Raw genomic sequence first — 54,213 nt, 5'->3', positions numbered from 1 at the left:
GAGCGGGAGCGCACCCCGTTCGTCTACCCGCTGCGCTATGCCCGCTCCATCCCGGGACTGGTGCGGATGGCCCTGGCGGGCGCGGTCGCCGTCAAGGGGATCGAGGACACGCTGCCGCTGACACCGGAGGCCGCCGCCGCCCTGCCCGGCGCACCGCTGCTCGTCCCGACGCCGGGCCACACGAAGGGGCACTGCGGCCTGCACTTCCCGGACCGGGACGCCGTGATCAGCGGGGACGCCCTCGTCACGCTCGACCCCTACACCGGTCACCCCGGACCGCAGGTCGTGGCGATGGCCGCGACCGCGGACTTCGACACCGCGCTGCGGTCGCTCGATGCCCTGCGGTCCACCGCTGCCGGGACCGTCCTGCCGGGGCACGGCTTCCCGTGGTTCGCCGGCGTCGAGTCGGCGGTCGCCCAGGCCGCCGAGGTCGGCCGCCACTAGCAACCGCTCCCCGGTGGGACCGGTCCGCAGCAGGTCCGGTCCCACCGGGGGCTATACGCTGGGTCCATGAGCTGGTTCAAGCGTCGGACGATCATGGGGTTCGCCCGCACCACGGCCAAGCGGGCCGCGATCACCCTGTTCTCCGCGCAGGCGGTGGTCATCGGCGGCCTCGTCGGGGTGGACACCTACCAGAAGCGCCGCCGCACCCGGCGCCCCGGCTTCCCCCAGCCCGGGACCTTCCACACGAAGATCGCGGACACCGACACCACGGTGTACACGTACGGCGAGGACCTCTTCGAGGCGATGATCGCGGCCATCGACGGCGCCGAGCACCAGGTGCTGCTCGAGACGTACATCTGGAAGGGCGACGCCGTCGGAACACGGTTCCGCGACGCCGTGAACCGGGCCGCCGAGCGCGGTGTGAAGGTCTTCGTGATCTACGACGGCTTCGCGAACCTGGTGGTCAACCCGTTCTTCTACTCCTTCCACCCGCTCGTCAACGCCTACCGCTTCCCCGTGCTGCGCCCGTCGATCGTCTTCACGAACATCCGCGGCAGCGGTTTCGACCATCGCAAGGTGCTCGTGGTCGACGACGAGGTCGGCTTCGTGGGCGGGTACAACATCGGCTCGCTGTACGCGACGAAGTGGCGGGACACGCACCTCGAGATCCGCGGCCCGTCCGTGTGGGAGCTCCGGGAGGCGTTCGCGAACTTCTGGAATCTCCGCGCGAAGCCGCGCAGGCCGGAGCTGCCCGATCTCAGCGCCTCCTTCTGGGAGCCGCGCATCCGCGCCGTCAACAACATCCCCGCCTACCTCGTGTTCCCCATCCGGGGTGTCTACCTGGAGGCGATCAACCGGGCCAAGCACCACATCTTCATCACGACGGCGTACTTCATCCCGGACCGGCAGATCCTCGACGCCCTGCTGCGGGCGAGCCGCCGCGGCGTGGACGTCCGCGTGATCCTCCCCGAGGACTCCAACCACGTGGTCTCCGACTGGCTGTCCCGCGGGTTCTACTCCTCCCTGATCAATGCGGGCGTGCAGATCCTGCTGTACCAGAACTCGATGATCCACGCGAAGACGGCGACGATCGACGGCGAGTGGAGCACCGTCGGCACCGCGAACATCGACCGCCTGAGCCTCACCGGCAACTACGAGATCAACCTCGAGATCTTCGACCGCGACCTCGCGGGCACCATGGAGCAGATCTTCGAGGTGGATTCCTCCAACAGCCGCGTCCTGACCCGGGAGGAGTGGGAGGGCCGCCACCTGGTGGCCCGCGCCAGCGAGCTCATCCTCGCGCCGCTGCGTCCGTTCCTGTAGCGCCCGCCGCACCGGTCCCTGGTCCGTCCGCCGCGAAACGCTCCATGTACCCGCGCTGCGAGGAGCCCACATGGCCCGCCATCAGGCGTTCCGCCTCGCCCGCGTTGCCGGCGTCGATCGCCGCGATGATCAGGCGGTGCTCGCCCCACGACTGCTTGCCCCGGTTGTCCACGTCCGCGGCGTAGAGCCACTCGATCTTGCCGGAGATCTGCCGGAGCAGGGCGGCCAGCGAGGCGCTGCCGCTGAGCTCGGCGACGCCGAGGTGGAAGCGGATGTTGAGCTCGGGCAGGTCCGTGAGGGCGTCGGCCGCCACGGCGCGGTCGCCGTCGTCGAGGATGCCGACCAGGGCCCGGCGTGCCGCCCACCACTGGGGGCTGGGCGCCTCGCCCGCGAAGTGCGCCGTCGCCCGACGCGCGGCACGGCGCGCGATGGTGGCCTCGATGACCCCGCGGACGGCGAACAGGTCCTCGGCGTCGTCGAGCGGGATCTTGGCCACGGTGGAGCCGGCGTACGGCTTGGACTCGACGAAGCCCTCCGCCTCGAGGGCGCGCAGCGCCTCCCGCACCGGGATGCGCGAGACGCCGTACGTGGCGGCGAGCGCGGCCTCCGTCACCCGGGCCCCGGGCTGCAGGGTGCCGAGGATGATGTCGCGGCGGAGGGCATCGAGGACGCGCTGGGGGGCCGCCGCGTCCGTCTCAGGCCGCGAAGGCCGCACCGGGGATCGCTCCAAGAAGTTCCTTCGTGTACTCCGCCTGCGGGCGGTTGAAGACGTCGTCCACCGAACCGTTCTCGACGACGTCTCCGGATTTCATCACGACCACGTCGGACGCGATCTGCCGCACCACCGAGAGGTCGTGGGTGATGAAGAGGTAGCTGAGCCCGAGCCTATCCTGCAGGTCTGCGAGCAGCGCCAGGATCTGGTCCTGTACGAGTACGTCGAGCGCGGACACCGCCTCGTCGCAGATCAGCAGCTCCGGTTCGAGGGCGAGCGCCCGGGCGATGGCCACGCGCTGCCGCTGGCCGCCCGAGAGTTCGTTCGGCCGGCGCTGGGCGACGGACCGCGGCAGGGCCACCTGGTCCAGGAGCTCGCCGACCCGGTCCTGCCGGCTCCGGCGGTCCCCGACGCCGAAGATGCGCAGCGGCTCGTCGATCAGGCGCTCGATGCTGTACGTCGGGTCGAGGGAGCCGTAGGGGTCCTGGAAGACGGGCTGCACCTTGCGGCGGAGCGCCCGGCGCTGGGCGCCGCGCGTGGTCGTGAGGGATTCGCCGTCGATCAGGGCCTGGCCGGAGGTCGCGGTCTCCAGTCCGAGGATGATGCGCGCCACGGTCGTCTTGCCGGAGCCGGACTCGCCGACGATCGCCGTCGTCGTGCCGCGTTCCACCGAGAAGGACACGTCGTTCACGGCGCGCACGGTGCTGCCGCGCTGGCCGCGGAGGGCGAACTCCTTGACGAGGTTCTCCACCACGAGGATCGGCGGGGCGGGGGCCGTCCCTGCGCCGGCACCCGTCAGCGGTTCGGCGTCGAGGACCGCCGCGACGGAGGGCGCCGCGGCGACGAGCCGCTGCGTGTACTCCTCCTGCGGGTGCAGCAGGATCTGCCGTGGCGTGCCGACCTCGACGATGCTCCCCTCGGACATGACGATGATGCGGTCGGTGCGGTCCGCGGCCAGCCCGAGGTCGTGCGTGATGAACAGCAGGGAGGTGCCCCGGGCGTCGACGAGGGACTGCAGGTGGTTGAGGATCTGCCGCTGGACCGTGACGTCCAGGGCGGAGGTCGGCTCGTCCGCGATGAGCAGTTCCGGTTCGCCCGCGAGGGCGATGGCGATGAGCACGCGCTGCCGCATGCCGCCCGAGAACTCGTGCGGGTACTGCCCGTAGCGGCGGTCGGCGTCGGGGATGCCGGCCTCGGACAGGAGGGCGACGGCGCGCCTGCGCACCTCGGCGCGGTCCGGTCTCGCCTCGCCCCGCAGGCTCGCCAGGATCGCGTCGGCGACCTGCGGGCCGATCTTCATGGCCGGGTTCAGGTTGGACATCGGGTCCTGCGGGACGAGCGCCACGCGCTGCCCGCGGATGGTCCGCAGCACGGGCTCGGTGGCCGTGGCGAGGTCCTCGACGTCGCCCCGGGTGCGTCCGGCACCGAGCACGATGGAGCCGTGCGTGATGCGCCCGCTGCCGGGCAGGAGGCGCAGGATCGCGCCGATCGCGGTGGACTTGCCGGACCCGGACTGGCCCACGATGGCCACGCGTTCGCCGCGCCGCATGGAGAAGGTGATGCGGTGCAGGACGGGCGTCCCGCCGAAGGCGACCTCCAGGTCGGTGACCTCCAGGATGTTCTCAGCGTCCTGCAGCATAGCCCTGTGCTCCTCGGGGGTTGGCGGCGGCGGAGAGCACACCGGTCTCGTGGTCCCTGGCGACGGAGGACAGCCGGCCGAGCGACCAGTCCCCCGCCCGCGTGATGACGTGGCCCCGGCGTTCGAGGTCCGCGATGACGTCCTCGCCCAGCCGGTCCTCGACGACGGCGCCGCCGGGCTCCCAGGTGCGCGGCCAGAAGGACCCGGGGATGGAGGTGGTGTGGAGGGACGGTGCGTCGACGGCCTGCTGCGGTGTGTAGCCGCCGACGATGGTGCGGAGGATGTAGAGGAGCTGCCACTGGTCCTGCTGGTCCCCGCCGGGCGACCCGAGGGCGACGACGGGCCTGCCGTCCTTCAGGATGAGCGTCGGCGTGAGCGTGGTGCGGGGGCGCTTGCCGGCCTCGAGGGTGGACGGGCCGCCCTCCTCGAGCCACGTCATCTGCAGCCGCGAGCCCAGGCAGAACCCGAGCTCGGGGATGGCCGGCGAGGACTGCAGCCAGCCTCCGCTCGGCGTCGCGGAGACCATGTTGCCGGCGGAGTCGACGACGTCGATGTGGCAGGTGTCGCCGCGCGTCTCGCCGCTGCGGGAGACGGTGGGCTCCCCCACCCCGGCGAAGCCGCTCCCGCCGGCGAGGGCGGGCGGCGTGTAGCCGGTGCGCAGCGGCGGCGTGAAGGGCTCGACGCCCGGCACGGTGCCGGGCCGGAACTCGAGCGACGCCTCGTCCGTGATGAGCGCGCGGCGTACGGCGGCGTACTCCGGGGAGAGCAGGTGCTCCATCGGGACGTGGGCGTCGCCGTAGTAGGCCTCGCGGTCGGCGATCGCGAGCTTCTGCGCCTCGAGGATGGTGTGCGCGCCGAGTGCCGTGGACGGGTCGAGGCGCTCGTCGTCGAAACCGTCGAGGATGGCGAGGGTCTGCAGCAGCGCGGGCCCCTGGCCCCACGGCCCGGTCTTGGCGATGGTGTGGCCGCGGAACTCGAGCGTGGTCGCCTCCTCGTAGGAGGCCTCGAAGTCCGCGAAGTCCTCGACGGTGATGACCCCGGCGTGGTCGAGTCCCGAGGAGTGCCGGTGCGGTGTCGCCACGAACTCGGCGGAGGCCTGCGCCACGAGCCCCGTACGCCACTCGCGCCGGGCGGCGTCGATCCCCTCGGCCCGCGTGGCGCCGTCCGCGGCGGCACCGACCAGGGAGTCGAGGACCCGGGCGTACGCCTCGTTCCGGATGATCTCGCCCTCGCGGGGCGGCCTGCCCTCGGGCATCCAGAGGGCCGCCGACGTGGGCCAGTGCTCGGTGAACAGGTCAGCGACGGCCGCGATGGTCGCCCCGACGCGCCCCACGATCGGGTGGCCGTCCCGGGCGTACCCCACGGCGAAGGCGAGGACGTCCCCGAGTTCCCACGTCCCGTGATCGCGCAGCAGGAGCAGCCAGGCGTCGACGGCGGCGGGGACGGCCGCGGCGAGGGCACCGGCGCCGGGGACGAGTTCGAGGCCCTCGGCGAGGTAGTGCTCGCGGGTCGCGGCGGCCGGGGCGGGGCCCTGGCCCATCAGGACGACCGGCCGGCCCGGCTCCTCGGCGGTGGCGAAGACGCCGGTCATGTCGCCGCCCGGCCCGTTGAGGTGCGGTTCGACGACGTGCAGGACGAAGGCCCCGGCCACGGCGGCGTCGAACGCGTTGCCGCCGCGCTCGAGGACGGCCTGGGCGGAGGCGGTGGCCAGCCAGTGCGTGGAGGCGCTCATGCCGAACGTGCCCTGGAGGGTGGGCCGCGTGGTGAAGGAGGGTGGGGGTGTGTACGTCATCGGATCACTTTCGGCTGGTGTTCGTCGGGTCGAAGGCATCGCGCAGGGCGTCTCCGAACAGGTTGAAGGCGAGGCAGATCAGGGCGATCGCGACGCCCGGGAAGATCGCCGCGCTGGGTGCACGGAAGAGGTACTGCTGGGCGTCGGAGAGCATGATCCCGAGGCTCGGCGTGGGTGGCTGGATGCCGAGGCCGAGGAAGGACAGCAGGGCCTCGCCGATCACCGCGACGGGCATGATCACCGTGGCCTGCACGATGATCGCGGACGTGGCGTTCGGCAGGACATGCCGCAGCATGATCCACGTCGGCGAGGCGTCCATGGTGCGGGCGCCGAGCACGAAGTCGCTCTCCTTGATGCGCAGTGTCTCGCCGCGCACCACCCGGATCATGGTGGGGATCTGCGCGATGCCGAGCGCGACCGCCGCGTTGCCGAGGCTGGGGCCGCTGATCGCGGCGAGCCCGACGGCGATGATCAGGAACGGGAAGGCGAGCGTGACGTCCGTGAGGCGGGAGATGACGGCGTCGAACCCGCGGGAGTAGCCCGCGAGGAGGCCCAGCGGCGTCCCGATGATCACGGCGAGGAGCACGGAGAGCACGCCGACCTGCAGCGAGGTCTGGATGCCGAACAGCAGGCGCGAGAGGATGTCCCGCCCGAGGTCGTCCGTGCCGAGCAGGAAGCCCTCGGTCAGGGGTCGCTGGAACGGGGTGTCGAAGTGGACCTCGGTGGGCGGGTAGGGCGCGAGGACCGGGGCGAGGACCGCGGCGAGCACCACGAGGACGAGCAGAATGCCGCCCGTGATGCCCAACGGGTTGGAGCGGAGGGAGGACAGGATGCGGCCGCGGCCGGAGCCGAGTCCCGCGCCGGCTCCCGGGGGCAGTGTCTCTACGGCCATCAGTTGGCTCCTTCGACGCGGATCTTGGGGTTGACCACCGAGTACAGGACGTCCACGGCGAGGTTGATGAGGATGTAGCTGACCGTGATGATCAGCACCACCGCCTGGATGACGGGGTAGTCGCGGGTGAAGACGGCGTCGAGGGTGAGCTTCCCGAAGCCCGGCAGCGCGAAGATGCGCTCCGTCACCACGGCCCCGGAGATGAGGCCGCCGAGCTGCAGGCCCACGATGGTCACGACGACGATCAGCGAGTTCCGTAGCCCGTACCGCATGAGGACGCGGCCCCGGCCGAGGCCCTTGGCGCGGGCCGTCCGGACGTAGTCGGTGGTCATCGTCTCGATCATCGACGCGCGGGTCTGGCGCATGATGACGGCGGCGAGCCCGGTGCCGAGGATCAGGGCCGGCAGCGTGAGGTAGTAGAGCCCCCGGAACGGATCCGAGAGCACGTCCACGTAGCCCGAGGCGGGGAACCAGCCCAGGGTCACCGCGAGGTAGAGGATGGCGAGGATCCCGAGCCAGAAGTTGGGCACGGAGAGACCGATGAGGGCGAAGGCGTTCGCGACCCACTCGGGCCACCGTCCGCGGAACCGTTCGGCGATCACGCCGAAGAGGATCCCGACGACGATCGCCACCACGATCGCGTAGGCCGAGAGCCACAGGGTGACCGGCAGCGTGGTGGCGATCAGCTCCGTGACGGGGGTGCCGGTCCGGGTGGACTCCCCGAAGTCGCCGCGGAACATGTTGCGCACGAACGCGAGGTACTGCGTGACGAGCGGCTGGTCGAGGCCCATCTCGGCCCGCACGGCGGCGAGCTGCTCGGGGCTCGCCTCCTCCCCCGCCATGGCGAGCGCGGGATCGCCGGGCAGTTGCCGCACACCGATGAAGACCACGATCGAGGCGAGGATCAGGGTGACGGCCGACTGCCAGAGCCGGGTGACGAGATAGCGGCCCATGTCAGTTCTCACTCTCGGACGGCTCGATGAAGGCGGCGTTGCTGAGGTGCACGACGCCGTCGGCGAAGGTCTCCACGCCGGCGATGTCGGTGCTGTAGGCGGTGAGGCTCCGCTGCCGGTACAGGTAGATGAGGGGGTTGTCCTCCTGCACGAGTTCCACGGCCTGGCCGTAGAGGGCCGCGCGTTCGTCGACGTCGTTGATCCGCGCGGCGCCGGTGAGCAGCTCGTCCACCGCGGGGTTGCTGTAGCCGGAGTAGTTGTTGCCGCCGCCGGTGGACAGGAAGTTGAACATGTTGCCGTGCGGGTCGATCCGCCCGGACCAGCCGAGCTGGAGGGCTTCGAAGTCGCCCTGGGACTGCACGTCGAGGAGCGTGGAGTACTCGACCGGCACCACGGTGAGCTCGAAGCCCCCGTCGGCCACGGCGGCCTGGAGCGCCTGGCCGTAGCGCAGGGTGTCCGGTGTGTTGGTCACCTGCATCTCGATGGGGTACGGCGTCTCGAGGCCGGCGTCCGCCAGGAGCTTCCTGGCCCCGTCCGGATCGTAGGGCGGGCACGCCTCGCTCGCCTCGGAGGCGTACGGGCTGTCGGGTGAGATGGGCGAGCAGGCGGGTTCGAACCAGCTGTTGAACACGGTGTTCACGAGGGCCTCGCGGTCGATCGACAGGGACAGGGCCATGCGGACCGCCTTCTCCTGCGCGAGAGGGGTGTCGATGCTGCCCGGGGGCTCACCGACGCCCGCCGTGTTGCCCACGTTGACCGTGAGCCCCTGGTAGCCGAGTGATCCGACCTGCAGCACGCCTACGCCGTCCTCCTTGAGCAGGGCGTCGACGTCCTGCGGGGAGATGGTGTCGGCCACCTGCACGTCGCCGGAGCGCAGGTTCGCGGCCCGGATGTTCGCGTCCGTGATGATCCGGTAGGTGATGGTGTCCAGGTGCACGTTGTCGGCGTCGTAGTAGAGCGGGTCGCGCTCCACGGTGATGGACGTCTGCGGCACGCGGTCGACGAACCGGAACGGTCCCACGCACACCGGGCTGTTGCCGAAGTCCGCGCCCTTCTCCGCGATCGCCCGGGGCGAGAGCATCATGCCGGCGCGGTCGGCGAGCGCCGCCGTGAGGGGTGCGAAGGGCTTCTCGTAGGTGATCTGCACGCGGTCCGCGCCCACCGCCCGGATGTCGCTGATCGGTCCCAGCTCGCTCTTGCGGGTGGACCCCTCGAGGGTGAGGTGGCGTTCGAGGGTGGTGCGGACGGCGTCGGCGTCGAACGGCTCGCCGTCGGCGAACACGGCGTCGGTGCGGACGGGGATGGTGACGGTGAGGCCGTCCTCGGAGATCTGCGGCAGGGCCGTGGCCAGTTGCGGGACGAGTCCGCCGTCGGCGTCGATGTCGTAGAGCTTCTGGCACATGGTCTGCATGACGTAGCGCGTGTAGAGGGACGACGACGTCGTCGGATCCAGGCGGTCCGGCTCGGCGGAGAGCGCCATGACGAGGTCGCCCCCCTCCCTGACGCCGGCGTCGGGGAGGGGCACGCTCGTGACGTCGTCGCGCACCGGGGCGGCCGGGAGGGGCTGGACGGGCTGGCAGGCGGTCAGGGCGGTCAGGGCGACGGCGGCAGCGGCGATCAGTCGCGCCGGCCTGCGGGGACGACGGCGCGGGGCCGGCGGGTGCTGCGGGTGGTGCTGCATGGGGTTCCTCACGAACGGACGGACGGAACTGCTTCTGCACGGTGATCAATATTGAATACAATCACGGGTACGACGATAAGCTTCGTATACATTCGTTTCAAGGTTGTTACCGAAGGAAAACATGGTGAAGAAGAATCGCGTGGGCACGGACCGCCTGCATCTGTGGCTCATGCTCGCGCTCACGTTCTCCACGGGCGTGATCGACGCCGTGGGCTATCTCGGGCTCGACCGCGTCTTCACGGGCAACATGACCGGCAACGTCGTCCTCCTGGGCATGGCCTTCGCCGGCGGCGCCGAGCTCCCGATCCTCCGGCCGGCCCTCGCCCTCGTCTTCTTCATGGTGGGTGCGGCCCTCGCGGGCCGGGTGCTGCGGAAGGGACCGGAAGGGTGGTCCGGCCGCACCTCCAGCACCCTCCTCACGGTGACCGTCGGCCTGACGGGCCTCGCGGTGTACGTCGCGCTGGTCGACGTCCACGCCGAGGAGGTCCTGGGCAGCATCACGACGTCGGTGCTCGCGACCATGATGGGCATCCAGGCCGCGACGGCGAAGCGCCTCAAGGTCGCCGAGATCACCACCGTGGTGGTCACCTCGACCATCACCGGCCTCGCCTCCGATTCCCGCCTCGCCGGCGGGAAGAGCCCGTTCTGGGCGCGCCGCGCCTCGGCGATCGCACTGATCATGGCGGGTGCCGTAGTGGGAGCCCTGACCCTCTCCGTGGGCCTCTGGCTCGGCGTGGCCGTCTCCGCCCTGCTCTCCGCCGTCGTCACCCTCCTGGGGCATCTGCGCCACCGGCAGGACCGGCAGGCGGACCTCGCTGAAAAGACGAGGGAATCCGCACTACGGTAGATCCATGCGACAGGTCGAGGGACAGTACGAATTCCACCGCCTGGCCCTCTCGTGGCCATGGCACAGCTGGTGGAAGCCGCTGCTCACGGCGCTGCTCGGCTTCGTGTTCTACATCGTGTTCCTCCTCGTGGTCGTGGTGGCGGGCATGGCCGCCGCCATCCTCTCGCCCACCGGCGTGGACCCGTACCTCGATGCCCTGACCGAACTGGATCTCAGCAACCCGGTGACGTTCGCCTTCACGCTGGTGTCGCTGATCCTGATGATCCCGGCCCTCGCCCTCGCGGCGCTGATCATGGGCCCGCGGCCCCTCGGCCTGCTCTCCTCCGTGGCCGGCCGCATCCGCTGGCGCTGGCTCGCGGTGTGCACGGGTGTCGCACTGGCGGTCTTCCTCGCGAGCCTCGTCGTGTCGACCGGGATCGGGTTCCTCCTTCCCGAGGAGTCCGTCCCCGCACCGGCGCAGCAGGACACGTCGATCCTCCTCGTCATGCTGGTGCTGGCCGTCCTCGCCGTCCCGTTCCAGGCCGCCGCGGAGGAATACGTCTTCCGGGGCTTCCTGATGCAGGCGATCGGCAGCTGGCTGCGGCACCCCGCCTACGCGATCCTGCTCCCCGTGCCGCTGTTCGTCCTCGGCCACGGGTACGATCCGCTCGGACAGGCCGACGTCGCGCTCTTCGCGATCTTCGCCGGCTGGATCAGCTGGCGCACGGGCGGGCTCGAGGCGGCGATCGCCGTCCACGCGATCAACAACATGACCATCTTCGTGCTCGGCGCCTTCGGGCTGGTGGACGTGAACTCCACCGAGGGGTCGGTCAGCGGCCTCATCGTCTCCGCCCTGACCATGGGCGTCACGGCCGTCGTCATCGTGCGGCTCGCCGACCGCAGGGGCATCGACCGCACCCGCACGGTGGTCGCGCTGCCGGTGCTGCAGCCGGCCGGCCTGCATGCCGTGCACGTCGGCGACGGCCACCGCCCCCACGGCGTCCACTCCTCGTCGGCTCCGGCGTACCCGGATGCGCAGCCCTGGGTACGGACGCGCACGCGGCAGCCGACGGCGGTCCCGCCCGAAGCGCCCGCCGGTCCGCCGCTGCGCGCTCCTGTCGCCGGCCGGCCGGCCCGGCAGGCCGATCCCGCTCCCGGGGCCGCTCCCGCCCCGGCCCGCGCCGAGACCCCCGACCAGGACACCGGCCGGCCCGCCGGTCCTCCTGCCGGTCCTCCCGCCGGTCCTCCTGCCGGTCCCCCTGCTGCGGCGACTCCCGCCCCGGCCAGGGACTACGACGCCGACCGCCACCCCTCCGGTCCCGCCCATCCGGGCGGGCCCGGGCATCCCACGGGCGTCCCGCACCCCTCGGGCCCCGCTCACCCCGCCGAGTAGGGCGGACCCGCCTCAGCCCTCGATGCGCAGGCCCATGCTCTCCGCGAGGAAGGGCGCCAGCAGCTGCAGCTGGTACTCGTCGATGGTCACGCCCCGCAGCCCGTCGATCCCCTGGATGCCGCGGAAGCTGCTGGTGCGGAGGTCCGCGTCGCGCAGCTGGGCGCCGTCGAGCGTGAGCGTCCCGATGGTGCAGTCCGCCAGGGCGAGCCGCGTGGCCCGCACGCCCGTGAGGTCCAGCTCGCCGATGATGCATCCGCTCACGAGGACGTCCGTGAGCCGCGCGCTGCGGAGATTCACGTAGTCGAGCTTCCCGCCGTCCAGGTGGACCCCGTCGAGCCGGCTGTCGTAGAGCTCCGCCGACCCCCACCGGGTACTGCGCAGCGACGTCTCCCGCCAGCTGCTGCGCGGGGCACGGAAGACCGGGGCGAAGAGGTCCTCGAACGCGCACTCGAGGATGCGCGCGCCGCGCAGGTCCGTGTCGTCCAGCGACACCCCCTCGAGCACGCACTCCTGCAGCGTGATGCCGGCGAGCTCCTGCCGGTCGAGGGCCAGCCGTTCGTAGTGCTCGCCCTCGCGGTGGTCCCCGTCGAGCAGGCGCGGGTCGTCGACGCGCGTCACGCCCTGCGGGGGCCGGAGGGACAGGCGCGGCGCATTCGTCGCGCTGCGTGCCGGTGGCCGTGGCATTCCCGTCTCCGATCGTCGTGCGTGCCGCAGGGTCCCGGCGGCCGGACCTCCATCAAACCATCCACACCTCCCCGGCACCCGGCGGCAGGGGCGACCGCGCGGCGGCACCGTGCTTTACTAGGGTGCAATCGTCCGTCCAGGGGGAGGAAACCGATGAGCAGCGACCGCCTGCAGTCCACCTACGATCCGCGGTACGACGGCATCTACCAGCGTGGTGGCGCCACGGAACAGGCCTCGCGCATGGCGTCACCGGCCCCTCTGGCCCCCGCGCTGCCGCAGGAGCCGGAGCCCGGTCCGGAGCCCTCCGCGATCCGCGAGGTGGTCCCCGCCGCTCCCGCCCGGCAGGACGACGCGACACCGCGCAACCCGTACGACCGGTGGGTGTGGATCACCGCGGGTGTCCTCGTGGGGTTCGGCGTGTTCTTCCTCCTGGCGCCGGCGGTGTACGAGCAGCAGTACCTGGAGTCCTTCACCCCCGGTCAGGTGGCTTTCCCGTCGGTCAGCCCCTGGTACAGCCGCACGGCCGGCCTGGCACCGGTCCTGCTGCTCCTCGGCGTCGCCACCGCCGTCGCCCAGCTCTTCGTCCTCTCCCTCCGCCACACGCTGGGCACGGTGCGCGCCCGCTGACCTCCCCCGTCCTCCGCTGCCCCTCCCTGCCCCTTCCCGACGGGCGGGAGGCGCCCGCCCCGTAGGGTGGGCAGCATGGAATCACCGATCGAGAGCTACCTGCGGACCATCCACCGGGAGATCTCGGATCTGAAGGACGGCAAGCCCTACAGCACCATCCCGGCCATGGCGAACGTCGATCCCGACAATTTCGGTATCTGCCTGACCACCGTGGACGGGTACCTGTACGAGGTCGGTGACACCCGCGAGGAATTCACCATCCAGTCCATCTCGAAGCCCTTCACCTACGGCCTGGCGCTCTCGGACCTCGGGATGGACGCCGTGGACGCCAAGGTGGACGTGGAGCCCTCGGGAGACTCCTTCAACGAGATCTCCCTCGCACCGGGCAGCGGCCGCCCCTCGAACGCGATGATCAACGCGGGCGCCCTGACCGCCACGTCCCTCGTACAGTCCCGCGGCGGCAACCGGCGGTTCAAGCGCATCCTCAGCACCTATTCGCACTTCGCCGGCCGCCAGCTCGGCGTCGACGAGGAGATCTTCCGGTCCGAGCTGGACCACGGCCACCGCAACCGCGCCCTCGCCTACCTCCTGCGGTCCTTCGGCATCATCGAGGACGATCCCACGCCCGTCATCGAGGACTACTTCCGGCAGTGCTCCGTGCTGGTCAACTGTATGGACCTGTCCGTCATGGCGGCCACGCTGGCGAACGCGGGGCGCAACCCGCTGACCGGCGTGGAGGCCATGGACCTCCTCGCGGTCGAGCGGGTCCTGTCCGTGATGACCACCTGCGGGATGTACGACGACGCGGGCTCGTGGATCAGCACCGTGGGCATGCCGGCCAAGAGCGGGGTGGGCGGCGGGACGATCGCCGTCCTGCCCGGCCAGGTGGGACTGGCCGTGTACTCGCCGCCGCTCGACGAGCACGGCAGCAGCGTGCGCGGCATGGCGACGAGCCAGCGCATGTCCCGGGACATGGAACTGCACTTCGTGCGGGCGGCGCGCGCGGGCCGGTCGGCCATCCGCGCCACCTACGACATCACGGCCGCGCCGTCGGGCATCCGCCGGACCGACGAGGCGATGGACGTGCTCCGGGAGCACGGGCACCAGGCCCGGGTGATCGAGCTCAACGGGGACCTCCTGTTCGCGGGTACGGAGTCCATGGTGCGTGAACTGAGCGGGCTCGACGACGACGTCGACTTCGTGGTCCTCGACCTGCGCCGCGTCGACGAGGTGGCGGACGTCTCCCTCCGCCTGCTGGGCGAGGTCCGCGAGAACCTGACGAAGGTGGACTGCGACCTGGTGTTGATCGACGGCGAGGGCACCCTCGCGGAGACCTTCAGGGACGTCGACCGGCCCGTCCCCACCTTCGACACGCGCACCGCCGCCGTCGAATGGTGCGAGAACGAGCTCATCACCCGGTACGGCGGGGACCTCCTGCTCCCCTCGAGGGTGGAGGTGGCGCAGTGCCCGGCGCTCAACCCGCTCACCGACGAGGACGTCGAGGCACTGACCGCACGCATGGAGGACCGCACCTACGAGAAGGGCCACGTGGTCCGGCGCGTCGGGCAGTCCTTCGGCGGCGTGTTCTTCATCCTGTCCGGCAGGATCGTCACGTCGGTGCCCGGCCCCACCGGCGAGCGCCTCAAGCTGACCACCCTGAGCGCCGGGATGACGTTCGGTGAACTCGCCCTCGGCAGCGACGACCGCCAGGAGACGACCGTGAAGGCGCTGGAGGACGTGCACGTCAAGGTGCTCACCGCGCAGGCCATCCGGACCATCGAGAAGGAGGACCCGCGGCTCGCCGTCGAACTCTGGAAGGCGCTGACGCGGGACGCGTACACGCGGGTGGACCTGTACCTGCGGGAGACCGCGGTGCGGATCCGGGACTAGCGGCCCTGCCGGGACGGGCCGGACTCGGCCGCCGCCTTGAGGTTGCGCAGCGTGCGCCGGATGTTCCCGCGCTGGAACGCCGCGAAGGTCGTCCCGCCGGTGGCCACGTAGTCGAAGGCCTGCGCGGCGGCGTCGTGCCAGGGCCGGTCGTCCGTCCACGTCTCGGTGACGAGCGTCCCGCCGTCGTGCTCCCGGAAGGTGTACTGCCAGGACGCGATCCGGGCGGGGACGCGGCGCTTCGTGCCGCCGATCGCGTGCACGCGGAACGCGAACTCCCGGCCGGGCTCCGCGGCCGTCACGGTGCAGCGCGTGGTCCAGCTGACCCGCCCCCGCGTGTTGGCGCCGTCGAACACCGTGCCGACGGAGATCCCGCCACTCCCCCCGCTCCCTTCGGCCAGCACTGCGCCCCGGTTCTCCGGGCTCCACTCGCCCATCCGCGTCACGTCACTGACCATGGCGTAGAGCGCCTGCGGCGACCGCGCGATCACCGTGCTGTCCGAGACCGAGATGACCCGTCCCATGCGTCCCCCTCGCTGTCGTTCCTCCGCCCGGGACCGCCGGGCGCACCGCGGGCCAGTCTACGGCCGGCGCCTGGACGGGCGCCTAGACTGGCGTCGTGCGCGGCCACCCCGGCCTGCGGCGGGGAGGACGGCCAGGCGATGACGGTGCTGATAGCAGGCTGCGGTGACCTCGGGACGGAGGTGGGGCTGCGGCTCGCCGCCCGCGGTGAGCGCGTGGTCGGCTGGCGCCGCTCCCCCGGGCGGCTTCCCGCCGGCATCGAGGGCGTGGCCGCGGACCTGACGCGGCCGCTGCCGCCGGTCCCGGAGGACACCGACGTCGTCGTCGTCGCCACGGCGGCGGGGGAACGCACCGAGGCCGCCTACCGCAGCGCGTACGTGGATGCGACGGGCAACGTGCTGGACGCCCTCGAGCGTGACGGCGTCTCACCGCGGCGCATCCTCTTCGTGTCCTCCACCGCGGTGTACGGGGATTTCGACGGCGCGCTCGTCACCGAGGAGTCGCCCGCCGAGAGTACGGCGCCGACGGCGCGGCTGGTGCGCGAGGCCGAGCAGGTGCTCCTGGGCCGCTCGGACCACGGGACGGTCCTCCGGCTCTCGGGGATCTACGGACCGGGCCGGACGCGCCTGATCGACCAGGTGACGAGCGGCGAGGCGGTGCTGCCGGCGGAACCGCAGTGGACCAATCGGATCCACCGCGACGACGCCGCGGCGGCGATCGTGCATCTGGTCACCGCGGTGGCGCATCCCGCCCCTGTCTATCTCGGCAGTGACGAACTGCCCGTGGACCTCGGGGAGGTGCTGCAGTTCCTCGCCGCCGAGCTGGGTCTGCCGGAACCGCCCCGCGGCGAGGTGTCCCCGACCCGTGGCGGTGCGCGCAGGGTGGACAGCGGGCTGCTCCGGTCCACGGGATTCTCCTTCACCTACCCGACATACCGGGAGGGCTACCGCGCCGTCCTCGCAGGGAAGGGTGTCAGGCACCCGTAGCCGCGGCGGCGGAGACGCGGGCCCGGGCGGTCAGGCGTCCGAGCCGCACCAGCGACCACACGAGGATGCTCACCACGAGCAGGTTCCGGAGCGTGAGCAGGACGGCGACGGCCGGGTTGAGCTCGTAGCGCAGGGCGTCGTAGAACACCGGGTACACGAGGGTGGTCAGGGCCGCGCAGGCGAGCATCGCGAGCGCCGGGTAGCGCCACTCCGCCGCGCGGTCGAGCACGAGCCCTCCGGCGATCACGGCCGCGATCCACAGCATGAACTGCGGGGAGCCCACCTTGTTGAAGACCACGAGGGTGCTCACGAGCGCCAGCGATCCCGTGGCGAGCAGGGCATCGGCCCGGGCTCCGCGGCGCAGGGCGATCGCGAGGAACGCGGCCACGAGGACGACGGTCAGCACCAGCAGCGGTGTCATGAGGTCCCCCACGACCCCGCTCAGCGCGCCGCGGACCTCCATGGTGTTGATGACCTCGTCCTCGAAGAAGTAGGCGCCCGAGGTCCCCGTGATCGCCTGCCACACCCCGGGCGTGCTGAGGGGTGCCTCGAGCTGCATGCCGCGGGCGCCCTGCGCGCTGAGGAAGCCGGTGAGGTTGCGGACGTCGCCGGACACCGCGACGACCGCGGCGATACCCGCGGTGAGGGCGAGGCCCGCGCCGAGGATGCGCAGCCGGCCCGTCCGGACGACGACGAGCGCCGCGAGCAGGACGGCGGCCGGCCACACCTTCATCCACGTGGCGGCGCTGAGCAGCAGGGACGCAACGAACGGCCGGGCGGCGACCAGGAGCAGTGCGGTGATCACCAGGGGTGCCGTGAGGCCGTCGATCCGGCCGACCGCGACCGGCCCGAGCAGCGCCGTCGCCGTCAGCCACCAGTAGGCGGCGGTGAACGACGACGGCGTGCCCCGCCGGACCAGCGCGGCGGTGCCGACGGCGTTGAGCGCGGCGAAGAGCAGGAACCAGGCGAGCTGGTAGAGATACGGGCCGAAGACCGTGGCGAGGACCATCGGTGCGAGGGCTCCCACGGGGTACACCCACGCGGTGTCGATCCCCTGCCAGATGCCGTCGTCCAGCCCCTGGTACGCCCACTCGCGGTAGAAGCGGATGTCGCTGAGCACTCCGCCGCCGATGATGAAGGGCAGCAGGCGGGCGAGGAACCCGGCGTGGACGAGGGCGAAGAACAGCCAGACCGGGCGCGCACTGTTGCGGGTCTCCGGTCGGGGCAGGCGGATGCGCACGGGGGCTCCTGGTCGGCGGGGTGGCGGCAGCCGTCAGTGTCTCACCCGCCGCGTGGCCGGCGCCAATCCCCTAGGGTGCGCCGGGCTCCCCGCCGGCAAGGATCTCGCGGGCGGAGGCGAGGTCCTCGGCGAGTCCTTCCGCCTCCGCCGCGCCGACGAGCGACTCCGCCTGTGCGAGGGCGGCCCGGGCGGACGCATGCCGGCCCAGGCGGGTCAGGAGTTCCGCGCGGTAGAGCTCGGCCCGCGCCCGGTCGGCGGCGGGCGCCTCCGGGTGGCGGGCGAGGCCCCGGTCGAGGACGTCCAGGGCTGTGTCCTCGGCTCCGCGGGCGTCCCCCTGCCGCGCGGCCACCTCCAGGACGCGGGCCAGGCCGGTCGCACGGTCCGCCCCGTCGTCCTCGGTGTCGCCGGTGCGGGAGATGCGCAGCCAATTGCCGCCGACATCCACCACGCTGAACCCGCTGGTGGTCCCCTGCTTCCGGCGGGGCCGCAGCAGCCGCGGGATGCCTGCGGAGGGGATCCGCCCGCGGGTGCGCCGCAGCCCGTCGGCGAACGCCCGGTACAGCGCATCGGCGTCGGGCACCGTGATGATGACGCTGCCGAGGGACGCTGCGGGATCGAATCCGGGCACCGCGGAGAGATGGATGCCGATGTCCTCCAGCTCGACGACGGCGTGCGGGTTGGGGCGCACCTGGCGGTAGGTGCGGTGGAAGCCGAGGTCCTCGTAGAAGGTGATGGCCTCGTCGAGGTCCGGGACCGTCAGGATCGGGTACATGCGTTCACCGGCCATGGGTCCCATGCTGCACCCGTGGGGGCCCGGGGTCCATGGGCCTGGCTGCCCGTCATCCAGGCGGCTGCCTAGGCGCCCTGCTCCCCTGCGGCACGGAGCCCGAGCTGCGCGGCGAGTCGCTCGACCGTGTAGTGGTGGAGGGCATCCGGATCGGCGAACGTGTCGGCGCCGTACTGGCCGAAGACCTCGAACGAGACGGCACCGACCAGGGCCGACCAGGCCTGCACCGTGGCCGCGAGGACGTGGTCCGGTGCGGCGAGCGACAGCTGGCCGCGCAGTGCGGCGTAGTCGCCGGCGAGGTGCGCCGGTGCCGGGCCGGCGGCGCCGTGCAGGTCCCCCGCACGCCAGGCGTCGTCGACGATGCGCGCGAGCAGCGTGACGACGCGCGTCCCCTGGGCCGTGGTCCGTTCCCCGGGCGCCGCGTAGCCGGGAACGGGGCTGCCGTAGAGCAGCGCGTAGCGCGAGGGTTCGCGCACGGCCCAGGACCGGACCGCTCCGGCGAGTGCCGTGAACCGCTCGACGGCGGCCGGTGCCGCGGAGGCGACGGCGGCATCGACCTCGTCGCCGAGTTCCGTGTAGGCATCGACCACCAGGAGGGTGAGCAGTTCGTCCCGGTTGGCGACGTAGCGGTAGACGGCCGAGGAGACGACGCCGAGTTCCCTCGCCACCGCGCGCAGGGAGAGGGCTGCCGCGCCCACCTCGCCGAGCTGGCGGCGGCCGATGAGGGTGATGTCGCTGAGCGTCTGTTCGCGAGCGCGTTCACGCGGTGTTCCGGCCATGGCCCCACTGTCGCAGCCGGAAGAGAGCAGTGTCAACTTTCGAGAGCAGCGCTCTTGACTCTGCCACGGAACAGGGTCACCCTTGACCCTGAGAGCACTGCTCTCATACTCCTACCGCCCCGAAAGGCACACCATGAGCCAGTACATCGTCACCGGAGCAGGACCCGTCGGCTGGACCATCGCGGAGCAGCTCGCGGAGCGGGGGGACTCCGTGCGCATCCTGACCCGTTCCGGCAGCGGGCCGGACCACCCCCGCATCGAGAAGCTGGTCGTCGACGTATCCGACCCCTCCGCCCTGGCGACCGCCGCCACCGGGGCGCTCGCCATCTTTCATTGCATCCACGGAAGCGCCTACTCCGCGGCGGCCTGGCAGCGGGAACTGCCGGCGGCCGAGTCCGTGGTGCTCGAGGCCGCGGGACGGGAGGGTGCGCTCGCGGTGTTCCCCGAGAGCCTGTACTCCTACAGCCGGCCGGACCAGGTCATGACGGAGCAGAGCGAGCGCGCGGCGGAGGGCGGCAAGCGCGGTGTCCGTACGGCCCTGCTGGCGGCGCGGGCAGCATCGGCGACGGACACCGTCTCGGTGGTCGCGTCGGACTTCTTCGGCCCGCGGGTGCGGATGTCGCATGCCGGCGAGCGCATGGTGCCGGCGGTGCTGAACGGCACCCGGATCCAGCTCGTGGGCAGCCCGGACGCCGCGCACTCGTTCACCTACGTCCCCGATCTCGCGGCGGCGATGATCGCGGCCGCGGACCTGCCGCGGGTCCGCGACAGGGTGCTGCACGCACCGACCCTCCCCGCCCTCACGCAGCGTGCACTCGTCGAGGCCTTCGCGTCGGTCGCGGGGGTCGCGGCACCCCGGGTGGCGGGGACTCCCGGGTGGCTGTCCGGCGCGCTGGGCGTCGTGCTGCCGTCCATGCGCGAGCTGGCCGAGATGTCCTACCAGTTCGCCCGGCCGTTCGTCATGGACTCGACGTCGTCGCAGCTGGTGCTGGGGATCTCGCCCACGCCACGGGAGACCGCGCTCGAGCGGACCGTGCAGTGGTGGCGTGGCGAACTGGCAGCCACGGCACGCGCCTGACCGCCGGCCTAGCCGCCGGCCTAGCCGCCGGACGGACGCCCGGAGGGCACGTACCCGAGCGTCTTGTCCACGACCCCGGGCAGCGGCCGGCCCTCCAGCCACAGCAGCAGGTTCCGCTCGAACTGCGCGGCGAGGTCGTCGAGCCAGGAATCGGCGTTGCTCGCCATGTGCGGCGTGACGAACACCGACGGCAGGGACCACAGCGGGTGCGCGGGCGGCAGCGGCTCGACGGCGACCGTGTCGAGCACCGCGCCCGCGAGTGCCCCGGCCTGCAGTCGCCCGACGAGGGCGTCCTCGTCCACGAGCCGGCCGCGCCCGGCGTTGATGAGGACGGCGCTGGGCTTCAGGGCGCCGAGGACCTCGGCGCTGACGAGGTTCTCGGTGGCGGGGGTCAGCGGTGCCAGGAGGATCACGTAGTCGAAGGCACCGACCACGGCCGCCAGGTCCGCCGTCGCGTGCACGCGGCCGAAGTCGTCGTCGTGCTCCCGGGCGGTCCGCCCCGCACCCTCGACCCGCACGCCGACGGCCCGCAGGAGCCGGGCGGTGGCGCGGCCGATGCTGCCCGTCCCCACCACGAGCGCCCGGCTGCCGCCGATGTTGCGGCCCTCCCGCCAGGCCCAGCGTGCCTCGCGCTGGGCGTCCCGGAGTGGACCGAAGCCCTTCGCCGCATGCAGCATGGCGCCCAGCACGTACTCCGCCATGGGCTGATCGAAGACGCCGTGCGCGTTGGTCACGACGACGTCGGAGGCCACCAGTTCGGGGAAGAGCAGCTTGTCCACGCCGGCGGCGGCCACGTGCAACCAGCGGAGCGAACCCGCGGCGTGCCACGCGGCGGGCAGCGCGCCGGAGAAGTAGTCCCAGAGGTAGAGCACGTCGGCGCCGTCGAGCGCCCGGGCCAGGCCCTCGGCCGGGGTGACCCGCACCTCGGCGAGACCGGCGAGGCGCTCGAGCCCCCGCACGGGATGCGCGCCCTCCAGCACGGCGATCACGGTCCGCCTAGTCATCGGGCCGCTCCACGCCGTGCCCCACGGCCTCGGGGGCGGCTGCGGCACCGTCGGCGCCGGTGTCGGAGGCGGCGGGGGCCGGGACGGCCCCGGGGTTGCCGGATGCCACCCCTGTCTCCGGGCGGTTCTCGATGGACAGGTCGCGCAGGTACCGGAGGATCACGATCGCGACGGCCGTGGTGGGCACGGCGAGGAAGGCCCCGACGATGCCGAAGAGTGTGCCGCCCGCCGTGACGGAGGCCAGGACGACGGCGGGATGGATCTCGAGCGTGCGGCCCACGAGCAGGGGCTGGATGAAGTTGCTCTCGAGCTGCTGCACCAGGATCACGAGCCCGAGCACGATCAGCGCGCTCACCCAGCCGTACGCGAGGAATGCCACGAGCGTGGCCACGAGCCCGGACACGATGGCGCCGACCACGGGCACGAAGGCGGAGAAGAACACGAGCACGGCCAGCGGGACGGCGAGCGGGATGTCCAGCAGGACGAGTCCCAGCCCGATGAACACGGCGTCCACCAGCGCGACCGTGGCCTGGGCGAGGATGTAGGAGGAGAGCGCCTTCCAGGTGCCACTGGCGATCATCGACGCGTGGACGTAGGCCGCGGAGTTGGTCCAGCGGGACGCCCACGGCATGAAGCGGTCGCCGTCCTTCAGGCAGAAGAACGTGAACACCAGGGCCAGCAGCACGACGACGGTCGCCGAGGTCACCTCACCCAGGCCCGCCCTGATACCGGTGACGATGTTCCCGACGTTCGCCTGCAGCTGCGCCAGGGCGGTGTCCACGATGCCGTCGAGGTTCACCGCGTCGAGGTTGAGCGGCGGACCGGCCACGAAGGAAGCGAGGTCCGCGACGTTGTCCCGTGCCAGGCCGGAGAGATCGGCGATGCCGCTCGCGATGGCGGGGACGGTCAGCGCACCGATCCCGACGACCACGCCGATGAAGCCGAGCAGCGTCACGAGGGCGGCGAGGACCTTCGGCAGGCCCCGGCGCAGGAACCGGTTGACGGGCCAGAGGACGGAGGCGAGGAGCAGGGCGAACAGCGCGGGCAGGACGATGGACCACAGCGCGCGGGTCACGTACCAGAGGATGACGAGGCCGGCGAGGACGATGATGCTCCGGGCCGTCCAGGCCGCGCTGACCCTCAGCCCGTCGGCGAAGGCGTGCGGGCGGAACCGCCGGGCCACCGATGAGCCGTGCGGCTCCGGGGCCGGGGCGGGCCTGGGTGTCCGCCACCGTCCGGGCCGGCGCCGGGGTGCTGTCTGGTCGTCCGGGTTCTCTGATGCTGCGCGTGTCACGTAGCCATCCTGCCCTAGCCGGGCGCAACATTCGGCGTGGCCCTTGCCATCCGGCGGACAATTGGAGGATGAAGCGCTTATCCCGCCCCGGTGCGCGCTGATGGTGCAGCAGGAGCGTGCGCGGACCACGCGCGCGGCGATCATCGGCGCCGCCGCCCGCATCTTCGAGGAGCAGGGGTACGGCGGTACCGCCCTGGCGACCGTCGCCACCCAGGCCGGGGTCACCAAGGGTGCGCTGTACTTCCACTTCCCCGCGAAGGAGGACCTCGCGGTCGCCGTCATCGACGAGCAGCACGCGATCGCCTCCGCGGACGGCGTGCGCGTGCAGGCCCTGGGCCGGCCCGCGCTGGAGACCCTCGTGCTCATCTGCCGCGGGTTCGCACTGCAGCTCCTCGAGCACTCGGTGATGCGCGCCGGTATCCGCCTGACCTTCGAGGCGTCGGCCTTCGGGCACGACGTCCGGCAGCCCTACCTCGACTGGTCGGCACGCTGCGCGGAGCTCGCGCGCACGGCCCAGGACGAGGGCGACCTGCGCCGGGACCTCGATCCCGAGGCCTTCGCCCGCCTCGTCGTCGGGTCCTACACGGGCGTGCAGATGGTCTCCAGCATCCTGACGGGGAGGCAGGACATGCTCGTGCGCCTCGCCGACCTGTGGCGGATGCTGCTGCCCGGCGTGCTGGCCGCCGACCGGCAGGAGCACGCGACGCACCTCGTGGACGTCTTCCTGCACGGCACGACATAAACCGGTCGTACGGTTTGTTCCTGGCCGGAGCATCGCTACAGTTGCTGTCGGCAGAGCGGGGGTTCCGTGGGGGAAGCACCCTGCCCGACCCGCGAGGGTCCTGCCCGCGGGCGCGCACGGCAACGAACGGTGTCGCTGGGCGCCCGCACCACCCCCGGTGCGATCGGCCATCCCTCGCCAGGGTCCGCCCGGCCCTGACTACAGTGGGACCTACCTCCCGACGCGACCAAAGGTGACCCCATGCGCTACGTGAAACTCGGATCCACAGGCCTCGACATCTCGCCGCTCGCCCTCGGCTGCATGAGCTACGGCACCCCGGACCGGGGGAACCATGCCTGGACGCTCCCCGAGGAGGAGAGCCGGCCCCTGATCCGGGCGGCCGTGGACGCCGGGATCAACTTCTTCGACACCGCGAACGTCTACTCGGACGGCTCGAGCGAGGAGATCGTGGGCCGCGCCCTGGCCGAGTTCACGCGCCGCGACGAGACCGTGATCGCCACGAAGGTCCACGGGCGCATGCACGAGGGCCCCAACGGCGCGGGACTCTCCCGCAAGGCGATCCTCGCGGAACTGGACAACAGCCTCCGCCGGCTCGGCACCGACTACGTGGACCTGTACCAGATCCACCGCTTCGATCCCTCGACACCGCTCGAGGAGACCCTCGAGGCCCTCCACGACGTCGTGAAGGCGGGCAAGGTGCGCTACATCGGCGCGTCCTCGATGTACGCGTGGCAGTTCTCGAAAGCCCTCTACCTCCAGCGCCTGAACGGGTGGACGAGGTTCGTCACCATGCAGGACCACTACAACCTGATCAACCGCGAGGAGGAACGCGAGATGTACGGGCTGTGCGCCGACCAGGGCATCGGCGTCCTGCCCTGGAGCCCGCTCGCACGCGGCAAGCTCGCCCGCGCCTGGGACGAGACGACGTCACGCTCGGAGTCCGACCAGTTCGGCAAGACCCTCTACGGCACCGTCGACGCCGACCGCCGTGTCTCCGACGCCGTCGGCACGGTGGCCGAGGCGCGGGGCGTGACCCGGGCGCAGGTGGCCCTGGCGTGGGTGTCCCGCAATCCCGTCGTGTCCGCGCCGATCGTCGGCGTCGGCAAGCCGCACCACCTCGAGGACGCCCTCGCCTCGCTGGACCTCGAGCTGACCGCGGACGAGGTCGCCGCCCTCGAGGAGCACTACGTGCCGCACGCCCTCGTCGGTTTCTGACGCTCCTGCCGGGCGATCCCTAGCGCCATCGCTGCCGGGGAGCAAGCGCCGTGACCGTGTCGGTGCGGTGCTGTACGTTATGAGCACCCTGACCCGGAAGGTACGACGATGACCATTTCCAGACGGCAGATTCTCGGCGGCGCAGGTTTCCTCGCAGCGGCAGCGGCTCTCAACGGCTGCGCCGGATTCTCGGGCGGTGGCACCGACGACGGCGGCGACGGCGACGCGAACACCCTCACCTTCACCACGTGGGGCAGCGCGGCCGAGGAGGAGGGCTTCCGGAGTGGCATCGCCGCCTTCGAGGCCGCGAACTCGGGGACGAAGGTGGAGCTCAACCTCGTCCCGTACGAACAGATCTTCCAGAACATCGACGCGCAGCTCCAGGCCGGGACGGCCCCGGACCTCTTCCGCGTGGACTACGGCACCATCGGTGCGTACAGCAGCCAGGACCAGCTCCTGGACCTCAGCAGCTACTTCGACACGGCCGCCGCCGAGGAGTTCCTCCCGGCCATGTGGCAGGCGGTGCAGTTCGACGGCAAGCCCTTCGGCGTCCCCCACCAGACGGACACCTCGGCGCTGGTGTACCGTACGGACCTCTTCGAGCAGGCCGGTATCACGAGCGTCCCGGACAGCCTCGACTCCGCGTGGACCTGGGACGAGTTCCGGCAGGTGGCCGAGAAGCTGCGCGGATCCATCCCCGACGACCTCTACCCCTTCGTGTACAACTGGCAGCTCGGCGGCTCCACCCGCTGGCTGAGCTGGCTGTTCCAGGCCGGCGGGCGGCTCTTCGACGACGGCCTCACCGGCTCGGCCATCGAGTCCGACGCCGGGACCAGGGCACTCGAGTTCACGCAGGGTTTCTTCACCGACGCCCTCGTCCCGCCGAGCAGCTCCGTGAAGTCCTCGACCTACGCGGACGACGCCTTCTCCGCCGGCACGACGGCGATGGCCTTCGTCGGCAACTTCGTGCTGCCCGGCCTCGAGGAGAACATCAAGGACTTCGAGTGGGGCGCCACCTACCTCCCGCGGGACGAGCGTGGCGCCTGCGACCTCGGCGGGAACGCCCTCGTCGCCACCAAGAACGCCCGCAACCCCGAGCTCGCGGCCGAGTTCCTGAAGTTCATGACGCAGCCCGACCAGATGTCCGACTTCTGCGCCCGCGCCATGGAGCTGCCCACCCTGAACAGCCTCGTCGGCACCGAGCTGGACTACCAGACGCGGCCCGACATCGCGGGCATCTTCGTCGAGCAGGCCACCACCCTGGAGCCGGGCGACGTCGAGCAGCTCACCGCGCCGGCCATGGCGGCCATCAATCCGAAACTGAGGGACGAACTGGAGGCCGCCTTCACGCAGGGCCAGCCGGTGGACCGGACGCTCGCGAACATCGCGGCGGCCGTCGACGCGGCAGCCGGCTGATGTCCGCCGACACCTCGGCCCGCGAGGAGTCGACCGGCAGTACCCGCCCGCCGCCCTCCCCCGCGGCGACCTACACGGCCAGGCCCGGCAGGGCCTCCCGCCAGCGGCTCTCCACCGGGGCGGCCGCGGGGTTCCTCGGCCCCAACCTGATCCTGCTCGGCGTCTTCCTCTTCCTCCCGCTGGGCTGGGCGTTCCTCATCAGCTTCCAGGAGTCCAGCGGCTTCGGGGCCAGCGGCTGGGTGGGCCTCGAGAACTACCGGCGCCTCGTCACGGATCCCACGTTCTGGCAGTCGGCGCTCAACACCGCCGCGTTCACGCTGATCACCGTGCCGTCGAGCCTGGCCCTCGGGCTCGGCCTCGCGGTGCTCATGAACTCGGTGCTCCCGGGGCGGCGGCTGTTCCGCACCCTGATCTACCTGCCCATGGTCATCTCGGGGATCGCCACAGCCCTCATGGGCGTCCTGCTGTTCGACGAGGCCACGGGCATCGTCAACAAGCTGCTCCGGGAGAGCGGGCTCGCCACCGTCCCGTGGCAGTCGCAGGGCACGGCGGCCTTCGCCTCGGTCATCCTCGTGACCCTGTGGATCCGGGTGGGGTTCAACATGGTCATCTACCTCGCCGGGCTGCAGGGCATCTCCCCCGAGCTGTACGAGGCGGCCCGGCTGGAGGGGGCGAGCTCGTGGCAGCAGTTCCGCTACCTGACGGTGCCCCTCGTGGGCCCGTCCACGTTCTTCCTCCTGATCATGGATGTCATCTACTCGTTCCAGGTCTTCGACACCATCTTCGTGATGACCGGCGGCGGCCCCGGCCGGTCCACCTCCGTGCTCGTCACCTACGCCTACGAGAACGGCTTCGTCACCCGCGACCAGAGCTACGCCGCGGCCATCGGGATCGTCATCTTCCTGATCACCCTCGTCTTCACGGCGATCCAGTGGCGGGGCAACCGCTCCCGGGACACCGTCGGCTAGCTCCTCCTCCCACCAGGACAGGATCCCCATGAACCAGACATCCCGCATCCGGCGCGTCTCGCCCGCGGAACGCACCTCCGCGATCGCCCGGCTGGTGACCGCCGTCGTCGTCGGCCTGGTGATGATGTTCCCGCTGTACTGGATGATCACCATCGCCTTCTCGCCGAGCGCCGACGTCGTCAGCCGGGAGCTGCACATCTGGCCGTCGGAGTGGACCCTCGACAACTTCCGGACCATCTTCGGGAACTTCCCCACGACCACCTGGTTCGGCAATTCCGTGGTGGTCACGGCGATCATCACGGTCCTCACCGTCTCCGTGAACCTGCTCGCCGGCTACGCCTTCGCGAAGCTGGATTTCAGGGGCAAGGGTTTCGTCTTCCTGCTGGTGCTCAGCACCATGATGGTGCCCGTCCAGGTACTCATGGTGGCGCAGTTCCGCCTGGTCACCGAGCTCGGGATCTACGGCACCTTCTGGGCGGTCATCTTCCCGTCGGCGGCGTCGGCCTTCGGGATCTTCCTCGCCCGGCAGTTCATCATCGCCATCCCGGACGAGCTGATGGAAGCGGCCAGGATGGACGGCGCGGGTGCCGTGCGCATCTTCCTGCAGATCGTCCTGCCGCTGTGCAAGCCGCTCGTCGCGGTGCTGGTGCTGCTCACGGTCATGTACCAGTGGAACGATTTCGCCTGGCCGCTGATCGCCCTGAAGGACGCCCAGCTGTTCACGCTGCCCATCGGGCTGCTGTACCTGCAGGGTCAGTATGGAGCGGACTACGGCGCCATCATGGCCCTCGCGCTGCTCTCCATCACGCCGATCGTCCTCATGTTCCTCGCGTTCCAGAAGTACTTCGTGCAGGGGCTGGCCCGTAGTGGGATCCGCTAGGCGTCACCATCGCCGGAACCCGCCCTCCGTGCTCAGCACCTGGCCCACCATCCACCGGCCCTCGTCGCTCAGCAGCCACGCGATGAGCCGCGCGGGGTCGTCGGGTTCACCGAAGCGCCCCGACGGGCAGTGCGCGAGGACCTCCTGCAGCGTCTCGGGCGGCCGGTCCGCCGTGGCGTCGTCGAGGTAGCCGGTGTTGACGGGGCCGGGGTTGACGGTGTTGAGGAGGATGCGCCGGTCCACGAGGTGGTCGGCGACGGAGGCGGTCAGTCCGGCGAGCGCCGCCTTGGACGCCGCGTACGCGATCTCCCCCGTCATCGGGCCGGCCACCTGCCCGGACGTCATCCAGATCACGCGCCCGCCCTTCCGGCCGTCGTGCTGTTCGGCGAAGTGCTTCGTGGCGAGGACCGTGGAGCGCGTGTTGACCTGCCAGTGCGCGTCGAGGTCCTCCCAGGTGATCTCGTCGAGCCGCCCGTCGCCCCCGCTCTTCGCGTGGTTGCACACGAGGCCGTCGAGGTGCCCGAGCGCCGAGCGGGCTTCGGCGATGAGCTGCTCCCCGCCGTCGTGCCGCGCGAGGTCGATCCCGGCGTGGGCCAGGGTGGCACCGTCGCGCAGCCGCCCGCGGAGGGACGCGACGACGTCGTCGATGCTGTCCGCGCCCCAGGGCTGCTCGGCGTCGTGCGGCGCGTAGTGGTGCAGGAAGAGGCTGGCACCCAGGCCGGCCAGGCGTGAGGCCACGGCGTAGCCGATGCCCCTGCGCCGGCTGACGCCGGTGACCACGATCGTGCGCCCTGCCAGGGAGGATTCCATGGCCTCCACCCTAGGCTGCCGCGCTTCGCTAGGCTGGAGGCGCCACCGACCCTTCCACCGCCCCGGAGTCCCATGCGCCGCCTGCCGTCCCGCTTCCTCCTGCCGACCGCTTGGAGCTGCGCGGCGGTCCTCGCCCTCACGGCGTGCACGGGTCCGGTGCTGGGCCTGCTGGAACAGGAGCAGGCGGAGCAGGACGTGCTGACCATCCAGACGGACCTCGACGGCATCGACCTCGCCAGCACCCGCTTCCTGGCCGAGCGCGACGGCGTCGAGTACTTCGCGGCGGTGCCGGTGGGCGGCACGGGCGCCGACGGCACCGTCTGCCTCCTCATCGAGGAGGGCATCGGGGTGGGGCTGGAATGCGCGCCGCTCGAGCCGGGGACGGCAGGTCCCACGATCCGCGACAGCAGGGTCACCGCGGTACTGCTACCGGACGAGTTCGACCGGGACTCGCTGACCGACGACGGCTTCGACCTGCCGCACCCGAATCTGGCGCTGCGCCCGGCCGAGCCCGGCGCCTAGCATGGGAGGTGCAGGAGGACCGGAGGAGGAACCATGGCCATTGCAGAGGATGACGGCGGCGAGATGATCGTCGGGGACGTCACGCGGACCGGGGGCAGGGCCCTCGCCGTCGGGCTGTCCCACGCCCCGGACGAGCAGGGCCGGCCGACGATCAGCATCGGCTGGATGGAGCAGGACCAGCACCTCGAGATCACCGTGGACGAGGCCCGGGCACTGCGGGACGAGCTCTCGCGCATCATCGAGGATGCCGAGACCTAACCAGAGACCTGCGTCTGCCCGACGGTGACCCGGTGGTTCTGCTCGCACTGGAAGACGGCGACCGTCCCGGCGGGGACGGGCCCTTCGGCCGGCCACTGGTCCTCGTCGAGTTCGATCAGGCCTGATCCGCAGCTGGGGCATCGGGCTTCCATCGCGTACGTCCTCTCCTCGCAGGGCGGCGGGGACGCCGCTTCCGTCCAGTACACACCGCAATCGCCGCCACGGACCACCCGATGCCGCGCGGCGCCGCTGCTGGACGCGCATCCCGGCCCCGCGCTAGGCGGGCCCGAGCGCTACCCGGCGCGGCGGGCGGTCCGCCGCACCCCGACGGCCACCGCCCCGGCAGCCAGCCCGACGGCCGCGGCGCACAGCGCCGCCGTTCCCCAGGGGAACGGCGGCCTGCCGGCGATGAACCGTGTGGAGGGATCCTCGCCGGAGCGCATGATGGGCATCAGCTCGACGGCGTGCGAGGCCGCTGCCAGCGCCGAGCTGACCCGGTGGAGCGCGGAGCCCGCGCCGCCCGGAGCGTCGAGGAGCGCCCGGTCCACGGTGTCCCGGCACCGGTCGAGGACCGACAGCGGCAGTGCTGCGACGACGTTGCCCGGCGGGCGACGCGCGACCACCGGGTGGGCCCGCGTGGGGGCGATGCGTCGGACGAGCTCCCAGAGCACGCCGAGCACCTGCAGCTCGCGGCGGCCGACCCGCGCCTGGAGCCGCGGGAACAGGGCGTCCTCCTCGTCGCGGACGTCGTCGTCGAGCACCTCGGTGAGCCGGCCGAGGACCTCCGCCCGCTCGGGCGAGCCGTCCTCGAGCCCTTCGAGCTTCCGGACCAGCTCGTTGACCTCCTGGTGCTCGCGCTCCACCTCGAGGGTCAGCTCACCGCCGTCCGGGAGGACCCGGCGCATCACGGGCCAGAGCACCGATTCCTCGGCGAAGGCGTGGGGGAAGACCAGGCGGTAGATGTCGATCAGGACGGCTGCCTGGTCCTCACCCGTGGTCCCCTTCAGCCGCTCCATCAGCGCATGGAGCCTCACGTGGTCCCGCTTCTGCCGGACGAGGACGCTGAGCGGTCCGCCGAGCTGGTCGGTGGTCTGGTCTGCAACCGAGGTGTACACGAGATCTCCTGTAACTGGCGTGGTGGGACGTCCGGGCGCGCTGGGTCCGATCCTCCATCTCTATCGCGGGCGGCCGTCCACCGGCAGGCGGGCTTTCGCTGGTGCCTCCCGTGCCCGGTCCCTATAATCGGGCGTGCCCGGCCACGGCGCGGACATGACGGAAGGACGCAGCACCATGGATCTGGTGGAACGGGCCTCCGCCCTCTACGCGCTGCCGCTCGACCAGTTCACCGATGCGCGGAACGCCGCCGCGAAGGAGGCCGCGCAGGCGGGCGACAAGGACCTCGCCGCGGTGCTCCGCAAGCTGCCCAAGCCGGCCTCGGCGGCCTGGCTCGTCAACCTGCTCGTCACGCGCCGCCGCGACGAGGTGGAGCAGGTGCTGGAACTCGGGGCCTCGCTCAAGGACGCGCAGGCCAGTCTCGACCGCGCGCAGCTCCATGCGCTCGGCCAGCAGCGCCAGCGGCTCCTCTCCGCCGTCGCGCGCCAGTCCCTCGCCGCGGCCGCGGAGGCCGGGTACGACGTCGGACCGGGAGCCCTGCCCGGCGTGGAGCAGACACTGCGTGCAGCGCTCGCGGACCCGACGGCCGCGGCGGCTGTGCTGACCGGGCGGCTGGTCCGGACCCTCGAGGCCTCCGGCTGGGATCCGGTGGACCTCGACGGTGCCGTGGGCGGTCCCTTCACCGCCCCTGGACAGGGCGGGAACGGGACGGACGACGGCGACACGTCCGACGGGCAGGGGCGGAGACCGAGGAAGCCGACCGCGCGGGCGCGCAGGGACGCCGAGGCCCGCCTCTCGGAGGCGCGCGACGCCCTCGCGAGTGCCGAGGACGCAGCCGCGCTCCTCCAGCGGAGGTCACAGCGTCTCGCCGTGCGGCGCGACGGTGTCGCCGCCTCCATCGAGGATCTCGAGGAGCGGCTCGACGCGCTGCGCCGGGAGCAGGCGGACCTCGTCACCGAGGCGGCGGACCTCGACCGTGCTGCGGGTGAGGCGGACGACGCCGTCACCGAGGCGAGGGAAGCGGCGGACGACGCCGCAACGGCCCTCGCGACCCTCGGCGACTGAGCGGGCGAACCGGCGGCTGGACCGGTGGCTGGACCGGCGTCCGGGCCTCAGTCGAAGTGCGTGGTGATCGGGGTATCGGTGGTGCTCCTGAGCACGGTCGAGGCGAGATCCCGGAGCCTCATGTTCTGCGCGCTCGATGCCGCTCGCAGGATCCCGATGGCCTCGTCCTGCGTGCATCGCTGGTGTGCCATGATGACGCCCGCCGCGAGGTCGATGGTGGTGCGGGACTCCATGGCGGCGGTGAGCTGCTCGGTCCTGTCCGTGAGCCGTGCGAGCCGGACCGCGACAGCCAGGGGCGTGGAGGCCCTGCCGGCGAGCAGCTCGGCCTGTCCCACCTCCTCCTCGTGGAAGGCGTTCGGCTCCCGCGAGTAGTAGGTGAGGACAGCCGTCTCCGGACCGTCGAGCCGCACCGGCACCGAGAGGCCGGAGCGCATGCCCCTCTGCACTGCCGCGGCGCCGTAGAGCGGGAACGCGGACCCCGCGGCAAAATCCTCCACCCGCACCGTGCGATCCGTGGCTCCGGCCTGGATGCAGGGGCCGTCGTCGAACCGGTGCTGGATGGCCGTGAGGGTGCGGGCCGCCGGGCAGGTGCCTGCGATCGCGGCCTTCGTGCGCGGCCGCAGGACGATCACGCTCGCCATGCTCCGACCGTGGCCTCCGGGGACGACCGCGGCCGCAACCTCGACGAGGCGGTCGAGGAAATCGGCAAGCCCGGCGCTGGCGATCACCAGGTCCTGCAGGACCTGCCGCGTGTCCTCCGTGTGCCGGAGAACGATGTCGTCGTTCATCGCGGATCCCTTCGGAAGCAGAAAGCCGCTGACTGCCGGCCAACTGCGCCCATCGTACTGACAAGGGACTTTTCCGGCTAGGACTCGGGCACGGAAGGGCTGCCGGGCGGATTTGCCGGGCGCAGGGAGGGCCGCTATCTTGGATGTGGTCCAGTAGTGGGCGGTGACTTCGGTCGGTGCAACCGACCTTTGGACCTTCTAAGGCATACCGTGAACTCCGAGCCCACTCTCAACGATCTCGCCGTGGCTTTCGGCCGCATCCGCGGACTCCTCCTCACCGAAGAGACCGTGCAGCACGCCGTGGACCTCCTCGCCGAAGCGGCGCGGGACCTCATTCCCGGCGCCACCGGTGCGGGCGTCTCCCTCATCAGGCACCGCCGTCGCACCAGCAGCGGCGCCACGGACCAGTCCGTCCTGCGAGCCGACGAGCTCCAGTACGAGCTCTCCGAAGGACCGTGCCTCACCGCCTGGGCGACGAGCACCCCCACGCGGACCGACGACACCACCACCCCCGATCAGCGCTGGCCGCGATGGGCTGCGGCCGCGGCCGGGATGTCGGTCCGCTCGTGCCAGAGCGTGCCGTTGATCCAGGGGCAGACGACGATCGGCGCCATGAAGGTCTACTCGACCAGGGCCCACACGTTCGATGAGGCCACCGAGCGTGCGCTGACGCGCTTCGCGGCCTCCGCCGCCGCCCTGCTCGGCCACGTGCAGACCACCGACACCCCCGCGCGTATCCAGTCCGAACTCTCCACCGCGCTGCAGACCCGCGACCGCATCGGCATGGCCAAGGGGATCCTGATGGCGCAGCGCGGCATCAGCGAGCGCGACGCCCTCCGGGAACTGGTCGCCCGGGCCCAGGAGAGCCGCCGCACGGTGGCCGAGGTCGCCCTGGATCTGACGGCGGGCACCCCCGCGTCCTGACGGCAGCCACCCCCGGCACCCGGCGGGCCCGCGCTGCGGCGGGCCACTGGGGCTCCGGCGGGCAACTGGGGGCTCCGGCGGGCCGCTGCGCCGGTCAGCGGAGACCGGCCGCGGGTCCCACCAGGTTGACGATGTTCCCGAGGAGCGCCGCGTTGAAGTCGACGCCGAGCTGATTGGGGATGGTCACCAGCAGCGTGTCGGCGGCCTGCACCGCTGCGTCGACTGCCAGCTGTTCGGCGATGACATCGGGTGGGCCGATATAGCTGCGGCCGAAGCGGGACGGTGCGCCGTCGAGGATCCCCACCTGGTCCGTCGACTCGCGCTGTGCGCGGACGCCGAAGTAGTACTCGTCGGTCGCGCTGACGATCGGCAGGATACTGCGGCTCACCGAGACCCTCCCGGCCCTCTCGTGGCCGGCCTGCGCCCACGCCTTGCGGAAGATGTCGATCTGCTCGGCCTGCAGCTCGTCGAACGGCACGCCGGTGTCCTCCGTCAGCAGCGTGGAACTCATGAGGTTCATGCCCTGCTCCCCCGTCCACTGCGCTGTCGCCCTGGTTCCCGAGCCCCACCAGATGCGCTCGGACAGTCCGGGCGAGAGCGGGTCGATGGGCAGCTTCCCGGTGCTCCCGGTCATGCGCGGGTTGGCCTCGGCGATGCCGTGGCCGGCGATGGCCGCCCGGAAGAGGTTCGTCGTGTCGCGGGCCATGTCGGCGTCGGTGGAGCCGTCCGCCGGGACGTGGCCGAAGCTGCGGAAGCCGTCGAGCGCTGTCTCGGGCGAACCGCGGCTGATGCCGAGCTGCAGACGCCTGTTGCTGATGAGGTCCGTGACCGCGGCCTCCTCGGCCATGTAGAGCGGGTTCTCGTAGCGCATGTCGATCACGCCGGTGCCGAGCTCGATGGTCTTCGTGCGCGCGGCCATCGCGGCCAGCAGGGGGAACGGCGCCGAGTACTGGGGTGCGAAGTGGTGGACCCGCAGGTAGGCACCGTCCACGCCGAGCTCCTCGGCCGCCACGGCGAGCTCCACGGCCTGGACGAGGGCTTCGCGGGCCGTCGGGACCAGCGAGCCGCGCACGTCCTGGTAGTGGCCGAAGGACAGGAATCCGATCTTCTTCATGCACGGTGCAGCGCTCGGCGGCGTGTTCCCATTCCCGGCCCTGCCGCGGAAGCGCTCGGCGTGCAAGACTGCGTTCATGACGATCCCCATCAAGGGCTACGCCCACGTCCGCCTCACCGTCAAGGACATCGATGTCTCCCGTGCGTTCTACGACGCCGTCTTCGGGTTGCCCGTCGCTTTCGAGGTGCCGGAGGGCGCCGACGAGGCGACGCGCGAGCAGCTCGGCTTCCTGTACGGAGGTGTGATCTACCAGCTCGGCGATACCCTCCTGGGTCTGCGGCCGGTGGCGGACGACGTCTTCAGTGAGAACCGCGTGGGGCTCGACCACCTCTCCTTCACCGTCGAGGGCCGGGATGTGCTCGACGACGCCGTCCGGCAACTCGAGGAGCGCGGCACCCAGCATGCCGGCGTGAAGGACATCGGGGCGGGCTACATCCTGGAGTTCCGCGATCCGGACAACATCGCACTCGAGCTCTTCGCGCCGAAAGCGTAGCGGGCCCGGCGTCGTCGGGCCCGGCGTCTTCGGCGCCCGGCGTCATCGGGTCCTACGAGGGACCGACGCCGTTCACCTCCAGCTCGGCTTCGTCCGCCAGGCGCCGGAGTTGCGCGATCCCCTGCCCGCCCAGCTCCCGCGGCCTGGTGTCGAGGATGCACATGCTGCCCACGAACCATCCACCGGGCCCGCGCAGTGGTACGCCCGCGTAGAAGCGGATGAAGGGTGCCTGCGTCACGAGCGGATTGTCGTGGAAGAGCGGATGCGCCAGGAGGTCGGGCACCACCAGGGGGTCCTCGCCCTGAATGGTGACGTTGCAGAACGCGGCGTCGCGGTCGATCGTGCGCGGGAGGTTACCGACGAAGGACTTGAGGTAGAGCCGGTCCTCCGCGATGAGCGAGATGATCGCCGTCGTCACCCCGAACCGGGTCACCGCCCGGCGCGTCAGGCGGTCGAAGCGCTCCTCGTCGCCGGAATCGAGGAGGCCGGAACGGTCGAGTGATCGCAGCCGCTGCCGCTCGGCCTGCCGGGACGTGGGTGCTCCGGACAGGACGGTCGCTGCGAAAGGGAAGGATATCGGCAAGAAGAAGTCCGCTCGGGTGGGGTAGGGATGACCTGCCGGTTTCTGAAACAGCAGCTACATCAAGAGTGGCTGTCGAACCTCAAGTCGACGGGCGATAGCTGCCCCACGCGATGAAAGCTTTGGCGAACTTTTCCGTGCGGCGCGGTCCTGCGACCCCCGGGCCTGGCCACACGCGAAGAGCCCGGCCGGCGGATCTTTGTTCATATTCGCTCTTGTGTTCTATTTCACAAAGAGTAAAATAGTTACTATGTTCGGTAATGGTGGAAGCGGCTCGGAGGGGTCCCCTTCCGGCGCGGACACGCCGGGCGTGGACGCTTCTACCGTGCGCCGGTGGATCGCGAGCCTGGCCCCTCCCACGTCGGGCACCCGTGGTGCCACGACGGCCACTCTTCCCGATGCGCCTGCTCTTCCTGATGCGCCTTTCCCCGATGCACCGGTCGAGGGCTACGAGGAAGCACTGGTGTCACGGCTGCGGGCGCTCGAAGACCTGAAGTGCGCCGCCTCGGCTGCCCAGGCCCGCGCGGCACTCGCCCTCGATACTTCTCGACGACGGGCCGAGGCGGCCGCCGGGGTTCCGGCCGAACAGCGTGGTCGAGGAGTTGGCGCCGAAGTCGCTCTGGCGCGTCGCGAATCGCCGCACCAGGGTTCGCGGCTGCTGGGGCTTGCCCGGGCGCTCGTGGGCGATCTGCCCCACACCCTGGCAGCTCTCGAATCCGGGGTGCTCAACGAGTGGCGCGCCACTCTGATCGTCCGCGAGACCATCTGCCTCCGCGCGGAGAACCGACAGGCGGTGGACGCGGAACTGGCAGCCGATACCGGTGTGCTCGAGGGCGTCGGCACCCAGGGCGTGAAGAGCAGGGCCCGGAAGATCGCCTACCGCCTCGAACCCGAGGTCGCCGTCGCCAGGGCCCGCAGGGCTGTCAGTGAGCGCTACGTCAGTTGCCGCCCCGCGCCCGACACCATGGCCTACCTGACCGCGCTGCTTCCCGCCGCCGAAGCCATCAGTGCGTACTCGGCGCTGTCCCGTCATGCGGATACCCGGATCAGCGAAGGCGGGAGTTGCGGTCGCGGACGTGGGCAGCTGATGGCGGACGCCTTCGTCGAACGCCTGACCGGTGCGGCGGCAGGAAGCGTGCGGACCGAAGTGCAGCTGATCATGACCGATCGCACACTGCTCCAGGGTGACAGCGAGCCGGCCTACCTGCCCGGCTACGGCTCCGTGCCGGCCCAGATCGCCCGTGATCTGCTGCGGAACGACACCCGGGGTCACCAGGACGGACTCGGGAACACGCTCGAGGGAGCCAAGGACGAGGGCGGCGACGACAGGCATTCCAGCGGACACCGTCACCCACGCGGAGACTGCCACCCAGGCGGCACCGGCGATACCGACGAAAGCGGCGGCGACCGGCGCCCACGCGGCACCGGCGATACCGGCAACACTGGTGATACCGATGAAAGCGGCGACGACCGGCACCCCAGCGGCGGCCGTCACCCATGCGGCACCGGCGATACCGGCGCCGACCGGCACCCCAGCGGCGACCGGCACTTCAGCGGCGTCGATGACATCGGCGGTACTGCTGATCCCGCCGCTCAGGTCTGGCTGCGGCGGCTCTACACGGCCCCGGACACCGGCCGGTTGGTGGCGATGGACTCCCGCGCCCGGCTCTTCCCGCCCGGACTCCGCCGGTTGATCGCCGCACGGGATGCCACCTGCCGCACACCGTACTGTGACGCGCCGATCCGGCATGCCGACCACATCCTGCCTTGGCGGATCACCAGCGTGACGACCGCGGAGGGCGGGCAGGGATTGTGCGAGAGCTGCAACTACATCAAGGAAGCGTCCGGCTGGTCGTCACAACCCCTGCCCGGACCACGGCACGCGATCGAGCGGCGCACCCCCACCGGGCACACGTACGTTTCCGCCGCGCCGCCGCTTCCCGGAACACCTGCGACCGCGACATCAGGGACCGGGAAACCTGGACCCAGCACGTACGGGTCCAGCACCTACCGAGGCGTGACACCACGACCTGATGTGTCCCTGACCGACGGGTCAGCAAGGCTGGCGCACTCGGTGATCGATCTCGTCCTCCAGCCGGCCGCGGCATGAGGGGGTGCCGAGACGGGTCAGCAAGGCTGGCGCACTCGGTGATCGATCTCGTCCTCCAGCCGGCCGCGGCATGAGGGGGGGGTGTCCAACAGAACCGGCAGCCACGCTGCAACGCCAGGGACGTTGCAGCGTGACTGCCGGATCGGTGATGGGTCGAACGTCAGGGCAGCTTGACCGCCAGGACGTTGCAGGGCGCCGACAGCAGGATCGTCTGTGCCGTCGACCCCATGATGAGCTTGCCCACCGGCGTTCTGTGCCGCAGGCCGATCACGATCAGCTCCGCCGCCAACTCCTCCGCCGTGTCGACGACCTCCTCGGCCGCCGTGGCCTCCGAGATGCTGTGGCGGATGGTGTACGGAACACCGGTGGCACTGAGCATGCCCTCCAGCTTCGAGACATCCTCCGAGTCGGCATAGGCGGGATTGACCAGGCGGTCGGCCCGGGTGGTGTTGATGACCACCAGCTCGGCGCCGCGACGTCGCGCCTCCTCCACGGCCTCGGTGACGGCGGCCTCCCCCAGGGCGTTGGGCACGTAGCCCACCACGATGGCGCTCATCGGTCGGTGTCCTTCCGGTCAGGAGCCGTCGGCGTCGAGGACGCCGTGGTCGGGGGTGAGGTGGTGGTGGTCGCCGCACTCGTCGGCGTCGAGGACACCGTGGCGGTGCCCGTGCCCGCACTCGTCGGCGCGGTGGACGCCGACGACGCCGGCGACACCCCCTCGGACGATGCGGTCCCGGACGGAGCCGCGGAGCCGCGGACGACGTCGGACGCATCGGCGTTCGCTGCGACCATCGCCTCGAACTGGCGCTGCCGGCGCTTGAGCAGGAACGAGAGGGCGAAGATGATGATCAGGACGACGTAGATGGTCGCGGCGACCGGCGACTGGATGAGCGCCACCGGGTCGCCCTGCGAGATCGCGAGCGACCGGCGCAGCTGGCTCTCGAAGATGGGTCCGAGGATCAGGCCCACCACCATCGGTGCGATCGGGTAGCCGAACCGCCGCATGAAGAACCCGAGGATTCCGACGATCAGCAGGATGATGACGTCGATCGGCGTGAAGTTCACCGAGAACGCACCCAGCACCGCGAACACCAGGATGCCCGCGTACAGGTAGGGCCTCGGGATCTGCAGGATCTTGACCCAGATGCCGACGAGCGGGAGGTTCAGCACGAGCAGCATCAGGTTCCCCACGTAGAGGCTCGCGATGAGCGCCCACACGAGCGCGCTGTTGGATTCGAACAGCTGGGGTCCCACGGGGATCTGGTAGCGCTGGAACGCCACGAGCATCATGGCGGCCGTGGCCGTCGTCGGGATACCGAGCGTCAGCAGGGGCACGAGCACACCGGCAGCCGCCGCGTTGTTCGCGGACTCCGGACCGGCCACGCCCTCGATCGCGCCCTTGCCGAACTGCTTCTTGTTCTCGCCCTTCGCGAGCCTGCGCTCGGCGGCATAGGACAGGAAGGTCGCGACGTCGGCGCCGCCGGCCGGGATCGTACCCACCGGGAATCCGATGAACGTGCCGCGCAGCCACGGCTTCCAGGACCGGCGGAGATCGTCCTTGCGGAGCCAGCTCGTCCAGCCACCGGTGACGGGTATGACCTTGATGGGTCCGTGCCGCAGGCGGGACGCCACGTACAGTGCCTCGCCGACCGCGAAGAGCGCCACCGCCACGAGGACGACGTCGATCCCGTCCGCGAGGAACGGGCTGCCGAAGGTGTAGCGCTGCTGGGCCGTGAGCGAGTCGAAGCCGACGAGGGCGATGAACAGGCCGAGACCGAGCGAGGCGAGGCCCCGCAGCACCGAGGAACCGAGCAGTGCGCCGACCGTCAGGAAGGCCACCACCATGAGTGCGACGTACTCCACGGGGCCGATCTGCACCGCGAATGCGGCGACGTACGGGGCCAGGAAGCTCAGCAGGACGGTGGCGATGGTCCCGGCGACGAACGAGCCGACCGCCGCCGTCGCCAGCGCGGCCGCTCCCCTGCCGGCCTTGGCCATCTTGTTGCCCTCGAGTGCCGTGACGATCGAGGCCGATTCGCCCGGCGTGTTGAGCAGGATGGATGTGGTGGACCCGCCGTACATGCCGCCGTAGTAGATGCCGGCGAAGACGATGATGGCCGCCGTCGGCTCGAGGCTGTAGGTGATGGGCATGAGCAGCGCGACCGTCATGGCCGGGCCGATGCCCGGGAGCACCCCGACGGCGGTGCCGACGAGCACCCCGCCGAGCGCGAAGAGGAGGTACATGGGCTGCATCGCCGTGGCGAAGCCCTCCATCAGCAGGACGAAGTTATCCACCGAAAATACCCAGCCCTTCGAGGAAGCCCGGAGGCAGCGAGACGCCGAGGAGTCCGCCGAACACGAACTGCAGCACCAGGGCGAGGAGGATCGCGGTCACCAGGTTGCGCCACCAGGGGCGCGCCCCGAGGGACCAGGCCGCGCCGAAGAACAGGATGGCCGCGGCGACGGGCCAGCCGAGGGGGACGATCAGGAACGCGTGCAGCAGGACGAAGCCGGCGAGCTTCCCGACGGTCAGCCAGTCGGTCCTCGCCTCGACGTCCACATCCTCGCCCTCGTCGGCGGCGCCCAGGTGGCCGCGGAGCACCTGGACCACCAGGCATGCTCCGACGACGACGAGGAGCGCCGAGACGGTGAAGGGGAAGGCGCGGGGTCCGATGTCGCTGGCCGACGGCGGGGTCTGGATCCCGGCGCCGGCGACGAAGCCGACGACGCCGATACTGACGATGAGGAGCGCGAAGACCAGCTCACCGATCGGCTTGCCGGGAGCGGCGGTCGTGCCGCTCCCGGGGCTGTTCTGGATTGAGGTACTCATGGGCTACAGCAGTCCGATGTCGGTGAGGGTCGTCTTGACGCTCGTGATGTCCTCGTCGAGGAAGGTCTGGAACTCCTCGCCGGTCAGGAACGCGTCCGACCAGTTGTTCTCCTCGAGCGTGGCCTTCCAGGTGTCGGTCGCGTGCATGTCCGTGACGAGCTGCGTCAGCTTGTCGGCCTGGGCGTCGTCGATGGTGCCGGGTGCGACGACTCCGCGCCAGTTGGTCAGGACGAGGTCCACACCCTCCTCGGTGAGGGTCGGGGTGTCGGGCAGCTGCGGGGCCGCCTCCTCGCCGGACACCGCGAGCGCACGGAGCTTGCCGGCCTCGACCTGCTCCGCGTACTCGCCGACGCCGGAGATGCCGGCGTTGACCTTGTTGCCGAGCAGCGCAGCGAGGGACTCACCGCCACCCGAGTAGGGGATGTAGTTGAGGTTGTCCGGGGAGATGCCGGCCTCCTTGAGCATGGAGCCCGCGAGGATGTGGTCCGCACCGCCCGCCGACCCGCCCGTGATGGAGACGCCCTTGCCCTTGGACTCGATGTCGTCGAGCAGGTCCTGGACGGTCTGGTACGGCGAGTTCTCGGGGACCACGATCACGAGGGGCTCCTCGGTGAGCCGGGCGATCGGGGTGGTGTCCTCGATGCGCGTGGCGGCGTTGTTGGTCTCCACAGCGCCGACCATGACGTAGCCCATGACCATGAGCGTGTTGGGGTCCGTCTCGGTGGCGAGCTGGGCCAGGCCGTTGGTGCCGCCGGCCCCGCCGACGTTGACCACGGAGGCGCTGCCCACGAGGTCGTTCTCCTTGAGGTCCGTCTCCATGGCGCGGCCGGTCTGGTCCCAGCCTCCACCCGGATCGGCGGGGACCACGATGTTGAGTTTCTCGATGGTCCCTTCGGCGTCCCCGGCGGTGGTGCTCTCCGTCATCGAGCTGCAGGCCGAGAGGGCGAGCGCGGAGACGAGGGCGAGGGATGCGAGGGTCGAGCGGCGCGTCGTCGTGCGATCGATCGTCATGGGGTTCTCTTCCTTGAGATGTGATGTGGGTCACCACTGCTGGTCTTAGGCTAGGAACAGCACCGATCGTCGGTAAAGCATGCGGTCGTAGTGCTCGTATTGGTCTTTGTGGTCACGAACGGACTGCGCCCCCGGTGACCCTCCGCCGGTGTGACGCGCCCGGGCGTGTCACACTATGAGGATGATCAGGTCGATGTCGCTTCGATCACAGCTGTTCCTGCTGCAGCTGGCCATCGTCCTCGTCATCGTCGCCGTCGCCGGATCCACGGCGGTCACCATGCAGCGCCAGCAGATCCGCGAACAGTACGAGGACCGCATGGTCGGCGTCGCCCAGTCGGTGGCACAGCTGCCCTCCGTGATCGACGCCTTCGACGAGGCCGACCCGAGCGCGACGATCCAGCCCATCGCCGACCTCATCCGCCAGTCCACGGGCGTGACGTACGTCGTCGTCACGGACGAGGCCGGTATCCGCTACTCCCACCCGAACCCGGACCTCATCGGCGAGGTCGTCTCCACCGACCCGTCCATCCCCCTCTCCGGGAAGACGTTCGTGGGGACCCAGACCGGCACGCTCGGCAAGTCCTGGCGCGTGAAGGTCCCCATCCTCGACACCGACGGCAGCATCATCGGCACCGCGTCGGTGGGCACCCTGGAGTCGGAGCTCGACGCCGACCTCTACGAGGACCTCCCCCGCCTGCTGGCGTGGCTGATCGTGGCCGCGCTCGTCGGGTCGGCAGGCGCCATCTGGATCTCCCGGCTCGTGTGGCGGCGGATCTACCGCCTGGAGCCCGAGCAGATCGCGTCCCTCCTCGAGACGCGCGACGCCATGATCCACGGCATCAGCGAGGGCATGGTCGCGGTCGACGAGCACCACCGGATCGCCCTCCTCAACGACGAGGCGAAGCGGCTGCTGGGGCTCGACGACGACGCCACGGGCCGGCCCGCGGCGGACGTCATGGAACCGGCCCTCGCCCGACTGCTCACCGACCCCGCCGACACGGACGAGACCGTCCTGTCCGGCGAGCGGGTCCTCCTGGCCCGCACCTCCGACGCCCTCGTAGACGGCACCCGCGTGGGCCGCGTCATGATCCTCCGCGACCGCACCGAGCTCTACCAGCTGCTCACCGACCTCGACGGCGAGCGTGACGCCACCCAGGCGCTGCGGGCCCAGGCCCACGAGTTCGCCAACCGGATGCACACCATCTCCGGGCTCCTCGAGCTCGGCCGCACCGCGCAGGCCGTGGACTTCATCTCACGCTCCGGGCACGGCGGGTCGCTCGTGTCGGGCAGCATCGCCCCCGGCATCCAGGATCCGGACGCCGCGAGCCTGCTCATGACCAAGAGCACCATCGCGGCGGAGAAAGGCATCACCCTGGCCATCGACGACACCTCGGTGCTCGAACCCGACGGCACCACCGACGTCGTGACAGTGCTCGGCATCCTGATCGACAACGCGATGGAAGCGGTGACCGGCAGCGGACGGCCGGACGGGCAGGTCCTGGTGCACCTCGCGGCCGAGGACCACGCCGTCCGGATCACCGTCTCGGATGACGGTCCGGGGGTCCCGGCGGACCAGGTGGACGGCATCTTCTCCTCCGGCTACTCGACCAAGGACGGCGGCTCCACCGGCACGCGCGGTTTCGGCCTCGCACTGGTGGACCGTATCGCCCGCCGCCGCGCGGGGCACGTCGTCGTCGACGGGTCCGAGCTCGGCGGCGCCGAGTTCACCGTCTGGCTCGGCCCGTCGCTCGTCGTCGCCCCGCGCCCTTCCCTGCAGGTGCCATGACCGTCGCACCCGCCCCGATCCCCACGCTGGTGGTGGACGACGACCGCGAGGTGGCCGGGATCCACACCGGGTTCCTCCTCGCGCGCGGCGCGTTCGACGTCGTCGGCGCCGCGCACACCGGGGCACGGGCACTCGAGCTCGCCGAGGCGCTGCGGCCGCGCCTCGTGCTGCTGGACATCCACCTGCCCGACATGACGGGCATCGACGTGCTGCGCGCGCTGCGCAACCGGCCCGGCGAGCCGCTGGACGTCATCGCGATCACCGCCGCCCGCGAACTCGACACCGTGCGGGCGGCCGTCGCCGGCGGGGTGCTGCACTACCTCGTGAAGCCCTTCAGCGCCGCGGTGCTGAACCAACGGCTGGACTCCTACGTGGCGTACCGCCGGGAACTCGACGCGCACACGGCCGACGGGTCCGCGGCGCTCGACCAGGGGCGCATCGACCAGCTCCTGCGCACGACGGCGGGCACCGCGGCGGGCGGTTCGCCGTCGGCCACGGCTACCCTCTCGACGCCGAAGGGCCTCTCGGCGCCCACGCTCGACGCCGTCATGCTGGACCTGCGCACGCAGGGCTGCGGGACGTCGGCCTCCGACGTCGCCGAGCGTCTCGGCATGGCCCGCGTGAGTGCGCGGCGGTACCTCGAGTTCCTCGTGTCGCGCGGGCAGGCGCGGATCGTCCCGCAGTACGGATCGGCCGGGCGCCCCGAGAAGTTCTACGTCTGGACGGACGACGCCCGCCGGTGAGCCGGGACCAGGAGGAATAACTCGGGGTCGGGGAGGTTGTGCTGGGCATGACTGAGAACACAGAGCAGACAGGCGCCCCGCGCAGCACCATCGGCTTCATCGGCAGCGGCCACATCGGTTCGCAGCTCGCACGCCTCGCCGTCGCGCGCGGCTACCGGGTCGTGCTGAGCAACTCCCGCGGTCCGGAGTCGCTGCAGGACCTCGTCGGCGAGCTCGGCGGGACGGCGCGCGCCGGGACCATCGAGGAGGCGGCGACGGAGGGCGACGTCGTCGTCGTCACCATTCCGCTGAAGGCTCTCGACGCGGTGCCGGTGGAACCGCTAGTGGGCAAGCTCGTGATCGACACGTGCAACTACTACGAGTACAGGGACGGCCGGATCGCCGAGCTGGAGGACGAGAGCACGACGACGAGCGAACTGGTGCAGCGCCGCCTGCCGGGCTCGTCCGTGGTCAAGGTCTTCAACAACATCCTCGCCTCGCAGCTGACCACGGACGGCACACCGGCCGGGACGCCGAACCGCCGAGCGCTGCCCATCGCCGGCGACGACTCCGACGCCAAGCAGGCCGTCGTGGAGCTCCTCGACGAGTTCGGCTTCGACGCCGTGGACGCGGGACCCCTCGCGGAGGGCTGGCGGTACCAGCGCGACACCCCCGCCTACGGGACGGTGCACGACGCCGCGGGGATGCACGAGGCGCTCGGACAGGCGAAGCGCTACGCCGAGATGTAGGGCTCAGCTCCTGCCGCGCCAGAGGCGCCGCCAGAAGGTCGCCTTCGGTGGCTCGGGCGGCGCCTCGGCCTCGGCTGCCCGGCGGGCTGCCGCCCGGCGCTCCCGCCAGCGCTCCACCTCGGCGTCGACGTCGCGGAGCTTGGTGATGACGGGCGGCCCGCCGAGGAGCTGGCGCCGCGCGTCGATCACGCGGTAGTTGAAGTCCTCGAGGACGTCGCGGACCTGCTGCTCCGTGTACTGGCGGTCGAGCCGTCCGTCGAGTTCGGCGTCCTCGGTGCGGAGCAGGATGGCCGCCGGTCCCAGCCCGGTGATGTTCTCGCGCTGGATCAGGCCCTTGACCCACCAGTCGGGGTCGTGGGCCTCCCCCAGTCCCGGGATCGGCTTGCCGGCGAGGGCCAGATTGTCGAAGTCCCCGCGCGCCACGGCCCTGTCCACGATCAGGCGCGCCCGCTTGACCTCGTCCTCGCCACGGCGCAGGGGTGCCAGCTCGCCGGTGCCGGCGTCGCCGTCGTCGCTCTGGCGTTCCAGCTCGGCCAGGGCATCGCCGGCATCTCCGGGCGCCGCCACGGGCAGCCCGGTACTGGGCCGCCTTGCGCAGCCTCTCCTCGTTCTCCTGGGACCCGCTGATGCCGCCACCCTCCGCCCGTTCCTGCCGGTCCTCCCAGTATTCCGAGGTCCCCGCCGGGCCCGCAACCGGTTCTCCTCCCGACGAACGGGTCTTCCACCCGGGCGGGGACGACGACGGCGGGCCACCCCCGGAAGGGTGCCCGCCGTCGCGCGTGGCCCGCTGCTAGACGAGCCAGGCCGTGGTGTCGCCCGGCAGCCTGCCGTCCTCGAGCGGCGAGCTGCTCAGCAGCACCGTCCCCTCGGGCAGGTCCACCGGGGTGGACCCGAAGTTCGTGACACTGTGCCAGCCGCTCGGACGCGTGAAGTGCAGGACGTCGCCGGAGGGCTCGTCGATCCACTCGAAGTCCTCCTCCCCCTGCAGCTGGTGCCGCAGCGCGAGCGCGCGCCGGTAGAAGCTGAGGTTGGAGGACGCGTCCGCTTCCTGCACCTCGACGGCGTACTCGCCGAACCAGGCCGGCTGCGGCAGGTGCGCTCCGCCGAAGCCGAAGCCGAAGGACTCGGCGTCGCGCGTCCAGGGCAGCGGCACGCGGCAGCCGTCACGGCCCACGTCGACGCCCTTGTTGCGGAAGAACGTGGGGTCCTGGCGGTCCTCGTCGGCGATGTCCGCGACCTCGTGCAGCCCGAGCTCCTCCCCCTGGTACAGGTAGGCGGAGCCGGGCAGGGCGAGCATGAGCTGCGAGACGGCGCGCGCCCGGCGTTCTCCGAGTGCACGGTCGAGCTCGGGCGTGGTGCCACCGCTCATGAGCCAGGCGCCGCCGTCCTGGCCGTCCTCGCTGTCGGGGCCGGCCGGTGGCAGGCCGTAGCGGGTGGCGTGCCGGACGACGTCGTGGTTGGAGAACACCCAGGTCGACGACGCACCGGAGGACTTCGCCTCGACGAGGTTCTTCGTGATGATCTCGCGGAACTGGCCGGGATCCCAGTCGGCCTTGAGCAGGTCGAAGTTGAACGCCTGGCCGAGTCCGTCGGGGCTGGCGTAGCGGGCACGGCGGTCGGCGTGCACCCAGGCCTCGGCCACGGCGGTGCGCGGCGGGGTGTACTCGTCGAACACGGTGCGCCACTCCGCGAAGACCTCGTGGACCTCGTCGCGGTCCCAGAAGGGGTGCTTCCCGCGGTTGTTGCCGCCCTCGGGTCCGAGCTCCGCCTTGGAGGGCAGCGGCTCCGTCATGTCCTTGGTGAGGGCGTGGGCCACGTCCACGCGGAACCCGTCGACGCCGCGGTCGGACCAGAAGCGCAGGGTCTTCAGGAAGTCGTCGCGGACCTCGCGGTTGTCCCAGTTCAGGTCGGGCTGCTCGCGGGCGAAGATGTGCATGTACCACTGGCCGTCCTCGGTGCGTTCCCAGGCGGGGCCGCCGAACACGGAGTCCCAGTCCGAGGGCGGCTGCGAGCCGTCGGGGCCGAGTCCGTCGCGGAAGATGTAGCGCTCACGGGCGGCGGAGCCGCGGGGCGAGGCGAGCGCCTCCCGGAACCACGCGTGACGGTTGGAGGTGTGGTTGGGCACGATGTCCGCGACGAGCTTGATGCCGGCCGCGTGCAGCGCGGCGATCATCTCGTCGAAGTCCTCGAGCGTGCCGAGCTTCGGGTCCACGTCGCGGTAGTCGTCGACGTCGTACCCGCCGTCGGCGAGCGCCGACGGGTAGAACGGGCTGAGCCAGACGGCGTCCACCCCGAGGGACGTCAGGTACGGGATCCTCGACGTGATGCCCTTGAGGTCACCGATGCCGTCGCCGTTCGAGTCGGCGAAGCTCCGCGGGTAGATCTGGTAGACGGCGGCCTGCCGCCACCAGTTCGGGTCCTGCATGCGCTCGGCGAGGGCGTCGGCGGAGAGCTCCGCGGTGGGGTCGACGGCGGATTCGACGTCGGGGTTGACGGTGGAAGTCACGAGACAGTGTCCCTTTCGATGATGTGGGGGTGTGGACGTTACTTGGAGGATCCGCGCATCACGCCGGAGATCACCCAGCGCTGCGCGAACAGGTACACCACCAGCAACGGTGCCATCGCCATGAGGTAGGACGCGAATGCCACCGGGTAGTTGGTATTGAATTGCCCCTGGAAGATGAACTGTGCCAGCGGCAGGGTCTGGGCCGAGGGGTCCGAGAGGATCACCAGCGGCAGCATGAAGTCGTTCCACGCCCAGAGGCAGGTGAGGATGCCCACGGTCGCGTTCATCGGGCCGAGCAGCGGGAAGATGATCCGCCAGAAGACGGTCCAGGTGGTGGCGCCGTCGGTCAGCGCGGCCTCCTCGAGCTCCAGCGGGATGGACCGGATGAATGCCACGTACACGAAGATGTTGAACGAGAGCCCGTACACCGTGTAGAGCAGGATCAGGCCCAGCTGGTTGTCGAGCCCGAAGATGGCGGTCTGCTTCACCACGGGCAGCATGATGATGGGGAACGGCACGAACAGGGCGGCGATGAAGTAGATGTACAGCCCCTTGAAGAACCGGCGATGCAGGTTCCGCGCGATGGCGTAGGCGACCATCGAGTTGGTCACGAGGGTCAGCAGCACGGTGCCCACGGTGACGAGCCCGGTGTTGAGCAGGGCCCGCGGGAAGCTCGTGAGCGTCCACGCGTCGGCGAAGTTCTCCCAGCGGGCCGACGTCGGCAGGCCGAAGCCGGTGCCGCCCAGCTGGTCCGGTGTCTTCAGTGCGGTCACCACGGTGAGGTAGAGCGGGATCAGCACCGTCAGTGCGCAGACGGCGACGAGGGCCGTCAGCCACCAGTTCACACGGCGGCGGTCGGGGCGGAAGGCGCGTTCGACGTCGTCCCGGACGGGCTGGTCCGCGAGGACGCGGCGGGCGGTGGACTGTGATGTAGCGGTCATCAGAACGAGGCCTCCCTGCGCTGCAGGACGCGCAGCTGGATGAATGAGATGGCGATGATCACGAAGAGGTAGATGACGGCGTTCGCCGTCTGGTAGCCGTACTCCCCGCCCTGGAAGCCGCCGCGGTAGATGAGCAGGGAGATCGACTCGGTGGACGTGCCGGGGCCGCCGGCGGTCAGCGAGACGATCTGGTCGAACACCTGCAGGAAGTTCTTGAGGCTGAGCACCATGTTGATGGTGAAGAACGCGCCGATCATCGGGAAGGTGATGGACGTGAACTGCTTCCACGGCGAGGCACCGTCCAGGGCCGCCGCCTCGTAGAGCTCCGTCGGGATGGTCTGCAGCCCGGCGAGGTAGATGATGATGTTGAAGGCGGCTGCCTGCCACACGGACAGGATGACGACGCCGATCCACGCCGTGTCGGGGCTCGCCAGGATGCTCGTGGTCAGCGAGGTGATCCCGAGCGCGTCGGCGATCGCCGGCACGGAGTTGGAGAAGAGGTAGTTGAAGACGTAGCCGACGATCAGGATGGACAGGATGTTGGGGATGAAGAAGATCCCCCGGAATCCCGTCTTGAAGCGGATGCGTCCGTTGAGGGCGATCGCGATGGAGAGCGCGATGATGTTCACCGCCACGGTGGACACGATCGCGAAGAGGAACGTGAACCCGTAGGCGCCGTAGATGCGGTCGTCGCCGAAGAGGTTGACGTAGTTCCGGAGGCCCACGAAGGACCACTCGCCGTACCCGGCGTAGTTCGTCAGGCTGAAGAACATGCCGGTCAGCAGCGGCACGGTGTGGAAGACGGCGAACAGCGCGAGCGCCGGGAGCACCATCAGGTAGAAGACGCGCGGCACGCGACGTTCCGGGCGGAGCGCCGGAGGCGACGACGGCGTGCCCGGCCGGGTGGGGCGGCTCACTTCGGTGCTCATGTCAGTCCTTCTCGTTGGGGATGGTGCGCGCGGCGATCTTGCTCCACTCGCGGTCCATCGTGGCCAGGAAGTCCTCGGTCCGTCCGCCGAGCACCAGTTCCTGCAGGTACTGGGGCAGCGGGAGGCTCGCGGGCAGCTGGTGGTCGATGAAGCCGATGATCCGGTTGTCCTCGAAGTACGGCGCGAGGCCGGCGAGGGCCGGGTCCGTGGAGTCCGCGGCCGTGGCGAGCGGCGAGAACGCGCTCTGCTCCTGGGCGTAGCGCTCCACGACCTCGGGCGACATCAGGAACTCGACGAACCTCCTCGCCTCCTCGGGGTGCTCGGTGTCGCGCCCGATCGACACCCCGACGTCGACGCCGGACACCACGACGGTCTCCTCGGGCGAGTTGGTGGCCGGGTAGGGGAAGGAGCCGATGTTGACGTCCGGGTTCACGGCGCGGATCGCGGGGATGGCGTAGCTGCCCTGCATGTACATCGCGGACTCCCCCGCGGCGAAGGCCGCGTTGCCCGCGTTGTAGTCGCGGCCGGCGGCACCGTCCTGGCCGAACCCGTACAGCGTGGTCAGCTTCTCCATCGCCTCCGGGTAGTCCTTGGAGAAGGACACCTCGCCGGAGGCCACGTCGGAGCCCTCGGCGCGTAGGCGGTCGAAGAAGTCCTCGGGCTGGAGTGCTCCGCCGAGGTTCACGAAGGCCGGGCCCATCGTCCAGGCGTCCTTGACGGTCGTGTAGAAGGGCGTCACGCCGGCCGCCTCGAACGTCCGTGCCGCGGCGAGCAGCTCGTCCCAGGTGGTGGGCACCTCGACGCCGTACTGCGCGAAGAGGTCCCTGTTGTAGAGGATGCCGCTCGCGTTGCTGGAGAACGGGACGGCGTTCACCTCGCCGTCGTCGCACGAACCGAGGTCCTCGACGATGTCGCGGACGGCCGGCCGCACCTGCTCGACGACGGGGAGGTCGGAGAGGTCGGCGAAGACGCACGCCTTCGCCAGCTCGCCGTAGCGCCCGTTGGTGTTGAGGGTCAGGACGTCCGGCGTCTTGTCCTTCACGAGGAGCGTGCGGATGGCGGTGTCGGCGTCGGGGACGTGGTTCTGCACCACCCGGATGCCCGGGTTGGCGGCCTCGAACTCGTCGATGATGGCGGCGAAATTCGCCACGGCCTCGGGTTTGAACTGGAAGAAGTCGAGCGTGACGACGTCGTCCTGGGCGGTACACCCCGAGAGGACGAGGGCCAGGGACGCACCTCCGGCCACGTATCGGAGGGCCCGCGTCGCGGGTCCGTGGGGCAGCTTCACAACAGGCTCTCCTTCGTGCGGTGTGATGGCGTCCCGCCGGGAACAGGAGCGGACGGGAGCAGGCTTTATTTTTACGACAGAATTAATAGCGGTGTCAACCGTCACATTTTTCCGCCACGAAGTGCCTCTCAGACGCTTGGAGCTGCAGGAACCCGCATTATTAGCGCTATTCTGAAAATAAGTCTCCCTTGCGAACGGAATGTCATGGACGCGGTCACCTCGCTCGCCCCCTCCAGCCCGGCGCGGGCGCTCGCGCGCGAAGTCCTGATCCGCGGTCCCATCTCCCGCGCGGACCTCGCGGCGCGCCTCGGCCTCTCGGTCGCGAGCCTCACGCGCCTCAGCAAGCCGCTGCTCGACTCGGGCATGCTCCGGGAATCGGACGAGGCCGCCGCCGCCTCGATCGGCCGCCCCATCCGTCCGCTCGAGGTGAGTCCGGACTCGCACCGGTTCGTGGGCGTCAAGCTGACCGGCGACACCGCCGCGGCCGTCGCCACGAACCTGAAGTCCGACGTCGTCGGTGCGAGCGAGCGGTCCCTGCCCGGCCACGACGTCCAGGACGTGCTCGGCACCATCGTCGACGCCGTCGCGGATCTCGGGCCCCTCGACTCCTTCAGCGGTATCGGCATCAGCATCGGCGGCAAGGTGGGCCCCGGCGGGATGGTGCTGCGTGCCCCGTTCCTCGGCTGGCGCGACGTGCCCCTCGCCGACCTCCTGCAGGAGCGGACCGGCCTGCCCGTGGCCGTGGAGAACGACGTCGTCGCCCTGACCGTCGCCGAGCAGTGGTTCGGCGCGGGGCGCGGCGAGAAGGACTTCGCCGTCCTCACCGTCGGCGCGGGCGTGGGCTACGGACTCGTCATCAACGACACCGTCATCGCCCCACCGGATGCCGGCCTGGGGCCTCGTGGGCCACTATCCCCTCGACCCGTCCGGGCCCCGGTGCATGGAAGGACACCGCGGATGCTCCTCGGCGGTGCTCACCATCCCCGCCATCTGCTCCCAGTTCGCCGCCTCCACCGGTGAGCAGCTCCCGTACGCGGCGATCCTCGACCTCGCCGCGGAGGGCCATCCCGTGGCGGGCGCCGTCGTCGAGGCAGCGGGCCAGTCCCTCGGCCTGCTGGTCGCGGCGGTCGCGAACCTGACGATGGTGGAGCTCGTCATCCTCTCCGGGGAGGGCATGGACCTCGCGGACGTGGCCGGGACCGCGCTCCAGGACGCGATCGCGTACCACCGGGACCCCGAGGCGTCACCGCTCCGGCTGAGCCGCCGGCCCTCCGACTTCGCGCAGTGGGCGCGGGGCGCCGCCGCCGTCGTGATCCAGCGCATCATCCTCGGGACACTGCACGAGGGGGCGACTCCCCACTGATCGTGGAATGCCGACGGCCGTGACCGAGCATCCATCGCCACCGCACGGGAGGTCGGCTCCGACTGACCCCGGCTACTTCCCGACGCCGTCCGCCAGTCCCTTGACGAAGTACTTCTGGGTGAGGAAGAAGAGCAGGATGACCGGGACGGCGGCGATGGTCATGCCGGCGAACACCACGGGGTACTCGGTCCCGTGCTTGCTCATCAGGTTCGTCAGCCCGATGGGCAGCGTCTGCAGGTCTCCCCCGCTGGTGAACACCATCGCGAACAGGTACTCGTTCCACGTGAAGAGGATGTTCAGGATGACGCTGGAGACGAGGATCGGCTTGCACATGGGCAGCACGATGCTCCAGAAGGCCCGCGCCTTGCCGGCGCCGTCCACGGCAGCCGCCTCGTCGATCTCCAGCGGCAGGTCGACCATGTAGGCGCGGATCAGGAACGTGGTGAACGGGATCCGGAAGGCCACGTACAGGATCAACAGCGCCCAGAACGTGTTGTAGAGCCCGAGCGCCTGGAACATCTTGACCAGCGGGATGAGCGCGACGGCGGGGGCGAGCATCAGGCCGCCGAGGATCAGCGCGAGGACCGTCCGGCTGAAGGGGATCTGCATCCGGGTGAGCCCGTAGGCGGCCCAGGCGCTGATGAAGACGGTGGCGATGGTCGACGTCACGGTGACGAGCACGCTGGTCATCAGGTAGCTGCTCACGCCGCGGTTCCAGGCCTTGGCGTAGTTGTCCCAGGTGAACTGGAGCGGCAGGGCGAAGGGATTCCCGAAGAGCTCGCTGTTGGTCTTGAACCCGTTCAGCACCATCCAGAGCAGCGGGTAGACCACGACGACGGCCAGGGCCAGCAGGAAGGACGCGACGAACGTGCGCAGGACCACGCCGAGGACATTCGATCGGCTTACCATTCCACTCTCCTCTTCCGGGTGATGGCCAGTTGCAGCAGTGCGATACCGAGCGTCAGCACGAAGATCACCGTGGCGATCGCCGCCGCGTAGCCGAAGTCGTTCCGGCCGAAGCCCATGCGGTAGAGCCAGGTCACGAGCACCTGGCTCGAGTTGTTGGGGCCGCCGCTGGTCATGACCATGACCTCGTTGAACACCTGGAACGCCCCCGAGAGCGTGACGATGATCATCAGCCCGGTCATCTCGCGGGTCAGGGGGACGGTCACCTGGAAGAACCTCCGGATCGGTCCGACGCCGTCGAGCGACGCCGCATCGAAGAGGTCCTGCGGGATCCGCTGGATCGCGATCGCGAAGAGCAGCGTGGAGTAGCCGAAGCCCTGCCACTGGCTCATCGCGATGACCGCCCAGATCGCCGTGCCCTCCTGCCCCAGCCACGCCTGCGTCAGGGAGTCCAGCCCCACGCCCCTCAGGAGGGCGTTGAGGATGCCCAGTTCCGGCTCGTAGACGAAGTAGAACAGCAGTCCGGCGACGGTCAGGGAGATCGCGGACGGGACGAAGTAGATGGCCCGGAGCGCCCGCCGCCAGCGCTCGGACCGCAGGCCCTCCACCAGCGCGGCCAGCAGCAGCGCACCGAAGACCTGGCAGAGGAGGGACACCGCGGCGTAGGCCGAGTTGTTGAACAGCGCACGCCAGAACACGGGATCGCCGGCGAGCTTCTCGTAGTTCGCCAGTCCGACGAACGAGGAGCCCCCTGCGTAGATGTCCCACTTCATGACGCTGTACTGCAGGTTCTGCAGCAGCGGGAGGTAGACGAACACACCCAGCAGGAGGAGCGCCGGTGCGACCCATGCCCAGCCGCGGGGCCTGCGGCGGCGCCGCACCCCTGCGTCTCCGGCGGGGAGAGGCAGGGGTGCGGCGACCGGCCTATTCGGCGCTGTCCGAAGCGGCGCGGACACTGCTCAGGACCTCTTCGGGAGTCTCGGATCCGGACACGAGCGCCTCGCCGCCGGCGAGCCAGGCGTCGGCGACGTCGGGCACCGTGACGGCGTCCAGCCAGCCGAGGAGGTAGCTGGCGTCGTTGAGCTCGGCGACGCCCTCGACGACGGCGGGGCTCGCCGTCGCATCGGACACGGCTCCGACGATCGTGCTCGGCTGGCTGTAGGGAGCACCGGCGAGCGTCTCGGCGTTGGCCTTGCTGGTGACGAACTTGAGGAAGTCGACGGCGAGCGCCTGGCGCGGGGACTTGGCGTTGACCATCATGCCCTCGGGTGAACCCTCGAGCGCGGCGGGATCGCCCTCGGCCCCCTCGGGTGCAGGGAGCGCGAAGATCCCGAAGTCCTCGGCCTTGATCGCGGAGGCGTCGGTGACCACCGAGTCGAACTCCAGGATCTCCTGGAAGTACATGGCGGCCTTGCCGGACGACTGCGCCTGCTGCGCCGTCGAGTACAGCACGCCGTTGGAGTCGGACCCGGTGCCGGTGCAGTCCTGCACCACCGACTGGAACTCCTCGAGCGACTTCACGTACCCCGGGTGGTCCCAGGTGGCCGTGGCGGGATCGAAGTCCTTCTCGAGCACGTCCTGGGGGACGTTGTAGGCGAACAGCTGCTGGAGGAAGTGCAGCCCGGGCCAGCCGTCCTTGTT

At 70.8% G+C, this 54,213-nt stretch carries 55 protein-coding genes (2 of these 55 running past the window's edge); 24 read left to right on the top strand and 31 right to left on the bottom strand.

The genetic code is table 11. The features are described 5' to 3' along the window. Both QFZ50_RS01825 and QFZ50_RS01820 read left to right on the top strand, forming a co-directional pair. Positions 1–444 carry the 3' portion of an MBL fold metallo-hydrolase gene (locus QFZ50_RS01825; RefSeq protein ID WP_307081353.1) on the top strand. The gene continues 300 nt to the left of window position 1, outside the view, so only the last 444 of its 744 coding nucleotides appear in the window; the start codon falls outside the window, past its left edge; it ends in the stop codon at positions 442–444. Positions 445–510: 66 nt separating this feature from the next. Continuing rightward, the gene (locus tag QFZ50_RS01820; protein ID WP_307081350.1) at positions 511–1,767 is read left to right on the top strand and encodes a phospholipase D-like domain-containing protein; all 1,257 of its coding nucleotides are present in this window, start codon (positions 511–513) and stop codon (positions 1,765–1,767) included. Here the strand turns inward: QFZ50_RS01820 and QFZ50_RS01815 are convergent. Genes QFZ50_RS01815 through QFZ50_RS01790 form a run of 6 tightly spaced genes read right to left on the bottom strand, consistent with a single transcriptional unit; the run spans position 1,736 to position 9,436 of the window. Further along, a complete protein-coding gene (locus QFZ50_RS01815; RefSeq protein ID WP_307081348.1) occupies positions 1,736–2,497 on the bottom strand; it encodes a GntR family transcriptional regulator in 762 nt (253 codons plus the stop codon). The two genes, QFZ50_RS01820 and QFZ50_RS01815, sit on opposite strands and share 32 nt — an antisense overlap. Further along, complete coding sequence (locus QFZ50_RS01810; protein ID WP_307081346.1) at positions 2,463–4,118, bottom strand: dipeptide ABC transporter ATP-binding protein; 1,656 nt, start codon at positions 4,116–4,118, stop codon at positions 2,463–2,465. Before QFZ50_RS01810 ends, QFZ50_RS01815 begins: the two co-directional genes overlap by 35 nt. Next, on the bottom strand, positions 4,102–5,910 hold the full coding sequence (locus QFZ50_RS01805; protein WP_307081343.1) for a gamma-glutamyltransferase family protein: 1,809 nt from the start codon (positions 5,908–5,910) through the stop codon (positions 4,102–4,104). The genes QFZ50_RS01810 and QFZ50_RS01805 overlap by 17 nt, the downstream gene beginning before the upstream one ends. 4 nt (positions 5,911–5,914) lie before the next feature. Next, entirely contained in the window at positions 5,915–6,802 is an 888-nt protein-coding gene (locus QFZ50_RS01800; protein WP_307081341.1) for an ABC transporter permease, read from the bottom strand. After that, a complete protein-coding gene (locus QFZ50_RS01795; RefSeq protein WP_307081339.1) occupies positions 6,802–7,755 on the bottom strand; it encodes an ABC transporter permease in 954 nt (317 codons plus the stop codon). The genes QFZ50_RS01800 and QFZ50_RS01795 overlap by 1 nt, the downstream gene beginning before the upstream one ends. A gap of 1 nt (position 7,756) precedes the next feature. Then, on the bottom strand, positions 7,757–9,436 hold the full coding sequence (locus QFZ50_RS01790) for an ABC transporter substrate-binding protein (protein ID WP_307081336.1): 1,680 nt from the start codon (positions 9,434–9,436) through the stop codon (positions 7,757–7,759). 121 nt (positions 9,437–9,557) lie between these two features. Between QFZ50_RS01790 and QFZ50_RS01785 the strand changes: the two genes are divergently transcribed. Further along, a complete protein-coding gene (locus QFZ50_RS01785) occupies positions 9,558–10,283 on the top strand; it encodes a YoaK family protein (RefSeq protein ID WP_307081334.1) in 726 nt (241 codons plus the stop codon). 4 nt (positions 10,284–10,287) lie between these two features. Further along, positions 10,288–11,655 carry a CPBP family intramembrane glutamic endopeptidase gene (locus QFZ50_RS01780; RefSeq protein ID WP_307081332.1) on the top strand — a complete coding sequence of 456 codons (1,368 nt, stop codon included), beginning with the start codon at positions 10,288–10,290 and terminating at the stop codon, positions 11,653–11,655. A 12-nt stretch (positions 11,656–11,667) separates the two neighbouring features. On the opposite strand, the gene QFZ50_RS01775 is transcribed toward QFZ50_RS01780, so the two are convergent. After that, positions 11,668–12,339, bottom strand: coding sequence for a pentapeptide repeat-containing protein (locus QFZ50_RS01775; RefSeq protein WP_307081330.1), 672 nt, complete (start codon positions 12,337–12,339; stop codon positions 11,668–11,670). 153 nt (positions 12,340–12,492) lie between these two features. On the opposite strand from QFZ50_RS01775, the gene QFZ50_RS01770 reads away from it, so the two are divergent. Both QFZ50_RS01770 and glsA read left to right on the top strand, forming a co-directional pair. Next, complete coding sequence (locus tag QFZ50_RS01770) at positions 12,493–12,966, top strand: hypothetical protein (RefSeq protein WP_307081328.1); 474 nt, start codon at positions 12,493–12,495, stop codon at positions 12,964–12,966. A gap of 75 nt (positions 12,967–13,041) precedes the next feature. Continuing rightward, the gene (gene glsA / locus QFZ50_RS01765) at positions 13,042–14,856 is read left to right on the top strand and encodes a glutaminase A (protein WP_307081326.1); all 1,815 of its coding nucleotides are present in this window, start codon (positions 13,042–13,044) and stop codon (positions 14,854–14,856) included. On the opposite strand, the gene QFZ50_RS01760 is transcribed toward glsA, so the two are convergent. After that, the gene (locus QFZ50_RS01760) at positions 14,853–15,377 is read right to left on the bottom strand and encodes an SRPBCC family protein (RefSeq protein ID WP_307081324.1); all 525 of its coding nucleotides are present in this window, start codon (positions 15,375–15,377) and stop codon (positions 14,853–14,855) included. The genes glsA and QFZ50_RS01760 overlap by 4 nt on opposite strands. 138 nt (positions 15,378–15,515) lie before the next feature. On the opposite strand from QFZ50_RS01760, the gene QFZ50_RS01755 reads away from it, so the two are divergent. Beyond that, entirely contained in the window at positions 15,516–16,361 is an 846-nt protein-coding gene (locus QFZ50_RS01755) for an NAD-dependent epimerase/dehydratase family protein (protein ID WP_307081322.1), read from the top strand. Here the strand turns inward: QFZ50_RS01755 and QFZ50_RS01750 are convergent. From QFZ50_RS01750 to QFZ50_RS01740, 3 genes are all read right to left on the bottom strand, one after another. Next, complete coding sequence (locus tag QFZ50_RS01750; RefSeq protein ID WP_307081320.1) at positions 16,348–17,601, bottom strand: glycosyltransferase 87 family protein; 1,254 nt, start codon at positions 17,599–17,601, stop codon at positions 16,348–16,350. The genes QFZ50_RS01755 and QFZ50_RS01750 overlap by 14 nt on opposite strands. Positions 17,602–17,671: 70 nt before the next feature. Then, positions 17,672–18,388: a VOC family protein gene (locus QFZ50_RS01745; RefSeq protein ID WP_307081317.1), complete on the bottom strand. Its 717-nt coding sequence runs from the start codon at positions 18,386–18,388 to the stop codon at positions 17,672–17,674. A gap of 68 nt (positions 18,389–18,456) precedes the next feature. Next, positions 18,457–19,167, bottom strand: coding sequence for a TetR/AcrR family transcriptional regulator (locus tag QFZ50_RS01740; protein ID WP_307081315.1), 711 nt, complete (start codon positions 19,165–19,167; stop codon positions 18,457–18,459). A 133-nt stretch (positions 19,168–19,300) separates the two neighbouring features. Between QFZ50_RS01740 and QFZ50_RS01735 the strand changes: the two genes are divergently transcribed. Next, complete coding sequence (locus QFZ50_RS01735; protein WP_307081313.1) at positions 19,301–20,245, top strand: NAD-dependent epimerase/dehydratase family protein; 945 nt, start codon at positions 19,301–19,303, stop codon at positions 20,243–20,245. Positions 20,246–20,265: 20 nt separating this feature from the next. Here QFZ50_RS01735 and QFZ50_RS01730 read toward each other — a convergent pair whose 3' ends face one another. Beyond that, positions 20,266–21,249 (bottom strand): D-2-hydroxyacid dehydrogenase, encoded by a 984-nt coding sequence (locus QFZ50_RS01730; RefSeq protein ID WP_307081311.1) that lies wholly within the window; start codon positions 21,247–21,249, stop codon positions 20,266–20,268. Then, the gene (locus tag QFZ50_RS01725; RefSeq protein WP_307081309.1) at positions 21,242–22,543 is read right to left on the bottom strand and encodes an AI-2E family transporter; all 1,302 of its coding nucleotides are present in this window, start codon (positions 22,541–22,543) and stop codon (positions 21,242–21,244) included. The genes QFZ50_RS01730 and QFZ50_RS01725 overlap by 8 nt, the downstream gene beginning before the upstream one ends. 100 nt (positions 22,544–22,643) lie before the next feature. On the opposite strand from QFZ50_RS01725, the gene QFZ50_RS01720 reads away from it, so the two are divergent. The 5 genes from QFZ50_RS01720 (at position 22,644) to QFZ50_RS01700 (ending at position 27,764) form a co-directional block, all read left to right on the top strand. Next, the gene (locus QFZ50_RS01720; protein ID WP_307081307.1) at positions 22,644–23,285 is read left to right on the top strand and encodes a ScbR family autoregulator-binding transcription factor; all 642 of its coding nucleotides are present in this window, start codon (positions 22,644–22,646) and stop codon (positions 23,283–23,285) included. A 240-nt stretch (positions 23,286–23,525) separates the two neighbouring features. Next, a complete protein-coding gene (locus tag QFZ50_RS01715; protein ID WP_307081305.1) occupies positions 23,526–24,500 on the top strand; it encodes an aldo/keto reductase in 975 nt (324 codons plus the stop codon). Positions 24,501–24,608: 108 nt separating this feature from the next. Next, complete coding sequence (locus QFZ50_RS01710) at positions 24,609–25,916, top strand: ABC transporter substrate-binding protein (protein WP_307081303.1); 1,308 nt, start codon at positions 24,609–24,611, stop codon at positions 25,914–25,916. Further along, positions 25,916–26,884 (top strand): carbohydrate ABC transporter permease, encoded by a 969-nt coding sequence (locus QFZ50_RS01705; protein ID WP_307081301.1) that lies wholly within the window; start codon positions 25,916–25,918, stop codon positions 26,882–26,884. The genes QFZ50_RS01710 and QFZ50_RS01705 overlap by 1 nt, the downstream gene beginning before the upstream one ends. Before the next feature lie 28 nt (positions 26,885–26,912). Continuing rightward, positions 26,913–27,764 (top strand): carbohydrate ABC transporter permease, encoded by an 852-nt coding sequence (locus QFZ50_RS01700; RefSeq protein WP_307081298.1) that lies wholly within the window; start codon positions 26,913–26,915, stop codon positions 27,762–27,764. A gap of 3 nt (positions 27,765–27,767) precedes the next feature. Here QFZ50_RS01700 and QFZ50_RS01695 read toward each other — a convergent pair whose 3' ends face one another. Beyond that, complete coding sequence (locus QFZ50_RS01695) at positions 27,768–28,574, bottom strand: SDR family oxidoreductase (protein WP_307081296.1); 807 nt, start codon at positions 28,572–28,574, stop codon at positions 27,768–27,770. A gap of 72 nt (positions 28,575–28,646) precedes the next feature. Here QFZ50_RS01695 and QFZ50_RS01690 point away from each other — a divergent pair, with 72 nt between their 5' ends. Together QFZ50_RS01690 and QFZ50_RS01685 are read left to right on the top strand one after the other, a co-directional pair. Next, on the top strand, positions 28,647–29,096 hold the full coding sequence (locus QFZ50_RS01690; protein WP_307081294.1) for a hypothetical protein: 450 nt from the start codon (positions 28,647–28,649) through the stop codon (positions 29,094–29,096). Positions 29,097–29,129: 33 nt separating this feature from the next. Beyond that, a complete protein-coding gene (locus tag QFZ50_RS01685) occupies positions 29,130–29,354 on the top strand; it encodes a hypothetical protein (protein WP_307081292.1) in 225 nt (74 codons plus the stop codon). Here the strand turns inward: QFZ50_RS01685 and QFZ50_RS01680 are convergent. Further along, positions 29,351–29,506 (bottom strand): hypothetical protein, encoded by a 156-nt coding sequence (locus tag QFZ50_RS01680; protein WP_307081290.1) that lies wholly within the window; start codon positions 29,504–29,506, stop codon positions 29,351–29,353. The genes QFZ50_RS01685 and QFZ50_RS01680 overlap by 4 nt on opposite strands. A 141-nt stretch (positions 29,507–29,647) precedes the next feature. Then, positions 29,648–30,469: a hemerythrin domain-containing protein gene (locus tag QFZ50_RS01675; protein WP_307081288.1), complete on the bottom strand. Its 822-nt coding sequence runs from the start codon at positions 30,467–30,469 to the stop codon at positions 29,648–29,650. A 175-nt stretch (positions 30,470–30,644) separates the two neighbouring features. Between QFZ50_RS01675 and QFZ50_RS01670 the strand changes: the two genes are divergently transcribed. Continuing rightward, positions 30,645–31,532, top strand: a complete 888-nt coding sequence (locus QFZ50_RS01670; RefSeq protein WP_307081286.1) for a hypothetical protein — start codon at positions 30,645–30,647, stop codon at positions 31,530–31,532. Positions 31,533–31,579: 47 nt separating this feature from the next. Here the strand turns inward: QFZ50_RS01670 and QFZ50_RS01665 are convergent, their stop codons facing one another. Then, the gene (locus tag QFZ50_RS01665; RefSeq protein WP_307081283.1) at positions 31,580–32,320 is read right to left on the bottom strand and encodes a GAF and ANTAR domain-containing protein; all 741 of its coding nucleotides are present in this window, start codon (positions 32,318–32,320) and stop codon (positions 31,580–31,582) included. Between the two features lie 210 nt (positions 32,321–32,530). Between QFZ50_RS01665 and QFZ50_RS01660 the strand changes: the two genes are divergently transcribed. Next, positions 32,531–33,244 (top strand): GAF and ANTAR domain-containing protein, encoded by a 714-nt coding sequence (locus tag QFZ50_RS01660; RefSeq protein WP_307081281.1) that lies wholly within the window; start codon positions 32,531–32,533, stop codon positions 33,242–33,244. Positions 33,245–33,338: 94 nt separating this feature from the next. Here QFZ50_RS01660 and QFZ50_RS01655 read toward each other — a convergent pair whose 3' ends face one another. After that, positions 33,339–34,358, bottom strand: a complete 1,020-nt coding sequence (locus tag QFZ50_RS01655; RefSeq protein ID WP_307086579.1) for an LLM class flavin-dependent oxidoreductase — start codon at positions 34,356–34,358, stop codon at positions 33,339–33,341. A gap of 76 nt (positions 34,359–34,434) precedes the next feature. On the opposite strand from QFZ50_RS01655, the gene QFZ50_RS01650 reads away from it, so the two are divergent. Then, positions 34,435–34,851 (top strand): VOC family protein, encoded by a 417-nt coding sequence (locus QFZ50_RS01650; protein ID WP_307081279.1) that lies wholly within the window; start codon positions 34,435–34,437, stop codon positions 34,849–34,851. A gap of 52 nt (positions 34,852–34,903) precedes the next feature. On the opposite strand, the gene QFZ50_RS01645 is transcribed toward QFZ50_RS01650, so the two are convergent. Further along, entirely contained in the window at positions 34,904–35,434 is a 531-nt protein-coding gene (locus tag QFZ50_RS01645; RefSeq protein WP_307081276.1) for a GAF domain-containing protein, read from the bottom strand. Between the two features lie 307 nt (positions 35,435–35,741). Here QFZ50_RS01645 and QFZ50_RS01640 point away from each other — a divergent pair, with 307 nt between their 5' ends. After that, a complete protein-coding gene (locus QFZ50_RS01640) occupies positions 35,742–37,541 on the top strand; it encodes an HNH endonuclease signature motif containing protein (RefSeq protein ID WP_307081274.1) in 1,800 nt (599 codons plus the stop codon). A 160-nt stretch (positions 37,542–37,701) separates the two neighbouring features. Here the strand turns inward: QFZ50_RS01640 and QFZ50_RS01635 are convergent, their stop codons facing one another. From QFZ50_RS01635 to QFZ50_RS01620, 4 genes are read right to left on the bottom strand one after another with little or no spacing between them, the layout of a single operon-like run. Further along, the gene (locus tag QFZ50_RS01635; RefSeq protein WP_307081272.1) at positions 37,702–38,097 is read right to left on the bottom strand and encodes a universal stress protein; all 396 of its coding nucleotides are present in this window, start codon (positions 38,095–38,097) and stop codon (positions 37,702–37,704) included. After that, positions 38,094–39,836, bottom strand: a complete 1,743-nt coding sequence (locus tag QFZ50_RS01630) for a tripartite tricarboxylate transporter permease (RefSeq protein ID WP_307081270.1) — start codon at positions 39,834–39,836, stop codon at positions 38,094–38,096. The genes QFZ50_RS01635 and QFZ50_RS01630 overlap by 4 nt, the downstream gene beginning before the upstream one ends. Further along, the gene (locus QFZ50_RS01625) at positions 39,829–40,371 is read right to left on the bottom strand and encodes a tripartite tricarboxylate transporter TctB family protein (protein WP_307081268.1); all 543 of its coding nucleotides are present in this window, start codon (positions 40,369–40,371) and stop codon (positions 39,829–39,831) included. Before QFZ50_RS01625 ends, QFZ50_RS01630 begins: the two co-directional genes overlap by 8 nt. A 3-nt stretch (positions 40,372–40,374) precedes the next feature. Then, entirely contained in the window at positions 40,375–41,382 is a 1,008-nt protein-coding gene (locus QFZ50_RS01620; protein ID WP_307081266.1) for a Bug family tripartite tricarboxylate transporter substrate binding protein, read from the bottom strand. A gap of 193 nt (positions 41,383–41,575) precedes the next feature. Between QFZ50_RS01620 and QFZ50_RS01615 the strand changes: the two genes are divergently transcribed. From QFZ50_RS01615 to QFZ50_RS01605, 3 genes are read left to right on the top strand one after another with little or no spacing between them, the layout of a single operon-like run. Then, the gene (locus tag QFZ50_RS01615; RefSeq protein ID WP_307081264.1) at positions 41,576–43,168 is read left to right on the top strand and encodes an ATP-binding protein; all 1,593 of its coding nucleotides are present in this window, start codon (positions 41,576–41,578) and stop codon (positions 43,166–43,168) included. After that, the gene (locus QFZ50_RS01610) at positions 43,165–43,911 is read left to right on the top strand and encodes a response regulator (protein ID WP_307081262.1); all 747 of its coding nucleotides are present in this window, start codon (positions 43,165–43,167) and stop codon (positions 43,909–43,911) included. Before QFZ50_RS01615 ends, QFZ50_RS01610 begins: the two co-directional genes overlap by 4 nt. A gap of 47 nt (positions 43,912–43,958) precedes the next feature. Further along, complete coding sequence (locus QFZ50_RS01605) at positions 43,959–44,639, top strand: NADPH-dependent F420 reductase (protein WP_307081260.1); 681 nt, start codon at positions 43,959–43,961, stop codon at positions 44,637–44,639. Positions 44,640–44,642: 3 nt separating this feature from the next. Here the strand turns inward: QFZ50_RS01605 and QFZ50_RS01600 are convergent, their stop codons facing one another. The 5 genes from QFZ50_RS01600 to QFZ50_RS01580 all read right to left on the bottom strand — a co-directional run bounded on the left by QFZ50_RS01600 (position 44,643) and on the right by QFZ50_RS01580 (position 50,303). Further along, the gene (locus QFZ50_RS01600; RefSeq protein ID WP_307081258.1) at positions 44,643–45,206 is read right to left on the bottom strand and encodes a DnaJ family domain-containing protein; all 564 of its coding nucleotides are present in this window, start codon (positions 45,204–45,206) and stop codon (positions 44,643–44,645) included. Between the two features lie 223 nt (positions 45,207–45,429). Then, positions 45,430–47,064 carry a glycoside hydrolase family 13 protein gene (locus QFZ50_RS01595; RefSeq protein ID WP_307086578.1) on the bottom strand — a complete coding sequence of 545 codons (1,635 nt, stop codon included), beginning with the start codon at positions 47,062–47,064 and terminating at the stop codon, positions 45,430–45,432. A 119-nt stretch (positions 47,065–47,183) separates the two neighbouring features. Next, positions 47,184–48,086 (bottom strand): carbohydrate ABC transporter permease, encoded by a 903-nt coding sequence (locus QFZ50_RS01590; protein WP_307081256.1) that lies wholly within the window; start codon positions 48,084–48,086, stop codon positions 47,184–47,186. Further along, positions 48,086–49,015, bottom strand: coding sequence for a carbohydrate ABC transporter permease (locus QFZ50_RS01585; protein WP_307081254.1), 930 nt, complete (start codon positions 49,013–49,015; stop codon positions 48,086–48,088). Before QFZ50_RS01585 ends, QFZ50_RS01590 begins: the two co-directional genes overlap by 1 nt. Position 49,016: 1 nt before the next feature. Further along, positions 49,017–50,303, bottom strand: a complete 1,287-nt coding sequence (locus tag QFZ50_RS01580) for an ABC transporter substrate-binding protein (protein ID WP_307081252.1) — start codon at positions 50,301–50,303, stop codon at positions 49,017–49,019. Positions 50,304–50,507: 204 nt separating this feature from the next. Here QFZ50_RS01580 and QFZ50_RS01575 point away from each other — a divergent pair, with 204 nt between their 5' ends. Next, positions 50,508–51,323, top strand: a complete 816-nt coding sequence (locus QFZ50_RS01575) for an ROK family transcriptional regulator (protein ID WP_307081250.1) — start codon at positions 50,508–50,510, stop codon at positions 51,321–51,323. Continuing rightward, entirely contained in the window at positions 51,244–51,666 is a 423-nt protein-coding gene (locus tag QFZ50_RS01570) for an ROK family protein (protein ID WP_307081248.1), read from the top strand. The genes QFZ50_RS01575 and QFZ50_RS01570 overlap by 80 nt, the downstream gene beginning before the upstream one ends. Before the next feature lie 72 nt (positions 51,667–51,738). Here the strand turns inward: QFZ50_RS01570 and QFZ50_RS01565 are convergent, their stop codons facing one another. The 3 genes in view from QFZ50_RS01565 to QFZ50_RS01555 are tightly spaced (at most 43 nt apart) and all read right to left on the bottom strand, a layout consistent with a single transcriptional unit that may run on beyond the window. Beyond that, a complete protein-coding gene (locus QFZ50_RS01565; RefSeq protein ID WP_307081246.1) occupies positions 51,739–52,575 on the bottom strand; it encodes a carbohydrate ABC transporter permease in 837 nt (278 codons plus the stop codon). Beyond that, positions 52,569–53,453 carry a carbohydrate ABC transporter permease gene (locus tag QFZ50_RS01560; protein WP_307081244.1) on the bottom strand — a complete coding sequence of 295 codons (885 nt, stop codon included), beginning with the start codon at positions 53,451–53,453 and terminating at the stop codon, positions 52,569–52,571. The genes QFZ50_RS01565 and QFZ50_RS01560 overlap by 7 nt, the downstream gene beginning before the upstream one ends. A gap of 43 nt (positions 53,454–53,496) precedes the next feature. Further along, positions 53,497–54,213 carry the 3' portion of an ABC transporter substrate-binding protein gene (locus QFZ50_RS01555; RefSeq protein WP_307081241.1) on the bottom strand. The gene runs 600 nt beyond the window's last position, so the window shows 717 of its 1,317 coding nt (coding positions 601–1,317); the start codon falls outside the window, past its right edge; it ends in the stop codon at positions 53,497–53,499.

Origin of the sequence: Arthrobacter agilis, assembly GCF_030816075.1 — a bacterium.
GTDB lineage: Bacteria > Actinomycetota > Actinomycetes > Actinomycetales > Micrococcaceae > Arthrobacter_D > Arthrobacter_D agilis_E.
The sequence above is the reverse complement of the archived record's forward strand: the minus strand, read 5'-3'. Positions and strand labels throughout refer to the sequence as shown.

What these genes read in the sequence shown, in the direction of transcription:
- QFZ50_RS01820 (WP_307081350.1), top strand. Translation starts at nt 511, where the DNA reads ATGAGCTGGTTCAAGCGTCGGACGATCATGGGGTTCGCCCGCACCACG.
- QFZ50_RS01810 (WP_307081346.1), bottom strand. Translation starts at nt 4,118, where the DNA reads ATGCTGCAGGACGCTGAGAACATCCTGGAGGTCACCGACCTGGAGGTC.
- QFZ50_RS01805 (WP_307081343.1), bottom strand. Translation starts at nt 5,910, where the DNA reads ATGACGTACACACCCCCACCCTCCTTCACCACGCGGCCCACCCTCCAG.
- QFZ50_RS01800 (WP_307081341.1), bottom strand. Translation starts at nt 6,802, where the DNA reads ATGGCCGTAGAGACACTGCCCCCGGGAGCCGGCGCGGGACTCGGCTCC.
- QFZ50_RS01795 (WP_307081339.1), bottom strand. Translation starts at nt 7,755, where the DNA reads ATGGGCCGCTATCTCGTCACCCGGCTCTGGCAGTCGGCCGTCACCCTG.
- QFZ50_RS01790 (WP_307081336.1), bottom strand. Translation starts at nt 9,436, where the DNA reads ATGCAGCACCACCCGCAGCACCCGCCGGCCCCGCGCCGTCGTCCCCGC.
- QFZ50_RS01785 (WP_307081334.1), top strand. Translation starts at nt 9,558, where the DNA reads ATGGTGAAGAAGAATCGCGTGGGCACGGACCGCCTGCATCTGTGGCTC.
- QFZ50_RS01780 (WP_307081332.1), top strand. Translation starts at nt 10,288, where the DNA reads ATGCGACAGGTCGAGGGACAGTACGAATTCCACCGCCTGGCCCTCTCG.
- QFZ50_RS01775 (WP_307081330.1), bottom strand. Translation starts at nt 12,339, where the DNA reads ATGCCACGGCCACCGGCACGCAGCGCGACGAATGCGCCGCGCCTGTCC.
- QFZ50_RS01770 (WP_307081328.1), top strand. Translation starts at nt 12,493, where the DNA reads ATGAGCAGCGACCGCCTGCAGTCCACCTACGATCCGCGGTACGACGGC.
- glsA (WP_307081326.1), top strand. Translation starts at nt 13,042, where the DNA reads ATGGAATCACCGATCGAGAGCTACCTGCGGACCATCCACCGGGAGATC.
- QFZ50_RS01760 (WP_307081324.1), bottom strand. Translation starts at nt 15,377, where the DNA reads ATGGGACGGGTCATCTCGGTCTCGGACAGCACGGTGATCGCGCGGTCG.
- QFZ50_RS01755 (WP_307081322.1), top strand. Translation starts at nt 15,516, where the DNA reads ATGACGGTGCTGATAGCAGGCTGCGGTGACCTCGGGACGGAGGTGGGG.
- QFZ50_RS01745 (WP_307081317.1), bottom strand. Translation starts at nt 18,388, where the DNA reads ATGGCCGGTGAACGCATGTACCCGATCCTGACGGTCCCGGACCTCGAC.
- QFZ50_RS01740 (WP_307081315.1), bottom strand. Translation starts at nt 19,167, where the DNA reads ATGGCCGGAACACCGCGTGAACGCGCTCGCGAACAGACGCTCAGCGAC.
- QFZ50_RS01735 (WP_307081313.1), top strand. Translation starts at nt 19,301, where the DNA reads ATGAGCCAGTACATCGTCACCGGAGCAGGACCCGTCGGCTGGACCATC.
- QFZ50_RS01730 (WP_307081311.1), bottom strand. Translation starts at nt 21,249, where the DNA reads ATGACTAGGCGGACCGTGATCGCCGTGCTGGAGGGCGCGCATCCCGTG.
- QFZ50_RS01720 (WP_307081307.1), top strand. Translation starts at nt 22,644, where the DNA reads ATGGTGCAGCAGGAGCGTGCGCGGACCACGCGCGCGGCGATCATCGGC.
- QFZ50_RS01715 (WP_307081305.1), top strand. Translation starts at nt 23,526, where the DNA reads ATGCGCTACGTGAAACTCGGATCCACAGGCCTCGACATCTCGCCGCTC.
- QFZ50_RS01710 (WP_307081303.1), top strand. Translation starts at nt 24,609, where the DNA reads ATGACCATTTCCAGACGGCAGATTCTCGGCGGCGCAGGTTTCCTCGCA.
- QFZ50_RS01705 (WP_307081301.1), top strand. Translation starts at nt 25,916, where the DNA reads ATGTCCGCCGACACCTCGGCCCGCGAGGAGTCGACCGGCAGTACCCGC.
- QFZ50_RS01700 (WP_307081298.1), top strand. Translation starts at nt 26,913, where the DNA reads ATGAACCAGACATCCCGCATCCGGCGCGTCTCGCCCGCGGAACGCACC.
- QFZ50_RS01695 (WP_307081296.1), bottom strand. Translation starts at nt 28,574, where the DNA reads ATGGAATCCTCCCTGGCAGGGCGCACGATCGTGGTCACCGGCGTCAGC.
- QFZ50_RS01690 (WP_307081294.1), top strand. Translation starts at nt 28,647, where the DNA reads ATGCGCCGCCTGCCGTCCCGCTTCCTCCTGCCGACCGCTTGGAGCTGC.
- QFZ50_RS01685 (WP_307081292.1), top strand. Translation starts at nt 29,130, where the DNA reads ATGGCCATTGCAGAGGATGACGGCGGCGAGATGATCGTCGGGGACGTC.
- QFZ50_RS01680 (WP_307081290.1), bottom strand. Translation starts at nt 29,506, where the DNA reads ATGGAAGCCCGATGCCCCAGCTGCGGATCAGGCCTGATCGAACTCGAC.
- QFZ50_RS01670 (WP_307081286.1), top strand. Translation starts at nt 30,645, where the DNA reads ATGGATCTGGTGGAACGGGCCTCCGCCCTCTACGCGCTGCCGCTCGAC.
- QFZ50_RS01665 (WP_307081283.1), bottom strand. Translation starts at nt 32,320, where the DNA reads ATGAACGACGACATCGTTCTCCGGCACACGGAGGACACGCGGCAGGTC.
- QFZ50_RS01655 (WP_307086579.1), bottom strand. Translation starts at nt 34,358, where the DNA reads ATGAAGAAGATCGGATTCCTGTCCTTCGGCCACTACCAGGACGTGCGC.
- QFZ50_RS01650 (WP_307081279.1), top strand. Translation starts at nt 34,435, where the DNA reads ATGACGATCCCCATCAAGGGCTACGCCCACGTCCGCCTCACCGTCAAG.
- QFZ50_RS01635 (WP_307081272.1), bottom strand. Translation starts at nt 38,097, where the DNA reads ATGAGCGCCATCGTGGTGGGCTACGTGCCCAACGCCCTGGGGGAGGCC.
- QFZ50_RS01625 (WP_307081268.1), bottom strand. Translation starts at nt 40,371, where the DNA reads ATGAGTACCTCAATCCAGAACAGCCCCGGGAGCGGCACGACCGCCGCT.
- QFZ50_RS01620 (WP_307081266.1), bottom strand. Translation starts at nt 41,382, where the DNA reads ATGACGATCGATCGCACGACGACGCGCCGCTCGACCCTCGCATCCCTC.
- QFZ50_RS01615 (WP_307081264.1), top strand. Translation starts at nt 41,576, where the DNA reads ATGTCGCTTCGATCACAGCTGTTCCTGCTGCAGCTGGCCATCGTCCTC.
- QFZ50_RS01610 (WP_307081262.1), top strand. Translation starts at nt 43,165, where the DNA reads ATGACCGTCGCACCCGCCCCGATCCCCACGCTGGTGGTGGACGACGAC.
- QFZ50_RS01605 (WP_307081260.1), top strand. Translation starts at nt 43,959, where the DNA reads ATGACTGAGAACACAGAGCAGACAGGCGCCCCGCGCAGCACCATCGGC.
- QFZ50_RS01595 (WP_307086578.1), bottom strand. Translation starts at nt 47,064, where the DNA reads ATGCAGGACCCGAACTGGTGGCGGCAGGCCGCCGTCTACCAGATCTAC.
- QFZ50_RS01590 (WP_307081256.1), bottom strand. Translation starts at nt 48,086, where the DNA reads ATGACCGCTACATCACAGTCCACCGCCCGCCGCGTCCTCGCGGACCAG.
- QFZ50_RS01585 (WP_307081254.1), bottom strand. Translation starts at nt 49,015, where the DNA reads ATGAGCACCGAAGTGAGCCGCCCCACCCGGCCGGGCACGCCGTCGTCG.
- QFZ50_RS01575 (WP_307081250.1), top strand. Translation starts at nt 50,508, where the DNA reads ATGGACGCGGTCACCTCGCTCGCCCCCTCCAGCCCGGCGCGGGCGCTC.
- QFZ50_RS01570 (WP_307081248.1), top strand. Translation starts at nt 51,244, where the DNA reads ATGGAAGGACACCGCGGATGCTCCTCGGCGGTGCTCACCATCCCCGCC.
- QFZ50_RS01565 (WP_307081246.1), bottom strand. Translation starts at nt 52,575, where the DNA reads ATGGTAAGCCGATCGAATGTCCTCGGCGTGGTCCTGCGCACGTTCGTC.